This is a genomic window from Ruegeria halocynthiae (genome assembly GCF_900106805.1).
Lineage (GTDB): Bacteria > Pseudomonadota > Alphaproteobacteria > Rhodobacterales > Rhodobacteraceae > Ruegeria > Ruegeria halocynthiae.
In genome coordinates this window covers 55,060-112,236 of sequence record NZ_FNNP01000003.1, presented here as the reverse complement: position 1 = coordinate 112,236, position 57,177 = coordinate 55,060, and the positions used below count along the sequence as shown (strand labels likewise).

Genomic DNA, 57,177 nt, shown 5'->3' with positions numbered 1-57,177 from the left:
TCCGCTCTGGCTGTTTGTGCTGATCGTGTTGTTTGCTGCGGTCACATTCGCGTCGCATTTTCTGTTCCCGTCGGTGCGATGGTTTTTTCGTCGCCGCCTGGAGCGTGCTGTCGCACGGCTGAACAAGCGCCTGCAGCGTCCGATCCAGCCGTTCAAGCTGGCCGGGCGCCACGATATGATTCAGCGACTGATCTATGATCCTCAGGTCAGCAAGGCGGTTCAGCAACATGCCAAAGAGGAAGGTGTGCCGGACGCGGTCGCCTCAGAGAAGGCGCGTCGATATGCGCGCGAGATCGCGCCTTCTTTTTCGACAGTTGCGTATTTCAGCATTGCAATCCGCTTTGCACGCATGTTGAGCAACGCCTTTTACAATGTTCAGTTGAGCTATGAGAACAAAGCGGCGCTGGACAGTATCGACCCCGATGCGACGGTCGTTTATGTCATGAACCATCGCAGCAACATGGATTACGTGCTCGTCACGTATTTGGCAGCAGATCATTCGGCGTTGTCATATGCGGTGGGCGAATGGGCGCGCGTCTGGCCGCTGAGCCGATTGATTCGTGCCATGGGGGCTTACTTCATTCGCCGCAAGTCAGGCAGCGACCTGTATCGACAGGTGCTGGCAAGTTACGTGCGGCACGCGACCGAAGCGGGTGTAACGCAAGCCATGTTCCCAGAAGGCGGGTTGAGTCTGACAGGTCAGCTGGGGCGCCCCAAACTTGGTCTGCTGAAATACATCGTTGATGGAGCCGAGCCGAAAGGGCGAGATGTGGTGTTTGTTCCCGTGGCACTGAATTACGACCGGGTGCTCGAAGATTCCAATCTGACCGCAGCGGCAAAGGATAGCGAGCGCCGCTTCCGTGCCCGGATTGGCGTTATCACGCGCTGGACCCTGAAACAAATCTGGCGGCGGCTCATTGGGCGTTACAAGAGATTCGGGATTGCCTCGGTTCGATACGCCACACCAATATCCCTGAAAGAGTTCAGGGTATCGCACGAACGTGATCTGACGACTGATCTGGCCCGCGAACTCATGCGCAGGATTGGGAATGCAATACCGTTTGTTCCAGTTCCTGCTGCGTGCCGACTGATTCAGCAGGAGGGGCAGATGTCGGAAGAAGATCTGAGATCCCGATTGATGAAGCTGGGCGGCGAGGCTGTGGTGCATGACGGTGAAGAGGCGATTGGAGATGCGCTCAATCAGTTGGTCGAGCGCCGAATTCTGCTGCGTGAGAATGGGGTTCTACGCCCGTCCGGCGAGCGGACCGAGTTGTTGGCATATTATGCGTCAGCTTCTGTTCCTGCCAGTGGACAAGAAGATGATGCAGGTGCAGAATATATTTCTGCACCTGCTGGGTCATAAAATTACAAAAACAGCACCAAAAATGGTTGCAATATTACCCATAGGTTAATATTCCATCTGTGGAAAGCCGCGATTCTGCGGCGCGGCAATAGATGGATAGAAGGAGGCCAACATGGCTTTGGATGTCGATACCGGTATCGCGTCGTATGAGGCGCCGGAAAAAGACCTCTATGAGATGGGTGAAATTCCTCCGATGGGATTCGTGCCCAAGAAAATGTACGCATGGGCCATCCGTAAGGAACGCCATGGCGAGCCGAACACGGCCATGCAGCTGGAAGTCGTTGATGTTCCCACGCTGGACAGCCACGAAGTGCTGGTTCTCGTAATGGCGGCAGGCGTGAACTATAACGGTGTCTGGGCTTCTCTGGGCAAGCCTATCAGCCCGTTTGACGGTCACGGGCAGCCTTTCCATATCGCGGGTTCGGATGCCTCGGGCATCGTCTGGGCTGTCGGTGACAAGGTAAAGCGCTGGAAAGTCGGCGATGAGGTTGTGATCCATTGCAATCAGGATGACGGCGACGATGAGGCCTGCAACGGTGGCGACCCGATGTATTCGGACAGCCAGCGTATCTGGGGCTACGAAACTCCGGACGGGTCGTTTGCGCAATTTACCAACGTTCAGTCGCAACAGCTAATGCCGCGCCCCAAGCACCTGACCTGGGAAGAAAGCGCTTGCTACACTCTGACACTGGCGACCGCATACCGGATGCTGTTCGGGCACGAGCCGCATGATCTGAAGCCCGGCCAAAACGTTCTGGTTTGGGGTGCGTCGGGCGGTCTGGGATCGTATGCGATCCAGCTGATCAACACTGCGGGTGCAAATGCGATCGGTGTGATCTCGGACGAGAGCAAGCGTGACTTTGTTATGGGACTGGGCGCCAAGGGCGTTCTGAACCGTAAGGACTTCAATTGCTGGGGTCAGTTGCCTACGGTCAACACACCTGAATACGCCGACTGGTTCAAAGAGGCCCGCAAGTTCGGTAAGGCCATCTGGGATATCACCGGCAAAGGCGTCAACGTTGACATGGTGTTCGAACATCCGGGTGAAAGCACATTCCCGGTTTCGACATTCGTGGTCAAAAAGGGCGGCATGGTCGTGATCTGTGCCGGAACCACAGGTTACAACCTGACCTTTGACGTCCGCTATATGTGGATGCACCAAAAACGCCTGCAAGGGTCACACTTTGCACATCTCAAGCAGGCCTCAGCCGCGAACCAGCTGATGGTCGAGCGTCGTCTCGATCCCTGTATGTCCGAGGTGTTCACCTGGCAGGATCTGCCTGAGGCGCACATGAAGATGATGCGGAATGAACACAAGCCGGGCAACATGTCGGTGCTTGTACAGGCCCCGCATACCGGAATGCGTACTCTTGAAGAGGTACTGGCTGCCCGCGACTAACGGTCTCAGCCATTCGACATCCACAACACCCGCAAGGCGCAGATTGGCCCTTGCGGGTGTTTTCCGTTTCTGCAGTATCTGTTTATTTTCAATAACTTGTAAGTTCACACCTCGCTATTTCTGGGGAGTAGAAAGCAGTGAATAGGACGAAATAGTCTGTACATGTTATGGTTGTGTTAACCCTTCGTTAACTATTTCGGGGACACCCTGATGGCGCAAAATGAGTGGATATTGGACGTTCTGTCGGACCTCAACGCCTTTGCGGTGGCGAACGGGTTGAGCGCGCTTGCCGAGCAGCTTGATGATACAAGGCTGATCGCTGCGGCCGAGATTGCGTCCTCAAAGGATGAGGCTTGCGCGCCCGCGAATGGGAACAAAGTTCGATTTGAGTCAAATCCTCGAGGATTTGGAAAACACCAGCACGCTTGAGGAGCTGGCCGCCGTATTGGTCCAATTACGGGACCAGCTGCAAATTGATCACATTACCTATCACTGGGTGGATGGTGCTGGGGATCAGTATGGGTTTACGACCTATCCGGATGCCTGGGATAAGCAATATCGCGACAAGAACTATCATCGGATTGATCCGGTCATTCTGGGCTGCTTTCAGCGCTTTCACGCGGTGGACTGGAAACAGCTGAATTGGTCGGGAAAAGCAGTCAGGTCTTTCCTGCAGGATGCGCAGGAGCATGGCGTTGGTAATCAGGGCTATTCGATCCCACTGAGGGGCCCCAGTGGACAGTTCGCGTTGTTTACAGTCAATAACACTTGCGATGATGCGGGCTGGCAGGCGTTTATCGACACACATGGTCGCGATTTGATTCTGGTCGCGCACTTCCTTAACCGTAAGGCGCTGGAATTCGCCAAAAATAGACAGCCCGAAACAACGCGTGGACTGTCCCCCCGTGAAATAGATGCCATGACGTTGCTGGCGCTTGGCTACAGCAGGGCGCAAGTGGCGCATTCTCTTTCGATCTCGGAACACACGCTCAGAGCCTATATCGAAAGCGCACGCTCGAAACTCGGAGCACAGAATACGACTCATGCAATCGCCACCGCACTCAGTAGAGGATTAATAGTCGTTTAACGACCGTACGGTGGTCTCATCTTAAATTAACCACGTGTTTGTACCCCCTTTGTTCCAAGTGTGGACGACAAGGGGAACATGTCATGTTGCGTTATCTGTATGCTGATGAGCTGCATAAATTTCCGGAATTGGCCAGGGGGATGTTCAGGGATCGCGCCGATCAGTTCAAAACCCGTCTCGGCTGGGACGTAAAGATTAACGAAAAGGGCGAAGAGCGGGACCAGTACGATGATCTAAACCCGCTTTATATCATCTGGGAAGAGGCGGATGGCAGCCACGGCGGGTCGATGCGGATATTGCCGACAACAGGTCCGGTCATGGTGAACGACATATTCGGACACCTCACCGGCGGCAAGCCGATCCACAGCCCTCTGATCTGGGAGGTGACACGCTTTTGTCTGTCGCGCACTGCCAGCGCCCATACTGCGGGCGCTATCATGCTCAGCGGCGGTGAGGTGATGGAGGGGTTCGGCCTGACTCATATTGCAGGCGTCTTCGATGCGCGCATGATCCGGATTTACCGGATGATCGGCTCTTCGCCGGTGGTTCTGGGATGCGAAGGGTCGGGGCGAGACCAAATTTCCGTGGGTTTGTGGCCTTATTCGGCCGAAGATTGCAACCGTGTCTCTGCCCGGGCCGGTATCCCGCGCGAGCTGTCGCGCCTGTGGTTCAGAACTGCTTTTGGCAACAGGGCGCAGCATCGATTTGCGCTGTCCGCCTGAAGAGGCGGAAATCATAATCCGTATCTGGTGGCGCGCGGCGCGTCCCTGTAGGGTCGCGCCATGTCCTTTCCCCAAGTAACCTTTTCCGAAGATCAGGCCGCTGCCTTTGACAATATCGCCGAGATGTTGCGTTCCGCTGGTGTGGACCTTGAAGATGACGCGCTATTGAAGCTGCCCGGCAACGGGAAGTCTGGGGTGATGGCAGTCGTTGGCAAGGCAGGATCAGGAAAAACCCTGTTGTTGGCAGAACTTTACAAGGCTTTAGCCGAGACGGGAGTCAATCTGATCTCGGGTGATTTTGAAAGCCGAAAAGCCCGCGACAAACGCAGCCTTGCAATTCTTGCGCCGACGAACAAGGCTGCCAGTGTACTGCGGTTGCGTGGAGTTCCGGCGACGACGATCCACCGCATTCTTTACACCCCTGTCTACGACCCAGAGTACGAGCGCATTGCCGAGTGGCTGGCGGGCAATGATGAACGACCCGAAATCGAAGGGCTGACGGATGAAGCCCTTGATCGCGCGGCGGCATTTTATTCCAATAACAAATCCATACCTGGTGCGCTGGCAGCTGCTGGTCTGAGAGGATCGGATTTCATCACCGGTTGGAAACGCCGGGACGAGCCGCTGGATATCGGATTTGTGGATGAAGCCTCGATGTTGGATGATCGGCAGTTCGAGGATTTGCAGGAGATTTTTCCGACGCTGTTATTGTTTGGCGATCCAGCGCAGTTGGCCCCTGTCAATCAATCTGGCTCGATGGTCTTCGAAGGACTGCCAGAGCCGCGCAAGCAGGTATTGCATCGCGTACATAGACAGACAGCAGACAATCCAATCCTTGATCTGGCCCATGCTCTGTCAGACCCCACAATGGGGTTCGAGGATTTCGAACGCCTGATCGAGGAAACCGCCCGCAAGGATGATCGCGTCATTTGGGGCCAAAGGGTTGAGGTTGATCTGATGGCACGTAGCCCGGTTCTGGTCTGGCGCAATGCGACCCGCATCCGGCTGATTCAGGCGTTCCGCACCGTACATGGCGCTCCGGAGACCGAGTTGCTGGAAGGTGAGCCGCTGATTTGCGATGGTATTGAATTGCCCCTGAAACATCGCAAGAAACGATTGGATCTTGAGGCGCGCGGACTGATCAAAGGGGCGCAGGTCATCTACCTTGGTCCCGGTCGCAAACCGGGTTTTTCGCGCTTGCATGTGATGGGTGCCGAAGACCCGCAAGTTTCGGCGGCGTCAATCGTGCAGATCGAAAAACCGGACGAGGAAGAGCCGTTCATACCCTTCGCTGCTCGCATGGGGGCAACCTTCCTGCATGGCGCCGCCGTAACGATTCACAAGGCGCAGGGGTCGCAATGGAATACGGTGCAGGTCTTTGCCCCGGACATTTATGCTGCCGCCCGAATGGGTCGACCCGAGGCGGGGCAGCCGTTGTGGAAACGTCTGGCCTATGTTGCCATTACCCGGGCACAGGAACGGCTGATCTGGGTGGTGCGAAACAGGTTGTCCAAGCCAACCTATCCACTGCGTGTGGATGACCTCCGGACGGTAGCTGCGCCGTCATTGACATTGGAGGCGGAAGAGACATGAAGACGATCATTGTGACAGGTGCCAGCTCGGGTATTGGTCGCGCCACCGCCGAGCTGTTTCTCGCAGAAGGTTGGACCGTCGGGCTTTTAGCGCGCAGCGCTGAAAAGCTTGAGGAAATGGCGCGGGGTAACGGCTCAGCCATCCCGCTGATTGCGGATGTGACCAATGCGGAAGCGGTCGCGCAGGCCTTCAATTACTTTGTAAATCAATCAGGTCGTCTGGACGCGCTGTTCAACAACGCAGGCATTTTCGCAGCCGGAGGTAAAATCGATGAGATCGCGCTTGAGGATTGGTACAATTCGGTCAATGTGAACCTGAATGGCATGTTCCTGTGCGCCCGCGCGGCGTTTGCGGCGATGCGGGCGCAGTCACCGCAGGGCGGGCGGATTATCAATAACGGTTCAATTGCCGCTCATGTGCCGCGCCCCAACTCAGTGCACTATTCGGCGACAAAACATGCGATTACAGGGCTGACGCGCAGCTTGTCCTTGGACGGGCGTGAGCTTGGCATTGCCTGTGGGCAAATCGATATCGGCAATGCGCGCACTCCGATGGTTCAGGATCTGGTGGAAAAGGCCATCGCCGATGGTCAGAGGCCAGATCCTACAATGGATGTCGGCGATGCGGCCCGTTCAGTCTTGCATATGGCCGAACTGCCGCCTGAGGCAAATGTTCAGTTCATGACGGTCATGGCCACGACAATGCCCTATGTCGGTCGTGGATGACGATCAGTTCTGGCGCAAAAGGCGGAAGGCAGTTGATGCACCCCAACCTGCGGCAATCGCAATGGCCAGCGACATAAGCCCGTACCAGATCGGCTGTTCACGGGACATGGTATAGAGAATTCGCTCGAGTCCGACCTTGCGAACATCAATTGCGGTTTCAAAGGTCGAGACAACCATACCGCTTCTGGTCAGAAAGATGCGGGCGGTGTAGTCGCCCTCTGTCAGGTCCGACGGCATGTCGATCGACGTACGGAACAGTGTCTGTTCGTCCACAGCCACCGTGTTTTGCCGGATCGAATACAGCCCTTCATGTTCACGAATGCGAATGACTGCTTCTGAAAAATTCTGCGCGCCCTGAATACTCATATCGGCACCGACCGACCGGATTGCACGCTCGATCGAGACTCTGTACCGAAGATCTTCAGTATTGGTCAGAACCTCGTTAAACGGTGCGCTCGTGGCGACGGCGTAGAAGCTTGGGGCCAGATCAACGACAAGGCTGTCAGTGTTGATCCAGATGCCAAACCGTTTCTCTTTGCGCCGCACTGTGACAGGCTCGGATGGGCCGACGACGGAAACGATGACTTCAAGCGGGGGGCCTTCCGGGATCGGGGCCTCGCGCTTTACGGCTCCGAAAATCAGGATCTCGGAGCCGTCGAAATCAGCCGTGATTGAGACGCGATCCTGGCTGAGGCCTAGTACAACCTGTTCTTCGGTTGCATAGGCGGGCAGACAGATCAGGCAGAGAAGGGTGATCAGACGTAACATCTCAGTGCCCTCCCGCATCGCCAAGCGAGTACAGTTCGGACGGCTGCAGCAGCAGATCAAGCGCCAGTTTGCCGCAGACCACAAGCACCAGCGCAGCCAGTAGAACGCGCAATTGTTCAGCTGGCATTCGTGCACCGATAACAGTCCCGATCTGTGCTCCGACCACACCACCAACCAGCAGCAGAACTGCCAATACGACATCAACAGTATAGTTGGTCGTGGCGTGCAACATGGTGGTAAAGGCGGTTACAAAGATGATCTGAAACAACGAAGTACCGACCACCACCTTGGTGGGCATACCCAGAAGATAGATCATCGCGGGTACCATGATGAACCCACCACCGACGCCCATAATAGCGGATAAGACGCCCACGAACAGGCCGATAATCACCGGTGGTATGACCGAGATATACAGGCCCGACGTGCGGAACCGCATTTTGAACGGCATGGCGTGAATCCATCCACGCTGGCGCCGTTTCGGAGGAGGCGTGCCGCCCTTGCGTGACTTGCGTATCGCATTAAGGCTTTCGATGAACATCAGGCTGCCGATTATCCCAAGGAAAACCACGTAGCAGAGTTTGACCAGCAGATCGACCTGCCCAAGACTTTTGAGATAGTTGAACACGATCACGCCCAGTGCGGCGCCTGCAAGGCCCCCGATCAACAGGACCGTACCCATCTTCAGGTCAACTGTTCGACGCCTGAAATGCGCCAGCACCCCCGAAAACGAAGAGGCTACGATCTGGTTGGCCTCGGTTGCCACAGCGACCGCGGGTGGAATGCCAATGAAAAACAGCAGTGGGGTCATCAGGAACCCGCCGCCAACGCCAAACATTCCGGACAGGATGCCAACCATCCCACCCAAACCAAACAGCAGAAAGGCATTTACGGAAACTTCGGCAATCGGGAGGTAAATCTGCATGGCTTCTTCTAGTCGGAACAGGCCGTACCACACGACGCGGTATAGCAAGTGATTACATAAATCTCAAAAGACGAAGCGCGCGTGCCGGGTAGGGCCATCCGTTTGATTCCGTGGCTCAACCTGAAAACGACCGAGAACTTGGCTGCGGAACTGATGCGGGACACGTCCATACCCCCTTAGAGCGGTTGCGGCATACAAAATCAACTCTGTATGCCGCTTCGCAGCAAACAGGACCGAGGGACAGTCCTGAACTGGCACTATCAGCGCTCTTTGACGTAGGGCTCTCCACCCGCTCGCGGCGGTATGGCCTTGCCTACGAATCCGGCAAGAATCACTACGGTCAGGATATAGGGCAGGGCGTCCATGACCTGCACGGGTATCACAACCCCGCCCAAATCAATGTTCTGGAATCGCAGGGCGACGGCTTGCAACAATCCGAACAACAGGCAGGCCCACATTGCGTGCCAGGGCCGCCACTTTGCAAAGATCAGCGCAGCCAGTGCGATGAATCCCCGGCCCGCAGTCATTTCCTTTACGAACCCGGCTTGCAGGGCTGTGGCAAGGTAGGCACCCGCGATGCCACATAGCACACCGCATATCGCAACTGCTGCGTAACGGAGACCAACAACCGAGACCCCAGCGGTATCCACCGCCGCAGGGTTTTCCCCGACTGCACGTAGACGCAGCCCGAACCGGGTGCGGAATAGAATCCACCAGGTCAGAGGCACCATCAAGAAAGCGACATAGACCAGAATGGAATGACCAGACAGAAGCTCGGAATAGGCCAAATGCAGGGCATTGGTTTCAGACATCAGCTCGGAAACCGGGCGACCTGTTAGTTCGGCATCCTCCGGACCGATTGCATAAGGGAACTCTGCAGATTCAAACCGCCCTTCTCCGAACAACGACGGCGTGCGACCGCCCTGCTTGAACCAGCTCTGAGCGATAAGAACCGTCATGCCTGAGGCCAGGAAGTTGATCGCGACTCCCGAGATCAGCTGATTGCCCCGGAACGTGATCGACGCAAACCCATGTAGTGCTGAAAGGACCAGAGACGCCGCGATGCCGGCGAGCAGCCCCAGCCAGACCGAGCCGGTCACGGCAGCGACCGCAGCCGAGAAGAATGCTGCCATCAGCATCTTGCCTTCAAGGCCGATATCGAAGATGCCCGCGCGTTCGGAATAGAGCCCAGCCAGACAGGCCAGAAGCAGGGGCGTTGCCAGACGGATGGTCGAATCCAGAACCTGGACGAGTGTCAGGAAGAAATCCATCAGGCCGACCCCTTCCGCAGAGCCATGAAAAGCTTTTCAAGTGGTATGCGCACCATGTTGTCCAGCGCGCCGGTAAACAGGATTACCAATGCCTGAATTACCACAATCAGTTCGCGTGGAATGGACGTCCACAGCGCGAGTTCAGCCCCACCCTGATACAGGAACCCAAACAGAATAGCGGCCAGAAATACTCCGAACGGATGTGATCGACCCATCAGTGCCACGGCTATACCGATGAAACCCGCGCCTTCGGTAGCGTTCAGCACTAACCGTTCGGCTTCACCCATCACGTTGTTAATGGCCATCAGCCCGGCCAATGCGCCTGAGATCAGCATGGCAATAACGGTGATCCGTACGGGCGAGATCCCAGCATACACTGCACCAGTTTCAGAGTGGCCATAGGCACGGATTTCATAGCCCAGCCGGGTCCGCCAGATCAGGGCCCAGACAACAAAACACGCAAGGATTGCTACGAAGAACGAGATGTTCGCGGGCGCTCCGCGAAACATCACGTTTTCGGCCGTTGAAAACATCGATTGGAACGTGGGCAGATGCACCGCTTCGGGGAAGCGTGCCGTCGCTGGATCCTGTGAGCCCTGCGGGCGCATCACGTTGACCAGCATGTAGTTCAGGAATGCGGCGGCGATAAAGTTGAACATAATCGTAGTGATCACGATATGACTGCCCCGCTTGGCCTGCAGATAAGCAGGAATCGCGGCCCAAGCTGCGCCAAAGATCATTGATGCAGCACACGCGGCAAGTAAAGCAATGGTCCAGTGAGGCCAGGGCACAGACAGACAGACAATCGCGACGCCCAGCCCGCCCAACATGGCCTGGCCTTCGCCGCCAATGTTGAACAGGCGCGCGTGGAAGGCGACAGCCACCGCGAGACCGGTGAAGATGAAGTTTGTCGCGTAATAAAGCGTATAGCCCCAGCCATAGGTCGAACCCAGTGCACCTGTGACCATCAGGTTGACCGCCTCAATAGGGTCTTCCCCAATGGCCAGGATGACGATTGCCGAAAGGATTGTGGCCAAGAGCAGGCTGATTATCGGGATCAGCACCACATCGGCCCATTTAGGCATTTTTTCCATGGTTCAGGCGGCCTCTCCTGCAACACCGGCCATCAGCAGGCCCAGCTCTTTTTCATCCGTCTCAGCGGGCAGACGCTCGCCCATGATATGTCCGTCAAACATCACCGCGATCCGGTCCGAGAGTGAGAAAATCTCTTCCAACTCGACTGAAACCAGCAGGATCGCCTTGCCCTGATCGCGCAGAGCGACGATCTGTTTGTGAATAAACTCGATGGCACCGATATCCACGCCGCGCGTGGGTTGGCCAACCAGCAGAAGGTCGGGGTTCCGCTCGATTTCTCGTGCAACGACGATCTTTTGTTGGTTGCCGCCCGAGAAGCTTTTTGCAGTCAGCCAGCCATTGGGCGGGCGCACGTCAAACTTCTCGATCTTGGCTTCGGTATCGGCGCGCAGGGCGGCGTTGTCCATGAACAGCCCGCGTTTGTACGCAGGGTCGCGGTGATAGCCAAAGGCGACGTTCTCCCACGCGTAGAAATCCATGATCAGGCCTTCGCGCTGGCGGTCTTCTGGCACATGTGCGACGCCCTGCGCGCGCCGCGCCTGCCCATCCGAGCCGGGACCGTGCATTGCGAGGCGTTCACCGTTCAGCTTGATCGACCCCTGACCGGGACGCATCCCGCCCAGGACCTCAAGCAATTCTGATTGTCCATTTCCGGCGACCCCAGCGATGCCCACAATCTCACCCGCGCGGACACTCAGGTCGATGCCTTTGACACGTTCAACCCCGGCCGAGTCGGTAACGCTCAGGTTCTCAATCTCAAGAACCGGTTTGCCCGGCTGTGCGGGCACTTTGTCGACCTGCAACAGCACTTTGCGGCCGACCATCAACTCGGCCAGCTCCTGCGGGTTTGTGTCTGCGGTTTTGACAGTCGCCGTCATCTCGCCCCGACGCATTACCGAGACCGTATCGGTGTTTTCCATGATCTCTCGCAGCTTATGCGTGATCACGATAATCGTCTTCCCTTCGGACCTCAGCCGGTCGAGAATGCGGAATAACTGATCGGCCTCGGCAGGTGTCAGAACGCCCGTCGGCTCGTCCAGAATCAGAATCTCGGCCTTGCGGTAAAGCGCCTTGAGAATTTCGACCCTCTGCTGCATTCCCACGCCGATCTCATCGATGCGCTTGTCGGGGTCGACAAACAGTTCGTATTCTTCTTCCAGCGCTTTCAGTTCTTTGCGGGCCTTCGCCAGCGAAGGGGCCAGCAGGCCGCCATCTTCAGCGCCGAGAACAATGTTCTCCAGAACGGTGAAATTCTCGACCAGCTTGAAATGCTGAAACACCATCCCGATGCCCGAGGCGATGGCCGCCTGGCTGTCAGGGATGTCGGTCTTTTGGCCGTTGATCCAGATTTCGCCTTTGTCGGCTTTGTAAAAACCATAGAGGATACTCATCAGGGTGGATTTGCCCGCACCGTTTTCTCCGATGATCCCGTGGATCGTGCCGGGGGCGACGCTGATGGAAATATCCTTGTTGGCCTGAACCGGCCCAAAGGCTTTGGAAATCCCTTTGAGCTCAATGGCGGGGACGGTCATGTCTTGTCCTCAATTGCCGAAAGCGCCGCGATGCGTGTCGCGGCAGAGTGGGTTCGGGGCGAAGTTCAATGCCTTCGCCCCGTGTGTTATCAGAACTGCAGTGCCGGGCAGCTGTCGTTCTCGTAGTAGCTGACGACCGAGACATTGCCGTCGATGATGTCCTGACGGGCTTTGTCCACGGCTGCTTTCATGTCATCCGAAACCAACTCGGCATTGTTTTCGTCCATCGAAACGCCAACGCCATCTTCGGCCAGGCCCATGGTGAAAACGCCGGTTTCAACATCATCGCCCGCGCTCATCGCATCGTAAACGGCCACGTCAACGCGCTTCAACATCGAGGTCAGAACCTTGCCGGGGTGCAGGTGGTTCTGGTTGCTGTCGACGCCGATCGACAGGATGCCTTCATCAGCGGCGGTCTGAAGTACACCAACGCCGGTTCCGCCAGCTGCAGCATAAACGACGTCAGCACCCTGACTGATCTGCGCCTTGGTCAGCTCGGACCCTTTTACGGGATCATTCCACGCTGCCGGAGTTGTGCCGGTCATGTTGGCCACAACGTTGATGTCCGGGTTCACTGCCTTGGCGCCTTGCGCATAGCCGCAGCCAAAATGACGGATCAGCGGAACGTCCATGCCACCGATGAAGCCCACCGTGCCGGATTTCGATGCCATAGCCGCCATCATGCCAACCAGATACGAGCCTTCATGCTCGGCAAAGCCAACCTGACGCACATTTGGTGCATCCAGCCAGGTCACGTCGACCACAACGAAGGTGGTATCCGGATAGTCAGAGGCAACAGCGCTGAGCGGATCGGCCATGCCGAAGCCCATGGTGATGATCGGGTTCGAGCCCGCCTCGGCAAAACGACGCAGAGCCTGTTCGCGCTGGGCTTCGGATTGCATCTCAATCTCGCGATAGCTGCCGCCGGTCTCTTCGGCCCAACGCGACGCGCCGTTATGCGCGGCTTCGTTGAACGACTTGTCGAATTTGCCGCCCAGATCAAAGATCAGGGCCGGTTCGGCCATCGCCGCGCCTGCTGTCAGTGCGACCGCAGCGGCGGCGCCCATCAAGGATTTCAAAATGGTCATCTGTTACTCCCGTTGGCTACTATCGGTCCGGGACTGAACGGCCCGGCACCCACTCAGAGCGAGCATACCTGTTGTGATGGCGGGAATTAAAGCCGTTTGCAACAGCTTCGATCAACTGATTTTTGACCGGGTGGTCTAAAATGGCGATTATTTTCCGCTCAACCGGCATTCCATGACGATTGCATCAACGTTATGGCAGTTTTCACGACGATAATACCCCTTACGTGTCGCGCACGGAGTGTATCCGAAAGCCTGATACAGGGATATGGCCGGAAGATTGTCGGACGCGACATCCAGAAAGGCACGGGATACCCCGAGAACGCGCGCCTTGGTATGCCAGTCTGTCATCACCCGCCGTGCCAGCCCGCGTCGTTGATAATCCGGATGAGTGGCGATTGTTATCAGCTCTGCCTCGCCCGCGATTACCTGAATGAGGGCGAAAGAGTGTTTATCTCCAACAGTATGATTGAAGCGGTTTGCCATAAGATTGGCAAATTCAACCGCGTTCCAGGGGCGGGACTGGGTAAAAGCCGCCGCGTGGATATCGGCCATGATCTCTGGGGTCATTCGTCCAACAGTACTGGTGGAACGTCGCTGGAAGGTGCGGCATCCGCCGGACGGATATATAGCGGAGCGGGTGGCGCCTGAATCGTCGCGTACTGGCGCGCGGCAACCCGGGCGATTGCACAGGCCTGCCGGGCAGGCTGATCGCAGAAATACAAGGGACCAGCAGCGTCTGCTGTCTGACGTGAGGTTAGGTAAGGCGGTTCCCCGTCCGGCTGCAGATAAACCTGATCACGCGGGGCGGGAATCGCCGGGATATGGCCTGCCGGTGCCAACTCCATCAGTGCGTCAAAGCCCGATACGCCGACCGCAGGCACGCCCAGCCCAAGTGCCAGCCCGCGTGCCGCGGATACAGAAATGCGGATACCGGTAAAGTTGCCGGGACCGATGCCAACGCCAATGGCTGTAAGGCACTGCCAAGTACAGTTGTGCTCGGTCAGCAGTTCTTGCAGCAAGGGCATCAGCCGCTCGGCTTGACCGCGGGTCATCGCCTCGGTGCGAGTGGCGACAATCTCGCCTGCTCGCAACAAAGCGGCCGCGCAATGCGCGGCCGATGTGTCAAATGCCAGTATTGTCTGGTCAGACCGCAACGGGGCGAACCTCGGTCACCTCAGGGATATAGTGGCGCAGCAGGTTCTCGATGCCCATTTTCAACGTCAGGGTCGAGGAGGGGCAGCCCGCGCAGGCGCCCTGCATGTGCAGATAGACCACGCCCCGGTCAAATCCGTGGAATGTGATGTCGCCACCGTCCTGCGCTACGGCAGGACGCACGCGGCTGTCCAGCAGATCTTTGATCTGGTTGACGATTTCCGCATCTTCCCCGGTGTGTTCTGCGTGGCCCGAGGCGGTTTCTGCCCCGGCACCCATTACCGGCTGGCCGGATTGATAGTGTTCCATAACAGCGCCGAGGATGGCGGGCTTGATGTGATCCCACTGCACGTCTTCAGATTTGGTCACAGTGACGAAATCGTTGCCGAAGAATACCCCGGTCACGCCGCTCACGCCAAAAATGCGTTTTGCGAGTGGAGATTTCTCGGCGGCTTCGGCGCTTGGGAAATCTGCGGTGCCCGCGTCCAGAACCGTTTGGCCGGGCAGGAACTTCAGTGTGGCCGGGTTGGGTGTGGATTCGGTTTGAATGAACATGGCGCGGCTCCGTCTAAGATGCATCTGATATGCGCGCCCGGACGACGGAAGTCAAGATTTGGAATCGTTCTAAGTTCAGGTGAAGTAAGAGGAGGCGTAGGAAACCGCATCGTCAAGACGGTCATCCCCCCAAAACAGTTCGTTGCCGATGATAAAGCTGGGTGCGCCAAAGATGTGCAGGGCTTTTGCGCGGGCGACCTGTTCGAACAAATCGGCCTTGATCTTCGGGTCGCTCATTCGTTGCACAGCATCTGGTGCGCTACCTGAGGCAGCAAGACAATCGGACAGCACTGCCGGGTCCGAGATGTCATGCCCAGAAGCGAATTGCGTTGAATAGACGGCCTGAACAAAAGCTGCCCGCCGATCACCTTGCTCGACCGCCAATGCCAAGCGCGCTGCTTTCAGGCTGTTTTGTGGAAACGATTCAGGCCGCTGAAAGGGCAGATTACGGGCTGCACAAAGCCGCTCCATATCTCGCCACATGTATTGCCCTTTCGCCGGATAGATCTTGAACGGCGAGGTGGTCCATCCCTGTTCAGCAAAGATCGGGCCCAGAAGAAAAGGCTGCCACTCTACGGCAACCCCTTTCATGGTCGCCGCCTGTTGGATGCGCATCGCGCTAAGATAGGAATAGGTTGAGGCGAAATCGAACCAAAACTGCAAAGTTGCGGGCATCTGTTTGCCTCAGGTGATGGCTTCCAACTTTTCTTTGCTCAGGTCGCCGGGCACGATGGTGATCGGAATTGGCAGGCTGCCCGAGTTCCGGGTCAACTGGGTGACCAGCGGCCCGGGACCTTTCTTGTCGGTGCCGGCGCCCAGCACCAGAACGCCAATCTCGGGGTCGGACTGGACGTGCTCGATGATCTCGGCCACAGGGTCGCCTTCACGAATGGCCAATTCGGGTTCAACCCCCTGCTTGTCGCGCATCCATTTGGCGAACACCTCGAAATGCGCGTGAATGCGTTCGCGCGCTTCCTCACGCATCACCTCGGCAACGCCGATCCAATGGTTGAACTCATCTGGTGGAATGACCGATAGAACCGTGACCCCGCCACCCGTATGTGCCGCGCGCATCGCTGCAAATCGCATGGCGTTCAGGCATTCGCGGCTGTCGTCCAGAACGACTAGGAACTTGCGCATGTTTGTCCTCGTTTGTTTTCGGGATCATGCCCCACAGGATGCGCAGTGGCAACTGAAACAGGCAAGCGCGGGTCAGCGATTGCTTGCGGCCCAATCCCAGTACATTGCGCGCGCACGACGCGCTATCGGGCCCACCTGATATTGGGTGTCATCCAGCGCCGTGATTGGGGTCACTTTGCTCATGTTGCCGCTCATGAACACTTCATCCGCATCATGAAAATCATCGAAACTGAGGACGGTTTCATGCACCGCTACACCATCGGCCCGCAGGTTCTTGATATGTCTTGCCCGGGTGATTCCTGCAAGGAACGTGCCATTGGGGATCGGGGTAAAAACCTCACCATCGCGGACCATGAAGATGTTTGCCGTTGCAGTTTCAGCCACATGCCCCATCGCGTCCGCAACCAATGCGTTCGAAAATCCCTTGCTGCGCGCCTCTTGCAGCATCCGGGCATTGTTTGGATACAGGCAACCGGCTTTGGCATTAACCACAGCCGATTCCAGGACAGGGCGTCGGAATCGCGTGGTTGTCAGCGTGGCCGAGGCGGTTTCAGGTGCCATCGGGATTTCTTCGAGGCAGATCGCGAAACCTGTGCTGTTTTCTTGTGGGATGATCGCGGTGTGATCTCCGTCGATCCCCCAATACATGGGGCGAATATACACAGCGGCGTCAGGTTCATAGCTTTGCAACCCTTCGTGAACCAGATCGACCATCTGTTCGGTGGTCACTGAGGGTGTCAGCATCAGCGCCTCAGCCGAGCGGTTCACACGGGCGCAATGGGCATCCAAGTCCGGGGCCATTCCGTCAAAGAACCGGGCGCCGTCAAAAACCGATGAGCCTAGCCATGCACCATGGTCGGCGGCGCGCATGATCGGGGTGTCCCCGTCATGCCATCGACCATCAAAATAAGTGCGGATGTTTTTGCCGACCGCCATTGCGCCCTCCCTCAAGCTTCGGGAAAACCTAGGTTGGGGTTGACGCGAGGTCCAGCAGATTATCCGGTCAGCAGAGGTAGTGATCCACGTTTGACCATTGTGCGCAAAGCAAAATTTGATCGTAGGTTCCGGATGCCCTGAATTTTCATCAATCGGTTTTCCAGAAAGGCGTCAAACGCGTTGAGATCTTTGGCAACCACACGCAGCAGAATGTCGCGCGAGCCGGTCATGAGATAGCACTCCATCACCTCATCACAACGGCGAATGGCCTTTTCAAATGAATCGATGGCGTCGCGGTCCTGTTTTTCCAGTTCGACAGACACGAAGATTGTGACTCCGAACCCAAGCCGCTCGGGGTCCACCTGAGCTGCGTACCCAGTGATGATCCCATCCCGTTGCAGCCGATCCAGACGTCGCGCGCAAGGCGTCGGGGACAACCCGACATGTTCTGCCAGATCAATAACAGTAATGCGCCCATCGACTTGAATGGCGCGGATTATCTTGGAATCGATGTCATCCATGGAGAATAACTCTATCTGTTTGAGCAGTTTTAGAGAGTAGTGCCAAAATATCCTTGAAGATAGTGGTAAATAGGTGAAAACCACTCGGCGATAGGTGACAGAATCTTGGGACAATCCCGGAGGACAAGAATGGACATCACCATCATTGCCGCGCCAGAGCACGAGCGCGTGGTTGAATTCAAGGACAGCGCGCTTGGCCTTTTAGGCTATGTCGCGATTCACTCGACGCGACGTGGCCCTGCTGCGGGCGGTGTGCGGATGCACCCATATGGGCACACTGCCGAAGCCCTGAATGATGCCTTGAGACTGGCAAGGGGCATGACATTCAAAAACGCTGCGGCTGATCTTCCTCTTGGGGGTGGCAAGGCTGTGATTGTCGGTGATCCACAAGTTGATAAGTCGCCAGAGCTGCTGCAGGCTTTCGGGCAAGTTGTACAAAGCCTGAGCGGCCAGTATTGGACGGCAGAAGATATGGGGATGACGCCCATCGACATGGCGCATATCGGATTCAAAACTGACTTTGTTGCGGGGCTGGCAGAGGGACAGTTCGCGAGTGGTGATCCATCCCCAATTACCGCGCGTGGAATACACAATGCGATTTGTGTGACCGCACGGCACCGGTTTGGGTTGGTGAACCTGAATGGCCTGACAGTATCAGTTCAGGGTCTTGGCCATGTGGGCGCGCATTTGTGTCACTTGCTGGATGATGCAGGCGCACGGTTGATCGTGACGGATGTCGATGCTCGCCAGTCGGCGCGCATAGCTGAGAAGTTTTCAGCACAAGCGGTTGCTCCCGATGCGATTTATGACGTTAAGGCCGATATATTTGCCCCCTGCGCGATTGGTGGTACCCTCAACGAAACGAGCATCCCGCTCTTACGGGTTGGCGCCGTGGCGGGTGGTGCGAACAACCAGTTGGCCAGCGACGGCGACGCGCAGATGCTTCACCATCGCGGCATTCTGTACGCCCCCGATTTCGTCGCCAACGGCGGAGGTATCGTAAACGTGGCGACAGAAATCCTGCGTGTTGCCGAGCGCGAAGCCTGGGTGGCTGACAGATTAAAGGCGCTCAAACAGACGATGGATCGCATTCTGACAAGGGCCAAGATCGAAGCGGTCAGCCCGCATGAGGTTGCCGAATCCATCGTGCAAGAAATGCTGCACCCCAAGGCCGCGTAAGAAGCCGCCTAACAAGAAACGCCGCCCGGAATGGGCGGCGTTTCAGTGTCTTGTTTGAACGGTCAGGACTTGCCTGCGCCAACCATGCCGACAATTTCGTAGGTTTTCTGTAAGATCGGGGACGCAATTGTACGCGCGCGTTCAGCACCGCGCGCTAGAATCTGGTCGATCTCAGCCTCTTCACCCATCAAACGCGCCATTTCCGACGAGATCGGTGACAGCTTCTCAACGGCCAGTTCAGCCAGCATCGGCTTGAAATCACCAAATTGCTTGCCGCCGACGTCTGCCAATACCTGCTCAGCTGTCTGATCGTTGAGCGCAGCATAGATATTCACCAGATTGCGCGCCTCGGGGCGATCTTCAAGACCGTCGATTTCCGATGGCAGAGCATCCGGGTCGGTTTTGGCCTTGCGGATCTTCTTGGCGATGGCATCTGCGTCGTCGGTCATGTTGATCCTGCTCATGTCCGAAGTATCGGATTTCGACATCTTCTTGGACCCGTCGCGCAGGCTCATGACCCGAGTTGCCGTCCCTTCGATCACAGGTTCGGTAATCGGGAAGAAATCAACGCCGAAGTCATTGTTGAACTTGATCGCAATGTCGCGGGTCAGTTCCAGATGCTGCTTCTGATCATCACCTACGGGCACGTGGGTTGCGTGGTAGATCAGAATATCCGCAGCCATCAGCGACGGATATGCAAACAGACCCAACGAGGCGTTCTGTTGGTTCTTGCCTGCCTTGTCCTTCCATTGCGTCATACGCTGCATCCATCCCATCCGGGCGACGCAGTTGAATACCCATGCCAGCTGTGCATGTTCGGGCACCTGACTTTGGTTGAACAGGATGGAATGTTCGGGGTCGATACCAGCCGCGATGAAGCCAGCGCACAGTTCGCGTGTTGAATGCGCCAAGTCCTTCGGGTCTTGCCAGGTGGTAATCGCGTGGAGGTCAACCATGCAGTAGACGGTCTGAAACTCCGGCCCCTGCATATCCACGAAACGTTTGAGCGCACCCAGGTAATTGCCCAAGTGCAGGTTTCCTGAAGGCTGGATGCCGGAAAACACGCGGGGCGTGAATTGGGTCTCGGTCATCAAAGGAAACTCCTGTCTGGAAAAATCAGCCCCCGTCGCTTACCCATGAGGCAAAGGGACGTCAACAGCCGCGAAAGGCCAGCCCAATGAGCAGTGAGCATTATACACCGCCTGTAAACCCGTTGCCGCCGGTTGTGGTGGCTTTGGTTCTGTTCATCATGGGGATCGAACTTGCCCTTATGCTTGGTAGCCGTGGGTTGGTCGGAGGCCCCAATGCGGTGGGTTGGCGGCTGGATGCGTTGCAGCACTACACGTTTTCACCCGATATCTTCGGCTGGATGGTTCAGAACGGGCGCTGGCCGTTCGAACACGTGATCCGCTTTGTGACCTATCCCTTCGTTCAGGCCAATTTCACACAAGCGATCTTTGTCTGCGTGTTTGTACTGGCGATGGGAAAAATGGTCGCCGAGGTTTTCGGCAGCATCGCGATGCTGATCATCTTTGTGCTCTCCGGTGTGGGCGGGGCATTGGCATATGCCGTAGTGCTGAACCCGCCCTATCCTTTGGTCGGAGGGTTCCCTCCGGTCTATGGGCTGATCGGTGCGTTCACTTGGTTGTTGTGGCGCAAGCTGTCACTGGTTGGCGAAAACCAATCCCGCGCGTTCAGCCTGATCGCGGTTCTGATGGGGGTACAGTTGCTGTTCGGCCTGCTTTTTGGCGGCACCTCAGATTGGGTTGCGGATCTGGGCGGATTTGCTACCGGGTTCGGTTTGTCTTTCTTTCTGGCACCGGGCGGCTGGGCGCGCATTCTCAGCAAGACGCGGCGTGACTAGCGCAAATTCAACCTCGCCGTAGTGCCGTTCGGAATTCTGAAAGCCTGAACGCACCGAAGAGGTGGCCCAACAGGAAGTAGGCAGCTGCTGCAATGACGATGAGCATCATCAGTGCCAGGTAGCGCCAACCAGGTATGCCGAACGTCCAACCAAACAACTGGATTGCAGCAAACAACACCACACCCATCCCCGCCGAAGCCGCCACGATCCGCCAGATTCTCTGTTTGAACCGGTCGTCAAACCGCGCTTCGTCCCCAATCCTCCGCGCGCCGATTGCCAGCAGCGCAACCATAGCCCAACCAGCGGTCGATGCTGCGATCGCGGGGGCAATCCATCCAACGACCGGGTACAGGCCAAAGGCAAGCCCAGCATTCACCACCATCGCAACCACGGCGTACCGGAACGGTGATTTGGTATCCTCGCGGGCAAAAAATAGCGGCTGCAACAGCTTTTGCAGCATGAAGGCGGGCAACCCAATGCCATAGATGGCCACGGCCAGAGCGGTCGCTGCCGTGTCTTCGACGCTAAACTGGCCACGTTGGAACAGAACCGAGACCAACGGGCCGGGAATGATGACAAAGGCCACGGTCGAGGGCAGGGTCAGCAACAGAGTGAACTCACCGGCTCGCGAATAAGCATTGCGGGCTCCGTCTTTGTCATCGGCGCGCAGGCGGCGCGATAGGTCGGGCAGCAGGACGATGCCAACGGCAATCCCCACAACTCCCAGCGGCAACTGATACAGACGATCTGCCGCAAACAGCCAACTGATCGCTTTTTCGGTTTTTGACGCCACAAGCTGGCCGACCACGAGATTGATTTGTGTCACCCCCATGGCCAGTGCCGCAGGAACTGCGATCCGCACCATGCGCCGCATTTCAGGGCTAAGCTTTGGCCGACTGAGGCGGATTCGAATGCCGGCACGCTCGGTCGCAACCCAGACCAGTGCCAATTGCGCGACACCCGCGACAGGGATGACCGCGATCAGCCAGCGGATGATCTCTCCTCCGGACATAGCGCCAAAGATCAATGCTGAGCAGGCGAAGATGTTCAGTAAAACAGGGGCGGCGGCGGCTGCAGCAAACCGACCCGTCGCATTCAAAACACCGGAAAAGAGGGCCGCCAGAGACATGAAAAGAATGTAGGGGAACACGACGTATCCGTAATCCACCGCCAGATCAAAGCGTTCATCTCCGTAGAAACCTTCGGCGGTAACCCAAACCAGCGCGGGCATGAAAACCATCGCCAGCCCAACCAGCGCCAGCACGGCCACCGCCAAAAGATTGAACGCATCCTGAGCGAACCCTTCGGCGTTCTCATCGCCCTCCAGTCGTTTTGAGAACATCGGTACAAAGGCAGCATTAAATGCACCTTCGGCAAAGAAGCGGCGGAACATATTGGGCAGGCGGAAGGCGGCGACGAAGGCGTCCATCACCGGCCCCGGCCCGATATAGGCGGTCAGCAGGATTTCCCGCAGAAAGCCCAGAATACGACTGGCCAAAGTCCAGAACCCAACCGTGAAAAAGCCCGAAAGCAGGCGGATCGGCTTCATGAGGCTGCCCGCTTTGCGCCTTCGGTTATGGCTGTGCGCAGTTTGGTTTCCAGTCCGCGCTGCTTGGCCTCGGAGTGGTACTTCAGGCCGAACATGTCCTTGACGTAGAACGTATCGACCACCTGTTCGCCATAGGTCGCGATCACCGCATTCGCGATATAGACATTGGCCGCCGCCATCGTACGCGCCAGATCATAGAGCAGTCCGGGCCGGTCACGTGTGTCGACTTCGATGATCGTGTAGATTTCCGAGCCCTCATTGTCGAAGGTAATATGGGTCGGGACGTTAAAGGCGCGTTCACGTTTCTTGATCTTGTCGCGGGATTTCAAGGCGTCCCGCGCCACCACTTCGCCCTTCAGCGTCTTGTGGATCATCTGGGTCAGCCGCGGCAGGCGTGAGGCCTCAAACGGATGACCTTCGGCGTCCTGAACCCAGAACGCATCGGTCACGTAACCATCTTTGGTCGTATAGCTGCGTGCGTCCACGACATTGGCCCCGACAAGGGCCAGCGCCCCGGCGATACGAGAGAAAATCCCCGGATGGTCGCCCATCGCAAAACACGCACGGGTTGCGTCGCGATCTTCGTCCGGGTGCAGGCGGATTTCCACCGCCCCCTGGTCACCGCTGTTTTCCAGAGCTTTCAGCATCTGCGCAAACTCAACATGGGTCGACAGGTTCAATCCTTGCCAATACGGATCATAATGCCGCCCGGTTTCGGTTTTCAGATCGGATTTGGACCAACTTTCAAGTTCGGCCCGCAACATCTTTTTGGCCTCGACTCCGCGGTTGGCGCGGTTGAGGTCCTCCATCCCTGTTTCCAGCGCGCGTTTGGTATCCGCGTGGAGTGCGCGCAGCAATGTCGCTTTCCAGTTGTTCCAGGTGCTTGGCCCAACGCCTCGAATGTCGCAGACCGTCAGCACCGTCAGCAGATCAAGCCGTTTGACTGTCGCAACCGCCTTAGCGAAATCGCGGATCGTGCGTGGATCTGAAATATCACGTTTCTGTGCCATGTCGGACATCAGCAGGTGATAGCGAACCAACCACTCTACGGTTTCCGAATCTGCTTTGTTCAATCCCAGTCGCGGCGCCACTTTCCGCGCGATCTGGGCACCGAGAATGGAATGATCTTCGGGACGCCCTTTGCCGATATCGTGCAGCAGCAGGGCCACGTACAGAACCTTGCGATTGACGCCTCCTTCAAGGATGGACGACGCCAGCGGCAGCTCTTCGATCAGCTCTCTGCGTTCGATCTGGGCTAGATTGACGATGCATTGGATCGTGTGCTCGTCCACCGTATAGCTGTGATACATATTGAACTGCATCATTGCCACGATGTGTTCAAACTCGGGCAGGAAGGCCGACAGAACGCCCAGCTCGTTCATCCGCCGCAGGGCGCGTTCGGGGTTCCCGTGTTTCAGCATCAGGTCGAGAAAAATGCGCCGCGCTTCTTTGTCGTTTCGCATTCCATCATCAATGAGGTTCAGGTTTGCCGTCGCCAGACGCATGGCGTCCGGATGGATCAGCATTCCTGTTCGCAGACCTTCTTCGAACAGCCGCAGCAGGTTGACCTTGTCCTGCAGAAACTTTTCAGGGTCCGCGACATCCAAACGGCCATGGACAACCCTGTACCCGGTTTTGACCCGTGGGCGGCGGCGAAAGATTCGCTCCAGCAGGGCCGCACCCTTCATGTGTGAGGCTTCCAGCTTGGTCAGGAAGATGCGAGTTAACTCACCCACGCGGGTTGCCTCACGGAAATAGCGCTGCATGAACACTTCGACAGCACGTCGACCGGCGCGATCCTCGTACCCCATGCGATCGGCCACCTCGACCTGCAGATCGAATGTCAGTTGCTCTGTCGCGCGGCCCGTCACCAGATGCAGATGCGACCGGACCGCCCATAGGAATTCTTCGGCCTGCACGAATTCATCGAACTCTTCGGGCGTGAACAGGCCCATTGGGACCAGTTCCGCCACATCTTTCACGCCGTAGATGTATTTCGCAATCCAGTAGAGCGATTGCAAATCGCGCAGCCCGCCCTTGCCCTCTTTGACATTGGGCTCAACCATATAGCGTTCACCCTGTTTCAGGTGCCGCGCGTCCCGTTCTTTCAGTTTGGCTTCGATGAAATCCTGCTCGGAGCCTTTGAACAGTTCGGACTTCAGGCGTGCGTCAAGCTCTTGCGCAAGGGTCTGATCACCGACCAGGTAACGCTGTTCCAGCATCGCGGTGCGGATGGTGAAGTCATCGGCCCCCAACCGCAGGCAATCTTTGATCGTGCGCGAAGAATGTCCGACCTTCAGCCGCAGATCCCACAGCATATAGAGCATGGATTCGATCACGCTTTCAGCCCAGGCGGTGATCTTGTAGGGGGTCAGAAACAGCAGGTCCACATCCGAGGATGGCGCCATCTCACCCCGACCATAACCGCCAACCGCCAGTACGGCGATCTTTTCGCCCTGGGTTGGGTTCGCCAGCGGGTGCAGATGTTGGCTGGCGATGCGCATAGCGGTGCAAACCATCTGGTCTGTCAGATAGGTATAGGAATGCGCCAGTGGACGCGCATCGAAAGGACGCTTTGCAAATGCGTCGGTGATGGCCTTGCGACCTGCCTTTTGCGCGTCGCGCAGAACACGCACCGTTTCAGCGCGCAAGGCTGCGTTGTCCGGGTTCTTGTCCAGAGCAGCTGACAGGCTGGCATTGACCTCGGCCCTGTCAAAAATCTCATCAGCCGGACAGATCAGATTGCTTTGGGGCACAGAGGTCTGCGCCGGTCGCTCAGAATCCGGCGCCAGAGAAGCTTTGTGGGGCAGGGTCAATCACAACCACCTGTTTGTTCTGGATCGTGGCAACTGCCAGACCGCGTTCGTTCGTACCGTTTGGCCGCAGGCGGAAGATTCCACCGACACCCTGAAATCCGGCGTTTTGGGTCAGGGCTGCTCCGGTTAGCGCGTTGGACTTGCCCTGGCTGACCAGGGCTCCGATCGCGGCGATGCCGTCATAGGCCAACCCACTGATCGGGTGTGGTGCCGCACCGTAGGTATTATTGTAGCGCTGGCGATAGGCCTGTGCTTTGGCCGGATCAGGCAGCGCGAACCACCCGCCCTGGACCCCCGGCAATTCCAGCGTTTGCGCCGGGATGTCCCAACGGGTAAGGCCAATATACTGCGTTGTCGCGGGTGATACGCCAGCCTCGGGCAGCAACTGGCTGTAAAGTGGCAGGGCGCCGGCGGTTGTTGCGGTCAGGAAAATCGAATCCGCGCCGGTTGAATCGACCGTTGCTTTGATCGCTGGCACCGAATCAATCACACCTTGCTGAGACCGCTCATACCCAACTGTACCCGCGTTGTTGACGCGGCTGTTGCTCAGCGCGGTGGCGATAGCAGACTGGCCAAGCTGACCGGCAGAGTCGTTACTATGCACAATGACGGTACCGGCTTTGCCCTGTCGTCCGGAATAGTTGACCAACCTGTCAGCGGTATTCTGGAACGTCGGACCAAGCACATAGACATTGCCACCCGCGATGCTGGTGTTGTTTGAGAAGGACAGCACGTTCACATTTTTGCTCAGTACGGCAAGGCCTGCCGCGTTTGCCGCCTGTGCGTAAACCGGCCCAAGGATGATCTTGGCCCCGTCTGCAACCGCTTGCTGCGCAACCGCTGACGCCGTACCTGCATTGCCTGCCGTGTCATACACGCGCAGATCGATCTTGACGTTGGGCAGATCGGCTATTGCCAGACGTGCCGCGTTCTCAAGGCTGCGGGCAAGGGCGGCATCGCCCGATTGCGCCGATCCGCTTGGAACCAGCAGAGCTACGGGAACCGGGTCAGAGGTGTCGATCGAGGGGCCTCCGCCAATGCCTCCCACTTCGCAGGCGGCCAGAAATGCGGCCGTGGCCAGAACAATGGCGGATTTCGCCAATTTGCGTGTGGGCTTGCAAACGGTAAACATCTAAATGAAAACTCCCTGATCCGGCGTCTGAGGGCACCTTGGTCTATCGATCCGCGATAATAAACGTCACGCTGTGAGGGTCCAGCTTTGAATTTTCAAAAGATCAGATTGGCCGCCGGGCTGTACTTTGTTGCCACTCCAATCGGAACCGCGCGCGACATTACGCTCAGGGCTTTGGATGTACTGGCCTCGGCTGACATGATTGCCGCCGAAGATACCCGCAGTCTGCGTCGGTTGATGGAAATCCATGGCGTGCCGCTCGAAGGGCGCCGCATATTGGCCTACCACGATCACAGCGGGGCAGGTGCGCGGGGCAGGATACTTGAGGCATTGGAGCATGGGCAGTCGGTGGCCTATGCCTCCGAGGCTGGGATGCCCCTGATCGCCGATCCCGGATATGATCTGGGCCGACAGGCGGCTGAAGCAGGGTACAATGTGACCTGTGCCCCGGGACCATCGGCCGTTCTAACCGCGTTGACGCTGGCCGGACTGCCGACGGATGCGTTTTTCTTTGCCGGTTTCCTGCCCAATGCCTCGGGCGCGCGGCGATCGCGAATCGAGGCGCTGCGCAACATCCCCGGGACGCTGGTTTTCTACGAATCACCGAAACGCGTGGCCGCCTGCCTTGCTGATCTGGCCGATAGTCTGGGGGGTGACCGACAGGCGGCACTCTGCCGTGAGCTTACAAAGAAATTCGAAGAAACACGACGCGGTACTCTGGCTGATCTGGCAGATGAGTATCAGGGCGTATCGGTCAAGGGAGAGGTCGTGCTGCTGGTGGATCGCGCCCATTCGCAATCCATTAAGGAGTCTGACGTAGAAGAGGCTTTATTACAGGCCTTGGAAACGCATTCGGTGCGGGATGCAGCAGATCTGGTTTCAAAGATGTTCAGCCTGCCGCGCCGTCTGATCTACCAGAAGGCCTTGAATCTGGGAAAGGGATGACATGACGCGGCGATCGGTTCAGGGTTTGGTTTCCTATCATGCCGGACAATCGGCTGAACTCTGTGTGGCCGCCGAATATGAGCGTCGGGGGTATTCCATTGCGCAGCGCAGGTGGCGGGGCGCCGGGGGTGAAGTTGATCTGATCGCGCGCAACGCGGATGGATTGGTTTTTGTTGAGGTCAAGAAAAGCCGCAGTTTCGAGGGTGCCGCTGCCCGGATCAATCGCCGCCAAATGGATCGGATTTGTACCTCTGCGGCTCAGTACATTGAGCAGGAACCCGACGGACAGTTGACGAATACACGCTTTGACGCGGCACTTGTTGATGACACCGGAACTGTTCAAATCATCGAAAACGCCTTTGGTTTGAACTGATCGCCATTGAACCCGTCAAGTCTCTGCGCCATGTATCAGGCGTGGAATTGAGGGATAAACCATGAAGATTGCCTTTCAGATGGACCCGATCGGGGACGTGGATGTAAACGCCGACAGCTCTTTCCGTCTGGCAGAAGAGGCACAGGCGCGCGGCCATCAGCTATTCTTCTATAGCCCGGATCAACTGGCCTATCAGGAGGGCAGGATCACGGCGCGCGGCCATGATATGACGGTGAAAAGGGTCGCGGGCGACCCGGCAGTACTGGGCGTCGAGCAAGAGGTCGATCTGGCTGATTTCGATGTAATCTGGCTGCGTCAGGACCCGCCGTTTGACATGCACTACATCACGTCGACCCACTTGCTCGACCGTCTCCGGGGGCAGACTCTGGTGGTGAACGATCCGTTTTGGGTACGGAACTATCCGGAAAAACTGTTGGTGTTGGATTTTCCTGAACTGACCCCACCCACGACAATTGCGCGGGACCTGCAGACCATCAAGGCATTCAAGGAAAAGCATGGCGATATCATCCTCAAGCCGCTTTATGGCAATGGCGGTGCGGGCGTATTCCGGCTGGATGCCAATGATCGCAACCTGACGTCGCTGCATGAGCTGTTCACCGGTTTCTCGCGTGAGCCTTTGATTGCGCAGAAGTTCTTGCCGGATGTGCGAAACGGCGACAAACGTGTGATTTTGGTCGATGGGGTACCTGTGGGCGCAATCAACCGTGTTCCGGCAGAGGGGGAAACCCGCTCGAACATGCATGTGGGTGGGCGACCCGAGAAGATTGGCCTGACCAAACGTGATATGGAAATCTGCGCCGCTATTGGGCCGCTGCTGAAAGAGCGGGGGCAGGTGTTTGTCGGTATTGATGTGATTGGCGATTATCTGACCGAAATCAACGTGACCTCACCCACGGGCATTCAAGAGCTTGAGCGCTTTAACGGCGAAAACATCGCCGAAAAAATCTGGCAAGCGATCGAGGCCAAGCTTTAGGCGCCAGCTTTGGCGCTGATGCGGAAACTCAGCGCCTCGGCCACATGGGGGCGGCGCACATCCGGCTCACCTTCGAGATCAGCAATGGTGCGGGCCACTCGCAAGATGCGGTGAAAGGCGCGGGCGGACAGACCGAAACGCTCTGCGGCTTTCAGCAGCAGATCTTTGCCTTCTGCATCCGGGGCGGCGATTTCTTCCAGCATATTGCCTTCGACATCTGCGTTCTGACGGGTTTCGGGCGTGTCGCGAAACCGGTCAGCCTGAATGACGCGTGCGGCCTCAACCCGAGCCGCGACCGTGGCTGAGCTATCGCCCGAAGGCGGCAGATCAAGGTCGGTGAAGCCTACCGGCGGGACTTCGATGCGCAGATCGAACCGGTCCATCAGCGGGCCCGAGATACGACCCAGATAGTCCTCGCCACAGACCGGTGCCCGTGAGCAGGCGCGGGACGGGTCTGTCAAATACCCGCACTTGCACGGGTTTGCGGCCGCCACCAGCATGAAGCGGCAGGGATATTTTACATGAGCGTTGGCGCGCGCGACCATGACCTCGCCGGTCTCAATAGGCTGGCGCAGGGTTTCCAGAACAGTGCGCGGGAATTCGGGAAATTCGTCCATGAACAGAACGCCGTTATGGGCCAGCGAAATCTCACCGGGCTTCGCACCTTTGCCTCCGCCGGCGATCGCAGCCATTGAGGCTGTGTGATGCGGTTCCCGAAACGGTCTGGCTCGGCTAATGCCGCCTTCGTTCAGCAAGCCACACAGTGATTGGATCATTGATGTCTCTAGCGCCTCGACCGGGGTGAGCGGTGGCAGGATGCCGGGCAGGCGCGCCGCCAGCATGGATTTGCCGGAGCCGGGTGTCCCGATCATGATCAGGTGATGCCGTCCGGCTGCCGCGATCTCCAACGCTCGTTTAGCGCGTTCCTGTCCTTTTACATCGCGCAAATCCCGTGCGCTGGGCGATAGGTTTACCTCGCCCGGCATGGCGGCGGGCAGGGCGGATTGGCCGGTAAAATGACGTACCACGTCGCCCAGCGAACCTGCACCGATCACCTGTGTGGCATCGACCCACGCCGCTTCGGCGCTGGACGCGCTGGGGCAAAGCAGACTGCGATCCTCGGCAGCGGCCGTCATGGCGGCGGGCAGCGCGCCGACGACTGGAACCAGCGATCCGTCCAGTGACAACTCTCCCAGAGCGACGGCCCCGTCGGCGGCGTCTGCGGGAATGATTTCCAATGCTGTCAGCAAAGCAACGGCGATGGGTAAGTCGAAATGGCTGCCTTCTTTGGGTAAATCGGCTGGCGACAGGTTGATTGTGATACGTTTTGACGGCAGTGCAATGGCCATCGAACTGAGCGCGCTGCGCACACGGTCCCTCGCTTCGGATACAGCCTTGTCCGGTAAGCCAACGATAGAAAATGCTGGAAGACCTGGTGAGACGGCGCATTGCACTTCGACCGGGCGGGCATCGACTCCTTGAAAGGCAACGGTGTGGGCACGGGCGACCATGGCAGTCCTGTTTTTGGTTAACAGGACGTTGCTGCCATGGTTGCGGTTTAGGAATCGTTAACGCCACCGATCATCGCTGTGAATTTCGGCCAGGCTGCCGGATCAGCGACGGTTTTGTCCCGGCAAAACGGATTACAAAACCCCCAAATCTTGCCGTCGAGCTCCAGATAATCCCGCACGGGGTCGCCAGAATAAGGGCAGACCGCGTTCACCGAGGGGCCTTTGCTGACCGCTGAGGCCCTCGATTCTCCTCCAATTGGCCAACTTTGGGCAGCGAGATCCTGTGGGTAGGGGAAGGGGTTATATGCAACCGTCATCCCCATGGCGCGCCATTGTCGCACAGAGGAATCTGACAGCAGATTCATGCAATAGCCTCGATTGGCCTCGGATACCGGCAGGCCATAGCCGATGATCCGTGCTGCCACCGGCGTGTAGAAGACCTCGGCCAGTGAATAGGCGCCGAACAGTGGGCCTGATTCGACACCGGAAATCGTCCGAGCATGGGCCCACAGGCTTTCTATCCGCTGCAGATCGGCCAGCGTATCGGGCGAGGGGTTGAACCCGTCCCAGCGGTATTTCAATTGCATGGGGCATTGGCCGCGCAGCGCCGTGAAACCGGCAACCATCTCGGCGCAGAGCCACCGAGCGGTTGCGCGGGTGACAGGGTCTGTTGGCCAAAGGCCGGCCTCAGGGTGATGCTCGGCCAGCGTCTCTGCCATTGCGAGGCTTTCGCCGAGCACAGTTCCATCGGGCAGGCGCAGCGCGGGCACAAGGCGCGCCGGGGCCAGGGGCTCCATATCCGCGGCCATGGTGCCGGAATAGAGGCCAATCATATGGGTGCGGTGGGGCAGGTCGAATTTCTCGAGCATCAGCCATCCGCGCATGGACCAGCTTGAAAACAACCGGTCACCGATAAAGAGATCGTAAGTCATGGTGCAACGATGTCGGACGGGGCGGCGTCCGTAAATCATTGATTTGTGCGCCGCCCTATCACGGTCGGTGATTGATCCGATCTACGGACCAGCCCTTGTTGTGGCGCGTAATCTCGGTGACTGACAGATTGTCGATGCGGTGACCAAACGCCTCTTGCGCATCAACGTCCAAAGCGCGCTGCACCTGCGTCAGGATCACGCCGAAATGGGCCACAACGATCAGATCACGCCCGGGATGTGCAGCAACTAAGGCGTCAACAGCCGTATCGACGCGCGCACGGACCTCGTTCCAACTTTCTCCATTCGGAGGCCGGACATCTCCGGGATTGTCCCAATAGGCAAAACATAGCTCGGGGTCCTCGGCCTCTATCTCGGCGAAGGAGCGCATCTCCCATGTGCCGAAACTTATCTCGCGCAGGTCGGGGTGGTGGGGCAGGCGGTGGTGGCGCGCACCCTGAATTGCACTGGCTGTGTCGGCGGCGCGGGACAGATCGGACGAGATTATGATGGCTTTGGCGGGTAGATAAGCTGCAAGCCGGGCGATCGCGGCGCTGTCGCTCAGATCCGCTGGCAGGTCGGACCAACCCACCATGTATTTGGCATGGGTGGGGCCATGGCGTACCAGATGCAGGCGCGTCACAGGGGATTTCCCTTGAGAACCAAGGGCAGCCCAGCTGTAACCTGCACCACCCGGTCTGCCTGCGCAGCCAGAGCAATGTTCAGCCGCCCCTGTGCCTCGCGAAACCGGCGGGACAGGGCATTCTCAGGTACGATCCCCTGGCCGACTTCGTTCGAGACGATCACGATCTGGGCCTTACAATTCCGCAATGCGGCGAGCAGCCCTGATTGGGCTTTCACCAGGTCATTTTCAGCCAGCAGGTGATTGGACAGCCACATGGTCGCGCAATCGATCAGGCAAATCTGATCTGGTGCCAGTTTAGCCAGTTCCGGTGACAGATCGAAGGGCGTCTCTATTGTCGCCCAACCGTCGCCGCGTTGTGCAATATGTTGCCTGATTTTGTGGCGCATCTCATCATCAAACACTTGTGATGTCGCGAGATAAATCCGTTTTTTCCCTGTTGAAACAACAAGTTGCTCTGCAAAAAGGGATTTTCCGGATGCCGCGCCGCCAAGAACAAAGGTTAAATTTGGGTGCACTTTTATTACCTTTCGGGTGATCCATCCGGTTTCTTCCTGCGTATCGACGTCAGATATGCAAGGCAAGCCCGGCCCATCGCCTGTGATAAAGGGGAGAATGACATGGCACTAGACAACGCACATGATTTTTCGATGTCCCGGCGGGCAATGAAGGCAGAATTGCTGGACGCCGAGACCGAATCGAAACTGGCCTATGCGTGGCGTGATGACCGGGATGAACAGGCGCTGCATCGCCTGATAACAGCGTATATGCGATTGGCGATCTCAATGGCGGCCAAGTTCAAACGCTACGGTGCGCCAATGAATGACCTGATCCAGGAGGCCGGTCTGGGCCTTATGAAGGCCGCCGACAAATTTGATCCGGATCGGGGTGTGCGGTTTTCGACATACGCGGTGTGGTGGATCAAAGCGAGTATTCAGGATTACGTGATGCGTAACTGGTCTATGGTGCGCACCGGGTCGACCTCTTCTCAGAAATCCTTGTTCTTCAATATGCGCAGGGTTCAGGCGCGGCTGGAGCGCGAGGCCGCGTCCGATGGAATCGAGCTGGATCGCCACCAACTGCATCAGAAGATAGCAACTGAAATTGGTGTACCACTGCGTGATGTCGAGATGATGGAAGGGCGGCTGGCCGGGTCCGATTTCTCGCTGAATGCGGTTCAGTCGGCCGAAGAAGAGGGCCGTGAGTGGATTGATGCGCTGGAAGATGACAGTGAGCAAGCCGCCGAGACGGTTGAAAACAGCCATGACACGCGGCAACTGCGCGAATGGCTTGTCACCGCGATGCAGGCTCTGAACGATCGGGAACGGTTCATCGTGCGCGAACGCAAGCTGCGTGAACCGGCGCGGACCCTTGAGAGCCTGGGTCAAGAGCTTGGTTTGTCGAAAGAACGTGTGCGGCAGCTTGAGGCTGCGGCCTTTGTAAAGATGCGCAAAAACCTTGAAGCGCAATCGCGCGAGGTGCAACACTTCTTCGCATGAAACCAATTGCGATTCTGGCAGCTTTTTTACTGCTCGGTGCGTTGCCTCTGACGGGCCGCGCTGCCGAAATGATTGCTCAGGATATTCGCGCCGATATGCGGGCGGCGGATGTCGTCATACTGGGTGAAATTCACGACAATCCGACACATCATCTTGTGCAGGCCGAAGCGGTTGAGGTAATCGCGCCATCGGCGGTTGTCTGGGAAATGGTGACCGAGGAGGGCGCGCAGCGGCTGTTGCAGAAAGCCGCCTCAGATCCCGAGGAACTGTCTGAAGTCCTCCGCTGGGCCGAGACGGGCTGGCCTCATCTCAGCATGTATTATCCGGTTTTTGAAGCCGCGAATGTGCCGGTCTACGGCGCGATGGTGCCGCGCGCTGCGGCACGCGAGGCAATGGAACGTGGGGCGGCCACCGCATTGGGGGCGGATGCGGCCAGATACGGGCTGACCGTACCTTTGTCGGCCGAAGACCAGGCCGCGCGCGAGGCGGATCAGTTGGCAGCTCATTGCGATGCTTTGCCTATCGAAGCTTTGCCACAGATGGTCGCCATTCAGCGTCTGCGGGATGCGGTGCTGACCCGCGCCGTTCTAAGCGCGATAGATGAAACCGGTGGACCGGTTGCGGTAATTACCGGCAATGGCCACGCCCGCAAGGATCGCGGAATTCCGACCTTCCTGTCGCGTTTGCGCCCCGGATTAAAAGTCTTTGTGCTGGGGCAATCAGAGGAGGGGATTGTGTCCGGAGAATTCGATATCGTGATCGACAGCCCTGCAGCCGAACGTGAAGACCCCTGCAAGGCCTTTGAGGTGCAGAATTAACTGCTGGAACTGACCGGCAGCCTTGCCTAATGTCTGGACCGACCGGGACGGGAAGGGCGAAACATGCTGTCATCCAAACGTATTCTGCTGATTATCGGTGGTGGGATCGCGGCCTATAAGTCGCTGGACCTGATCCGGCGGCTGCGTGAGCGGGGTGCCGCAGTCACGCCGGTCGTAACCCGCGCCGCCGAGGAATTCGTAACACCGTTATCCGTATCTGCCTTGGCCGGTGAGAAAGTATATCGAGACCTCTTCGATCTGACGGATGAGGCAGAGATGGGTCATATCCAACTGTCCCGTTCGGCAGACCTGATCGTGGTTGCACCTGCTACCGCCGATCTGATGGGCAAGATGGCAGGTGGGTTGGCGAATGATCTGGCCTCAACGCTGTTGATGGCAACCGATACGCCGGTTTTATGCGCGCCCGCGATGAATGTCCGCATGTGGGATCACCCCGCTACCCGGCGCAACCATGCGCAGCTGGAAGCTGACGGCATACGTTTTGTCGGCCCGAATGAGGGTGACATGGCCTGCGGTGAATACGGCCCGGGTCGCATGTCGGAACCACTTGAGATTGTTGCCGCAATCGAAGCGCAATTGGGGAATGGACCTCTGGTGGGTAAGCGTGTTCTGGTGACCTCAGGCCCGACGCATGAACCGATTGATCCGGTGCGATACATCGCCAACCGTTCCTCGGGCGCGCAAGGCGCAGCTGTAGCACGCGCTCTATCTGCGTTGGGGGCTGATGTTGTATTTATCACGGGTCCGGCTGACATACCGCCCCCTGACGGCGTGTCAGTGGTGTGCGTCGAGACCGCTCAGCAGATGTCGGATGCGGTAGACGCCGCGCTCCCGGTCGAGGTTGGCGTGTTCGCTGCGGCCGTGGCTGATTGGCGGGTGTCTAGCGCATCAGACAAGAAGCTTAAGAAAAGCCGAGACGGATTGCCCGAACTGGAATTTGCTGAGAATCCCGACATTCTTAAGCGCGTCGCGCATATGGAAAGTGGCCGACCCGCATTGGTGGTAGGATTTGCAGCCGAGACGGACAATGTGATCGAACATGCCATGGCCAAACGCACCCGTAAGGGATGTGATTGGATCGTTGCCAATGATGTCAGCCCTGCCACGGGTATCATGGGTGGGTCCGAGAACGCTGTGATCCTGATCTCGGACGAAGGGGCCGAGGAATGGCCGCGCATGGGCAAAGACGATGTGGCAAAGCGGTTGGCGGTCAAGATCGCTGATGCGCTGACCGAACAATAGTCGTTGAAATCTGAGGTGTAGTGATGGTGGCAATTCGTGTGATCCGAGAGGAAGGGGCTGATCATTCGGTGCCGTTACCCTCTTACGAAACGTCTGGTGCTGCCGGCGCGGATGTACGGGCCAACTTGCCAAACGGTACACCGATTGTATTGGCCCCAGGTGATCGCACCCTTGTGCCGACGGGCCTTAGGATTGAAATTCCACATGGGTTTGAGGTTCAGGTACGGCCTCGCTCGGGCCTTGCGCTTAAACATGGAATTACCTTGCCGAACACACCGGGTACTATTGATAGTGACTATCGCGGCCCGCTTGGCGTGATTGTGTTGAATGCGGGCCACGAACCGTTTGAGATTACACACGGTGAGCGTATCGCGCAGTTGATCGTGGCGCCCGTGGTGCAGGCCAGTTTCCAAGATGCTGAGGTGCTGAGCGAAACCGACCGCGGCGCAGGCGGGTTTGGCTCGACCGGGCGCGGCTGATGCTTCTGGTTCTGATCCTTGCCGCTGGGCTGTGGTGCATCGGCTATGTTGCCGGTGTGTCACGTACCGCGCGTCTGGTATCTGTTGGTGTTCTGCTGACGGGCGTGATCATTGCCCAACTAGTGTTGCCCGAAGGAAATCCGCTGCGTCAGGCGACGGGCGGGTCTGCCGCAATGTGGCTGATCCTTGCTGGCTCAGTGCTGCTGGTTCTGCTTTACGGACGGGGCGTGAAAGCTTTGCGAAGTCGCGCCGCGCCCAGCCCAGAGACGGAGCCTGCCATGCCATCCGATCAGTTCAGCGAAACCGAACTCGAACGCTATGCCCGCCATATCGTTCTGCGTGAGCTTGGTGGTCCGGGGCAAAAGCGGATGAAACAAGCGCGCGTTCTGGTGATCGGAGCTGGTGGGCTTGGGGCACCCGCCCTGCAATATCTGGCAGCCGCCGGAGTTGGTACGATCGGCGTAATTGATGATGATGAGGTCGAGAATGCGAACCTGCAGCGGCAGGTGATCCACCGCGATGCCGATATTGGAATGCCCAAGGTGTTTTCGGCCCAGCAGGCTATGTTGGCACAGAACCCCAATGTGGTGGTTCTGCCCTATCATCGCCGCCTAACCCAAGAGATCGTAGCTGATCTGTTCGCTGATTTCGATCTGATCCTCGACGGCACCGACAATTTCGAAACCCGCTATCTGGTCAACCGAATGGCCGCTGCGCTGGGCAAGCCACTTATCTCGGGTGCGCTGTCGCAATGGGAAGGACAACTCAGCGTCTTTGACCCGGCCACGAACGGCCCGTGCTATCAATGTATTTTCCCCGAGGCCCCGGCCCCCGGCCTTGCGCCCTCGTGCGCCGAGGCCGGTGTGATCGGTCCATTGCCCGGCGTAGTTGGGTCAATGATGGCGGTTGAGGCGATCAAAGTGATCACCGGGGCAGGTCAGGCCCTAAGGGGTGAGATGTTGATCTACGACGCGCTCTATGGCGAAAGTCGCAAGATCACTTTGGCGCGTCGCACAGATTGCCCGGTTTGCGGATCAGTGGTTCAAAACTCGGACTAGCTCTGGATCATTGGGCCCCACGGACTTAGCTATGAGGTCAAAGGAGACCTCAATGACCAACCCGATCCTGTCCGACTGGAACACGCCTTTCGAAATCGCGCCCTTCGCCAATATCTCGGATGATGATTTTGCCCCCGCACTTGAGCAGGCAATGCAGGCGCACGATGCCGAGATTGAGGCGATTGCTGCGAACCCGGATGCGCCAACCTTTGCCAATACGATTGAGGCACTTGAGGCCGCCGGAGAGCAGATGGACAAAACTTTGTCGGTGTTCTTTACCGTTGCAGGCGCTGACAGCAATCCCAAGCGTGAGGAACTGCAGCGCGCGTTTTCACCGAAACTCGCCGCGCATTACTCGCGTATTTCTTCGAACAAACCCCTGTTTCAACGCGTGGCGGACCTGTGGGATCGGCGCGATGAATTGGGTCTGACCGACGAACAGGCGCGCGTTCTGATGTTGTCGCATCGGGGGTTCGTGCGGGCAGGGGCCGCGTTGACCGGGGATGATGACACGAGGATACAAGAGATCAAGGCCCGCCTGGCTTCGTTGGGAACCTCTTTCACGCAGAATCTGCTGGCGGATGAGCGTGATTGGTTCATGGAACTGTCCGAGGATGACCTGCAGGGTTTGCCGGATTTTGTCGTCGATACAGCCCGAGCAGCTGGTCAGGAAAAGGGCGCGGATGGCCCGGTGGTGACATTGTCGCGCTCGCTGATCGTTCCGTTCCTGCAATTCTCGCCGCGCCGTGATCTCAGGGAAATGGCTTATCGCGCATGGACGGCGCGCGGCGCGAATGGCGGTCAGACCGACAATCGTGAAATTGCGACTGAGATTCTAGCCTTACGCGAGGAACGCGCCAAGTTGCTCGGCTACGATAGCTTTGCCGATTATAAGCTGGAAACCGAGATGGCGCGGACACCTGATCGCGTTCGCGACCTGCTGATGCAGGTTTGGGAGCCCGCAAAAGTCCGTGCCTATGCAGATGCAGATCTATTGACGCAGATGATGCAAGAGGACGGTATCAATGGCCCGCTGGAAGCCTGGGATTGGCGTTACTATGCTGAGAAACGGCGCAAGGCCGAGCATGATCTGGATGAGGCCGCACTGAAACCGTATCTGCAGCTGGATCGGATGATCGAGGCCTCGTTTGCCTGCGCGAACCGCTTGTTCGGGCTGGAATTTGTACGGCTGGATGTGCCTCTTTATCATCCTGATTGCCGTGCGTGGGAGGTAACCCGGAACGGTCAACACATAGCTGTTTTCATCGGAGATTATTTTGCACGTGGATCGAAGCGTTCGGGTGCATGGTGTAGCGCAATGCGCGGGCAGGCGAAGTTCCCTAAGGTACAGGCTCCTGTCGTCATCAACGTCTGCAACTTTGCCAAGGGTGATCCGGCGCTGCTGTCCTATGACGATGCGCGGACTTTATTCCATGAATTCGGCCACGCCCTGCACCAGATGTTGTCCAATGTAACTTATGAGAGCATCTCGGGCACTTCCGTTGCGCGTGATTTTGTCGAATTGCCCAGCCAGCTTTACGAACACTGGCTCGAAGTTCCCGAGGTTCTGGCTGAATTCGCCACCCACGCCGAAACGGGCGAGCCCATGCCGCAAGCGATGCTGGAGAAAGTGCTGAAGGCAGCCAATTTTGATCAGGGCTTTCAGACAGTGGAGTATGTTGCCTCGGCGTTGGTTGATCTGGCATTCCACGATGGGGCAGCACCCACTGATCCAATGGGCAAACAAGCTGAGGTTCTGGCAGACATTGGAATGCCATCCGCCATCGGAATGCGTCATGCTACCCCGCATTTTGCCCACGTGTTCGCGGGCGACGGATATAGCTCGGGCTATTACAGCTACATGTGGTCCGAGGTCATGGACGCGGATGCCTTTGCGGCATTTGAAGAGGCTGCTGGAGCCTTTGATCCAGAGCGCGCCAAAGCACTGGAAGACCACATTCTGTCTACCGGAGGTTCACGCGAGGCTGAAGAGCTGTATCTGGCCTTCCGCGGTCGCCTGCCGGGCGTTGAAGCTTTGCTGAAAGGCCGCGGATTGATTGCGGCCTAATAACCAAGGTCCCTATCGACGAGGTGAAGAAAGGGTTCACCCGCTTCACCTCGTCGAATGTTCTCGCAAATCACCTGCGCGGCTGTGACGGGGCGGGTTTCTGACGCGATATGAGGCGTCACCGTTACATTGGAATGTGCCCAATAGGGATGCGCGGGTGGCAGGGGTTCATTGCGGAACACGTCCAGCGTGGCGTGTCCGACCTGACCCGAATTCAACGCGTGCAGCAGGGCGTCGTCGTCAATCAACGGTCCTCGGCCAGGATTGATGATCTGCGCACCTTTTGGCAATAGGGCGAGCGTATCAGCGTTCAGCATATTCTCGGTCGCGGCTGTGTCAGGCAACAGCAGCACCACGATTTCGGACTGAGAGAGTGCCACGCGCAAACCGTCCGATCCGTGCAGGCAGGTCACGCCAGAGATATCCTTGGCAGTTCGGCTCCAGCCTATGACATGGAAACCCAATGTCGCCAACGCGCGCACACAAGCCTCACCCAATGCGCCCAATCCCAAAATGCAGACGGTGCGCTGAGAGGCCAGCGGCGGCGCATCCGGTGTCCAGACGCCATCCTGCCGCGTGATGTGGCGGTCCATGCCAAGGTGATACCGCAGTACGTGGCCGACCACCCATTCCGTCATGCCTTGGGTCAGCCCGCCATCTACCATGCGCGCCAGCGGAACAGTCAGCGTTTCATTGCCTGAGATGCTCTCGACCCCGGCCCAGAGGCTCAGCACAGCTTTGAGCCGCGTGAATGGGGTGAAGTCCTGCAGGCTACCGTTTGGGGCATAAACCACATAGTCGACCAGTTCCGCGTCGATATCTTTTGACAGGTGAAAGTCCATCCCTGCCTCGGCCAACCCTTTCCGCAACAGCGGTTCATACTCCGGCCACAACTCAGAGCGCGCGGAAAACAGGACATTCACGGGCATGAGAAACCTTTCAGCGAGGGCGATGGATATGGGCGCTTTGCACGATGCCAAAGGCTGCCATCAGAACAAGCATGGCCGAGCCGCCGTAGCTGACCATTGGCAGGGGTACACCGACGACCGGCGCCAGCCCCATCACCATCGACATGTTGACGGCAAAGAACAGGAAGAAGTTCAGCGCGATGCCCAATGTCACCAAAGATGAGAACCGATCTTTGGTCGATAGGGCTGTGACCATGCAGAAAATCAAGATTAGGCCGTAGAGGACCAACAGGGTGATGCCGCCGACAAACCCAAATTCCTCAGCCAGGGTGGTGAAGATGAAATCGGTGTGCTTCTCGGGCAGAAAGTTCAGGCGTGACTGCGTGCCCTGCATGAACCCGCGCCCGTTCCAACCGCCCGAACCCAGCGCGATCTTGGACTGCGTGATGTGATATCCCGCGCCCAATGGATCCGTTGAAGGGTCCAGAAACGTATCAATGCGGCGGAACTGATAGTCCTTCAGCAACTGCCAGTCTGTCCCTCGGCTGTTGAACACTGTCGCAATCAATCCGACCACCGCCGCGATGACAGCCGCGAAATAGGCCCAGTGGACTCCGGCCAGAAACATAAGACCGCCACCCGCTGCCAGCAGCAGGATCGAGGTTCCCAAATCAGGCTGTTTCAGGACCATGAACGTCGGAATCAGGATCAGAAGGACTGGTATCATCACCCAGAGCGGACGCGATGTCTTGTGGGCGGGCAACCAGTCGTAATAGGCGGCCAGCACCATCACCAGCGCGACTTTCATCACCTCTGATGGCTGCAACCGCATGAAACCCAGGTCGATCCAGCGCTGTGCGCCCATGCCGATGGTGCCAAAAAGTTCAACAACAACAAGCAAGCCAATTGAGCCAAGATAAGCTACAACTGACATGTTGCGCCAAAACCAGATCGGCACCAGTGCAATGATGAACATGGCTGTCAGGCCCAAGCCGAACCGTTCCATCTGAGGTTCTGCCCACGGCATCCAAGACCCACCTGCGACTGAATACAGCATCAGGAACCCGGCACAGGCGACGCTGACCAAAAGCAGTGTCAGCGGCCAGTTCATATACAGAAATTTGCGGAATCCTGACGGCGTGGATTTAACGGCATATTCAAGATAGCTCATGCGCGGTCCTTTTCGTCAGGACGCGCTTTGGGGCGGCGGTCACCCTCAAGCCGTTTTTGCTGTTCCTTGATGCGTTCGCGGTCGCCAGCCGGGTAGGCTTCGAGGGGCGGTGTGCCGTTGTAGAGCGCCTGAAGCATGATGTCGCGCGCGACCGGGGCTGCAGCCTTGGAGCCGCCACCGCCGTGTTCCACGACAACGGCTACGGCGTATTTCGGATTGTCGTAAGGCGCGAAGCTGACGAACAGCGCGTGATCCCGACGCTCCCATGGCAGGTCTTCGTTGCGGATCACCCCTGCAGCGCGTTCTGCCTTGGTAATGTTACGCACCTGACTGGTGCCCGTTTTGCCGGCCATGCGGAACTCATCAGCGATGATCCGGCTGCGATACGCCGTACCGCGCCGATTATTCGACACAGAGAACATCGCTCTTCGCACTTGCTCTAGGTTATTGCGGTTTATCGGCAATGCTTCGCCCGCGCCCGTGGGCTGTTCAACTCCATTAACCGAGCGGACAAGGCGTGGTGTCACGGCCCGGCCGGTGGCCAGCCGCGCAGTCATGACCGCCAGTTGCAGCGGTGAGGCGAGCATAAAGCCTTGGCCGATCGAAGCGTTTGCGGTGTCGCCGACCAACCAATCCTGACCGTGGATCCGTTGCTTCCATTCCTGGTTGGGCGCAAGCCCCGAGGCAACGGCAGACATGGGAATGTCATGTTTGACACCCAACCCGAACGTGCGCGCCATCTCGGAAATTCTGTCGATTCCGACGCGCAGAGCCACATCGTAATAATACACATCACAACTGCGCTTGAGCGAGGTTTCAAGTTCGACCGTTCCGTGCCCGCCGCGTTTCCAGCAATGGAAACGACGGCTGCCCACCTTCAGGTGGCCAGGGCAATAGACCGTACTGGAAGGGCTGATCACGCCCGCTTCGAGCGCGGCCATGGCAGTGATCATTTTGAATGTCGATCCGGGTGGATAGGTGCCTTGCACTGTCTTGTTGGCCAGGGGACGGTACTTATTTTGCGTCAGCATCTGGTAATCTGCCACAGAAATACCGCGGACGAACAGGTTGGGATCGAAACTTGGGGCCGAGCTGATGGCGCGAATGTCACCGGTCTCGCAATCGATCACAACGGCAGCGGCGCTTTCCCCGGCTAAACGCGCCTGAGCATATTGCTGCAGATTGGCATCGACCGACAGCTGCAGATCAGCCCCGGCTTCGCCGACCTGACGGTCCAGTTCCCGCATCACCCGGCCTGTGGCGTTGACCTCGACCCGTTTGGCGCCTGCCTTGCCGCGCAAGCTGATTTCCTGCTTGGCTTCCAGTCCGACCTTGCCAATCTGGAAGCGGGGAATGCGCAGGACGGGTTCGGGATCTTCGATCTGGCTCAGGTCATAGTCGCTGACCGGACCGACATAGCCGACAACATGGGCGAAGTCTTCGTAGCGCGGATACTGGCGTGTCGAACCGACTTCGGGTGTGACACCGGGTAGGGCCGGAGCGTTGACCGCAACCTTCGAGATATCCTCCCACGTGACCTGATCGGCCAATGTGACAGGCAGGAACGGGGCCGAGCGGCGCATTTCCGTCTTCGCGCGCTCAATCTCATCCCTGGTCAGCGGGATCAGTTCGGAGAGTTTGGAGATGACCTGATCGATGTCGCCCGCGTCCTCGCGAACGATGACGATGCGATAAGACGGTGAGTTTTGCCCAATGGTCTGCCCGTTTCGGTCATAAATCCGGCCCCGGGTCGGTGGGATTAGGCGGATGTTGATACGGTTTTCTTCGGCCAGCAAGCGATACTCATCCGCCTGATCCACCTGCATGAACCGCATCCGGGCAGCCAAGCCGCCGACAAAGGCCACCTGTAAACCACCCAGGATCAATGCGCGGCGCGGCAGGCGTTTGTAGGCCAGACCCTGAGGCTTTGGTTTACGCTGCTTCATGATCTCACCCGTGGCATCGTGCTGTCTGCGACCGATTTACGCCGCACGCCAAATGCGCTTTGGCTGAACAAAACCATCACGGGATAGATTGCGATTGTCAGAACCACTTGTGCCACCACCGGTCCCAGTGTTGCCTGTTGTACTGACAAGATAGCAAGAATGAGACGATTGAGTACAAACACAACTGTGATCACCGCCCCGACAGTTGTCCATTCGCTGACGAACCCGGTGTCTTTCATGCCCACAGCAGCTGAGTGCAGATATGCGGCCCCCAGAACCACCAAGGCGGCCAGCAGGCCGGGTGGACGCTGCAACAGTAAATCCGCTGTGAACATGACTATGGCAATCATTAGGATCGGAACATATTCGGGCCGTCGCAGAACCCAGGCGTAGGTGAGCGCGATCAATACATCCGGAAATGGAAGGCGATCGGGCTTTGCATCCAATGGCAACAGGTGCAGAAACAACACAAACACGGACAGCGCGACATACAGGCTGCGCTTGACCCAAAGGTATGAGGCAGACCTATCCATCGTTGGCCTCTTGCGGTGTCAAAGATGCCTCGGGTCGCCGTGGGCCGACGATATCTCCGGATTCGGTTATCGGCGGCGCCGATTGATAGCGCAGGACACGCAGGAACTCGAGTCGTTCGAAATCGGCTGATAACCGAACACGCAGCCTGCCACCCGGATCAACCGTGATCTGGCCGATCAGTAATCCTCCGGGGAAGACGCCCCCATCGCCTGAGGTAATAACCCGGTCACCGGGGCGGACCAATTCCCGGTTTTCAAGAAACTCCACCGAAGGTGCAGAACTATTGTCGCCTGCGATCAGCGCTGTTTGGCCCGATGGTTGGATGGTGGCCGGGATAGCGCTTGAAGCATCGGTCATCAGGATCACGCGGGCCGTGTCCGGACCTACGCCCGAGATACGCCCGACCACGCCGATCCCGTCCATGGTGGCCCAACCATCCATAATGCCGTCCCGCTCACCGACATTCAGAAGTACCGATTGCCGGAAGGGTGAGCCGCTGTCGGCCATCACAACTCCGGTGACATAGGTCAGGCGCGGATCAAGCCGCACGTTGTTCAGATCCAGCAGGCGGGCGTTCTCCTGCTCCAGCTGCAAAGCGGCCTCTTTCCAAGCGCGCATCAGGCGCAATTCGCTGCGCAGCTCCTGATTTTGTTCGCTAAGGCGTTGGTAGCTTTGGAAGTCACGAGTGAGGTTGATCAATGCGGTGACGGGCACCATCGCCCATTCCATCGAAGGCACCACCTTGTCCACTACCTGCGCACGGAATCTTTCGACGCGGGGGCTATCGATGCGCCAGACTAGAAAGATCGCCAGCAGGCACAGAACAACTATCCCCAAAAGCAATCTGCGCAAGGGGGTGGTGTATTCGTCGCGCTGTGATCGGTCCTTTGCCACAGGACTCCTTCCCGTGCTGCTCTTGCCCGAGTGTTCACCCCCAAAGGGTGCGCGCCTTAGCTATCGTAGTCAATCGCGTGGCGCAGTTGTTTTTCGTATTCCAGCGCCTTGCCGGTGCCCAAAGCCACACAATTCAGGCTTTCATCGGCAATCGACACGGCCAGACCAGTCTGTTCGCGCAGCGCAAGATCCAGATCGCCCAGCAGCGCGCCACCGCCTGTCAGCATCACACCCCGGTCAACGATATCAGCCGCCAGATCGGGCGGCGTGGTTTCCAGAGCGGTCATCACCGCCTCGCAAATCTGCTGGACAGGTTCCGAGAGGGCCTCGGCCACCTGGGCCTGACTGATTTCGATTTCCTTAGGGACACCGTTCAACAGGTCGCGACCCCGGATGTGCATCGACTGGCCGCGCCCGTCATCGGGCATACGGGCTGTGCCAATGGTGGTCTTGATGCGCTCAGCTGTGGATTCCCCGACCAACAGGTTCTGCTGGCGGCGCAAGTACGAGATGATGGCCTCATCCATGCGGTCTCCACCGACGCGAACCGAGCGGGCATAAACGATATCACCCAGCGACAGGACCGCAACCTCGGTAGTACCACCACCGATATCGACGACCATGTTGCCCGTCGGATCGGTGATCGGCATTCCTGCGCCAATGGCCGCAGCGATGGGCTCGGCGATCAGACCTGCGCGGCGGGCGCCTGCGGACAGAACCGACTGGCGGATCGCACGTTTTTCCACCGGGGTTGCGCCATGCGGAACGCAGACGATGATCTTGGGTTTCGAGAAGGTCGAGCGTCTGTGCACCTTGCGGATGAAATGTTTGATCATTTCCTCGGCAGTATCAAAGTCGGCAATCACACCTTCGCGCATCGGACGGATCGCCTCGATCGAACCGGGGGTCCGCCCCAGCATCAGTTTGGCGTCCTCGCCGACGGCCAGAACCTTCTTTACACCGTCCTTGACGTGGTAGGCTACGACTGACGGTTCAGAGAGAATTACGCCGCGCCCCTTGACATACACCAGCGTGTTCGCTGTCCCAAGGTCGATGGCCATGTCCGCTGTGAACAGGCCGCCCAGATTGCCAAAGATGCCCATATTTCCCCTGATCCCGTTTGTCAGAATTTCCACTGCCCGCGACTCGACGGTTCCGGGACGGATGCCTTATAGGGTGCCAACTCTCCCGGTAAAAGGGCTGATTCCGCGATAGTCAGCACCTTTCCGCCTTATTGATAGGGACTTTAGAAGGCAAAATGCTCTCATATCAACATATTTACCACGCTGGAAATCTAGCTGACGTACAAAAGCACGCATTATTGGCATGGACGCTGCAGTATCTGACCCGCAAGGACAAGCCGCTCAGCTATATTGAAACGCATTCCGGGCGTGGGTTGTATCAGCTTGACGTGGCCGAGGCGATCCGAACCCAGGAAGCGGCTGCCGGGATCGCACGCGCGCAGCGAGAGGGTTGGTTTGATCCCGACCATCCGATGGCGCGTGTGTTGGAGGGGGTGCAGGCCCGCCATGGTGCGGCATCCTATCCGGGTTCGCCGCTGATTGCCGCGAACCTGCTGCGCGATCAGGACAGTTTGCATTTCGCCGAGCTACATCCGCAGGAGTTTTCCGCACTTTCGCTTACGTTGTCGCCGTTTGGAGCAAAGGTCTATCAGCAAGATGGCTTTGAATTGGCTCAGTCTTTGTTGCCTCCGACACCCCGGCGGGGGATGTTGCTGATTGATCCCAGCTATGAGGTGAAAGCGGATTATGACCGTTTGCCGGGCGTGATCGCCAGGCTGCATCGAAAATGGAATGTGGGGGTGATAGCGCTGTGGTATCCGATCCTGGCGGATGGGCGTCATTTACACATGATCTCAGCGCTGAAATCCGCGGGCTATCCAAAGGCTGTTTGCCACGAAGTGACCTTCCCTCCGGCACGTGAGGGGCATCGGATGGTCGGGTCCGGTATGTTCCTGCTGAACGCGCCTTTTGGCATCGAAGACGAGATGGCCCGTCTTTCAGAGGCATTTGCGCATCTTTGAGTGTATTTGGTCAAAATAAAAAGAGAAGCTCCTGCCTCGTTTGTCAGCATCAGAGATACCACCAAACGAGCTAGGCCCGGCAGCGCACCTGTGGTGCGCTGCCGGGCCCAAAGCCGCAAAGGGGTTCGGCGAAGCCGGGCACCTGCGGGTGCGGGAGCCTTTGGCCCTTTGATCAGGTCAAGTCTTTGTAGCTGATTTCGCGCGTGTCCGCACCCGGTCCAGCTTTTTCGCGACGCATGATCAGGCGATTCAGCGCGTGGATATAAGCCTTGGCCGAAGCAACGACCGTATCGGTATTAGCCGATTGACCTGTGGCGATCATGCCATCTTCTTCCAGCCGGACCGAAACGGTGGCTTGCGCGTCTGTGCCTTCGGTCACCGCATGCACCTGATACAGCTGCAGATGGGCCTTGTTTGGGTATATCGCGCGGATTGCCCTGAACGTCGCGTCCACCGGACCGTCGCCATGTTCAGTGGCGATGACATCTTTACCATCAAACTCAAGCTCGACCGTTGATTCAGCCTGACCACCAGTGCCGCAGGTCACTTTCATCGACACCAGTTGCAGGCGATCATCGTCGTCATCCAGAGACATCAAGGCGATCAGGTCGTCGTCAAAGACTTCTTTTTTTCGGTCTGCCAGATCCTTGAAGCGAACGAAAATATCCCTGAGCTGGTTGTCTCCGACCTCATAGCCCAGCGTCTCAAGCTTGTCGCGCAACGCAGCCCGGCCTGAGTGCTTGCCAAGTGGCAACGATGTTCCTGAAAGACCAATATCCTCGGGCCGCATGATCTCAAAATTTTCGCGGTTCTTCAGCATCCCGTCCTGGTGAATGCCGCTTTCATGGGCAAACGCGTTCTTACCGACGATGGCCTTGTTGAACTGGACAGGGAAGCCCGCCACGGTCGCCACACGGCGCGAGATATGCATGATCTTGGTAGTGTCGATGCCGGTATGCCAAGGCATGATGTCATTGCGCGTACGCAGCGCCATTACAACTTCTTCCAGCGCGGTGTTGCCTGCGCGTTCGCCAAGGCCGTTGATGGTGCATTCTATCTGGCGCGCCCCGCCTGCGACAGCGGCCAGCGAATTCGCGGTCGCCATGCCAAGGTCGTTGTGACAATGCGTGGCAAAGATTACCTCATCCGCGCCGGGAACCGTTTCGATCAGGCATTTGATCAGGTCGGCGCTTTCCGCCGGAGCGGTGTAGCCCACGGTATCGGGGATGTTGATTGTGGTCGCACCCGCCTTGATTGCAATCTCGATCACGCGGCAAAGATAATCCCACTCGGTTCGGGTCGCATCCATCGGCGACCATTGTACGTTTTCGCACAGGTTCCGGGCATGGCTGACGGTTTCATGGATTTTGTTGGCCATCTCGTCCATCGTCAGGTTCGGAATGGCGCGGTGCAGCGGAGAGGTTCCGATGAATGTGTGAATCCGGTTCTTACCTGCGTGTTTCACCGCCTCCCAACAGCGGTCGATATCGGCGATATTGGCACGTGCAAGGCCGCAAATGCGGCTGTTTTTCGAACGCTCGGCGATCTCGGTCACCGCCTTGAAGTCCCCTTCCGAGGCGATTGGGAACCCGGCCTCGATAATATCGACCCCCATCTCATCGAGAAGCTCAGCAATCTCCAATTTCTCGTTGTGGGTCATCGTTGCGCCTGGGCTCTGCTCGCCGTCGCGCAAAGTGGTGTCGAAGATCAAGACGTGGTCTTGGTCGGTTACATTTGTCATTGGAATCTCTTTCTTCTTCTGTCCTAAGCCTATTGGCGCGCGGGCGTCCTCCTCTGAGCGGGCGCGCCGGATGGCACGCTCAGAGGCGGATTAGGATCAGTAGACCACGCAGCGACGCACCAAAGGGTGCGGCGTCGGCAAAGGCGATATCTGCGCGGTTGATCATGCGTTTAAGCTTATACAGCGCACACAACGAATGAAAAGTGAGAAAATGAGCCGCAGCGGAAATTGGGTGAGGTATTGAAGGGGACGTGATTTCGTCTAGCTCTGATGTCAAGGAAACCGCATTGATAATCGGCGCCTCGGGTGGCATTGGGCACGCGCTGAGCGATCACCTTAAGGCCCAGGGTACCGCGGTCACGCGTATGTCCAGATCCGCGGATGGGTTTGACTTGACCAAACCTGTTGTTGTCGCGCATAGGCTGGCACAACTCACCGACCCGTTCGATCTGATAGTTATCGCTTCGGGGGCGCTTGAGGTTGACGGGGCAGGGCCCGAGAAGTCGATGCGGGCGGTGTCAGCGCAAGCGATGTTGGATCAGTATGCTTTGAATGCGGTTGGCCCGGCCTTGGTGCTGAAACAGGCGCACCGGTTGTTGCCGCGTGATCGGAAATCGGTGATCGCGGTGCTTTCTGCGCGCGTCGGGTCGATACAAGACAACCGGCTTGGCGGTTGGGTAAGTTATCGGGCGGCCAAGGCGGCGGTAAACCAGATTGTCCATACAGCCGCAATTGAACTGGCACGCACACACAAACTATCTGTTTGCGTTGCTCTGCATCCCGGCACAGTTAAAACGGCGTTTACGCAGAAATATCTCGGCCGTCACCCGGCCGTCGAACCTGAAGAGGCGGCTGGCAATCTGCTTGCAGTGGTCAGGGGGCTTGCGCCATCTGACACCGGCGGTTTCTATGATTGGGCCGGACAGCCCGTGCCCTGGTAAAGCTTACTTAACCGTCGGTCGCGTCCGGGGTTTCCGCATCGGGTTCCGGGGTGCCGGTTTCGGTATCAGGAGCGGTCGTTTCTGGCGCATTCTCGGTTTCACGCGCCAGCGCGTCGTTCTCCCAGACACCTGTTTCAGTCTCGCCACCAGCGAAACGCATGGTGCCTTCGCCGTGGCGCTTATTGTCGCGGAAATTACCTTCGTACACATCGCCGGTCTCATAGGTCGCGGTGCCCGCGCCATTGATTTTTCCGTCGGCCCATTCGCCGGTATAGCTGTACCCGCCGGGCCGGGTGAGCGTGCCCATGCCGTGGCGCTTGCCATCCAGAAAATCGCCATCGTAAACGGTACCATCGGAAAACGTGGCTTTGCCCTTGCCTTGACGGATGCCATCCACCCAATCTCCGTCATAGCGATAGCCGTTGGCGAAGGTCAGAACGCCTTTGCCGTGGCTGCGGGCATTTCTGAACTGTCCTTTGTAGACCGTGCCGTTGGAATAGGTTGCGGTACCCGTGCCTTCGAACACGCCCGCGATCCACTCGCCGTCATAGACCGAACCGTCGGGATAGGTTGTCTGCCCTTTGCCATGGGGCAGATCGTCCTGAAAATCACCGACATAGACCGAGCCGTCAGGATAGATCATCTCACCCAGACCTTCGATCTGACCTTGCTGCCATTCGCCAATATACTGAAAACCGTCAGTGCCTTTGTATGCGCCCTGACCGTGGCGCTGATCATCGGCGTAATCGCCTTCGTAGGTCGCACCGTTGGCATAGATTGACTTGCCCTTGCCCTGTCGGCGATTGTTGACGAGATTGCCTTCGTACACATCACCATTGGGCTGGACCAGACGACCGGTGCCATGCATGTGATCTTCGACCCAGAACCCGTCATAGTTCATACCGTCGGCCCAGTTCTGAACACCCTGTCCGTGCCGCAGCCCGGCTTTTATCTCGCCGTTGTAGGTGCTGCCATCGGCATAGGTGATTTTGGCAGTGCCTTCTTTCAGCCCATCAATCCAGCCGCCGTCATAGACGTGACCATTCGGGTCGGTCAGCACACCCTGCCCATGGCGCCTGGCATCCTTGAAACTGCCTTGGTAACGCAGACCATTTGCGTATACGACAGTGCCAGAGCCATTTATGGCACCTTTGGACCATTCCCCTTCATAGCTCTGACCATCGGGGTACACGATCTTGCCCTGCCCTTCGGGCTGGCCTTTGGCAAAGTTACCTTCGTAGACCGAGCCATTCGCATAACGCGCTGTGCCCTGACCCTGAATCTCTCCTTCAACCCACTGACCGGAATACTCGAATCCGTTGGGCAGCCGATAGGTCCCCGTGCCATGCCGCAGCCCGTTCTCGAAAGTGCCCTCATAGACACCACCGACCTCGTCATCTGCGACGACAATCTGATCGTCCTGCTGGGCCACGGCGAATGGTGCCAGCATCGCGAGTGTTGCAGCGGTAAGTGTCGTGCGGATCGCTTTCATGTTCGTACCTGCCTGCGGTCGTCGTGATGCGTTTGTGTTGGCGCAAAACTAGGGCACCGCTGGGGGCAGAGCAACGGCTTTTGCCTCATTTGGCTTTCACTCGCGCTGTGATCTGCTAAATCCCTGAAAGACTGACGAGGGCAAGAGGGCAAAATGGCCGACCGTTTCCGCATCACTCTGGCGCAATTGAACCCAACAGTTGGGGATATCGAAGGGAACGCCGCCAAGGCTTTCGCTGCCTGGCAGAAAGGCCGTGCGGCACAGGCGGATCTGGTGGCGCTGCCCGAGATGTTCATCACCGGCTACAATACCCAGGATCTGGTGCTGAAGCCAGTGTTTCACCGCGCGGCAATGGATGCGGTGCAGGCTTTGGCCGAAGCGTGTGCGGATGGTCCTGCATTGGCGATCGGAGGTCCGTGGGTTGAGGATGGGAGCCTGTTCAATGCCTACCTGATCCTCAATGGCGGGCGGATTGTCAGCAAGGTTCTCAAGCATCATTTGCCGAATGAGACCGTCTTTGATGAAGTTCGCCTTTATGACGCGGGCCCGATGGGCGGGCCCTATGCGGTCGGCAATGTTCGGATCGGCAGCCCAATCTGCGAGGATGGCTGGCACGAGGATGTCGCCGAGACACTGGAAGAAACCGGCGCCGAGTTTTTGCTGATCCCCAACGGGTCACCTTATTTTCGAAACAAATATGATATCCGGCTGAACCATATGGTGGCGCGTACGGTCGAAACGGGGTTGCCCGTGATCTATTTGAACATGGTTGGCGGACAGGATGATCAGGTGTTCGACGGTGGAACCTTTGGTCTAAATCCGGGCGGTGCGCTTGCGTTTCGTATGCCAGTGTTTGACGAGGCCGTGGAGAACATCGATCTGCTGCGCGGTGACGTTGGCTGGCGGATCGATTCTGGCGAGGTGGCGGAGCAACCAGACGCGTGGGAGCAGGACTATCGCGCGATGGTTCAATCCCTGCGCGACTATATGGACAAGACCGGGTTCAATAAGGCGGTGTTGGGGCTGTCGGGGGGTGTCGACTCGGCGCTGGTGGCTGCGATTGCCGTAGATGCAATTGGGGCCGAAAACGTGCGCTGTGTCATGCTGCCCTCGGAATACACTAGCCAGGGCTCACTGGACGATGCCGAGGCCGTCGCAAAGGCGCTGGGCGCCCACTATGATTATGTTCCGATCTCCGAGGGCCGCGCCGCGGTGACCAACTCGCTTGCGCCTCTGTTCGCTGGGCGCGATGAGGACCTGACCGAGGAAAACATCCAGTCCCGTCTGCGCGGTCTGTTGCTGATGGCCATCTCGAACAAGTTTGGCGAGATGTTGCTGACCACCGGAAACAAGTCCGAGATCGCGGTGGGCTACGCGACCATCTATGGCGACATGAATGGTGGCTACAACCCGATCAAGGACCTGTACAAAACCCGCGTATTTGAGACCTGCCGCTGGCGCAACGCCAATCACCGGGACTGGATGATGGGCCCCGAGGGTGAGGTCATCCGCCCCTCGGTCATTGACAAGCCGCCAAGTGCCGAATTGCGCGAAGACCAGAAAGACAGCGACAGTCTGCCGGATTACCCTGTGCTGGACGCCATTCTGGATATTCTGGTGGATCAGGATGGCTCGATTTCGGATTGCGTTGCCGCAGGTTTTGATGAGGCTGAGGTGCGGCGGGTCGAACATCTGATTTATATCAGTGAATACAAACGTTTCCAGTCGGCGCCGGGTACACGGCTAACGCCACGAGCCTTTTGGTTGGACCGCCGCTATCCAATAGTGAATCGCTGGCGGGACCGGAACTAGGATCAGCCTTGACCCGTTTATTGTTGATGTATTTTCAGCAATGAGAAACTGCAGTGTAGATTGTTTATGAAATCCAGTCGGTTGCACGACGAAATTTCAGGTTTGCCTTGTACTTGAGTCTATTTTTTGCCACATTTGTGACAGGGGTTTGCCTCATGTGGGGCAAATATGACGCATTCCGGTAGGTTGGCCTGCCATTTTTAGAACCAATGACCGGGATTGTTGAACTGGGTAAAGGCGTCCGTGTTTGGGATGTCAGTAAAGGTATTGTTGGTCAAATGACGTATGGATACGATAAGCCGCTTCATGCTCCGCTGCAGTTGAAGCCGATGGAATCACTTCCGCGCGATCTTGATGAAGAGGCGCTGGATGTCGCGATTGCGGATATTCTGAACCAGGAAGATTCTGCTCGGAAACTGGACGCAGGACCGCCACCGCTGCGGCCTGAATTTCCCGTTTTGCAACCGCAGGAGTCGTCTGTGGCGCACGCAGATCTGGGACTCAGTTCGGTGCTGCGCCAGAAGTGGGCGCAACTGTCCGGGGCAGCCTGATCAAGGCGCACTTGCGCGGTGGGTTCCGCCGCGCATTGGCCGATTGGCCACAGGTTCCGGTAATTGCCGGGACTAGCATCTGTTCCACATTGCCAGCACAACCGTCTTCAGGCTGGATATCGCTTCGATGAACTAGCACCGAGCAGTTGATGCCTGGCCCCATTCCGACACCCGTTGAATCCGATCTCAGACTTCCCAAGCATGTGGATGTCGTTGTCATTGGGGGTGGAATAATCGGAGCCTCGACCGCCTTTGAATTGGCTGAGCGGGGTGTTTCTGTCCTGTTGTGCGAGAAAGGCCGGATTGCGGGCGAACAGAGCTCACGCAATTGGGGCTGGGTGCGCCTCGGTATGCGCGATCCGCGTGAGATTCCATTAATGCAGGAGGCGATTCGCATCTGGCATGGGCTGGATGCGCGTCTTGGGCGGGCAACGGGCTACGTCCAATCGGGGATATTGTTCGGCGCATCGGGCAGGCGGGATGATGAGAATCTGAGGCGATGGCTGCAGCATGTCGAGGGGCAGCAGACTGGTGCCCGAATGGTGATCGGCCCGGAACTGGGCGCATTGTTGTCGGACAATAACTTAAAGCTGCAATCTGCGCTTTACATGCCACAGGATGGACGGGCCGAGCCGCAATGGGCTGCACCCGCGATCGCCGAGGCGGCCCGCGATCGCGGGGCCGCGATCATGACACAATGCGCAGTTCGAAGCGTCGATCTTGAGGCAGGCCGTATCTCTGGTGTCTTCACCGAGCGTGGGCGTGTGGGCTGCAGTCAGGTTGTGCTGGCTGGCGGGGCTTGGTCTCGTCTGTTTGCAGGCAACGCGGGGATCGCTCTGCCCCAGCTGAAAGTGCTGAACACGGTCATGAGAACCTCACCGGTTGAGCCGGGTCGCGAGGTGTCGCTCTGGAGTGATGAATTTGCCATTCGAAAACGCTCGGACGGGGGGTACACCATCGCTTCGGGCCACGAAAATACTGTGGATATCGTCCCTGACAGTTTCCGCCTTGGGCTGCAATTCCTGCCCGCTTTTCGGCAAGAGTGGCGTTCCCTGCGGTTTCGCTTATCCCATCGCTGGATGACCGAGGCCAAACAGGACAGGACGTGGTTGCCGACGGATGTGACGCCGTTTGAACACTGCCGGGCTCTGGATCCCGAACCTTCTCAGAAAGTGTTGCGGCAGGCATGGTCCAGCGCCCGCAAAGGGATGCCCGCGCTGGAAGGGGCGGAAATCGTCCAAAGCTGGGCCGGATTGATTGATGTTACCCCGGATGCGATTCCGGTTATCTCAAAGGTTGACGCAGTGCCGGGTCTGCATATCGCAACTGGTTTCTCTGGTCATGGGTTCGGGATTGGGCCTGCCGCAGGTCGGCTGACTGCCGATATCGTCACCGAAAGTGCGCCTGTCGTTGATCCGGCCGCCTTTCGCCTGTCCCGTTTCACGGATGGTTCAAAGGTGCGGCCGGACCCCGGCTATTAGAGCTTAACCCATCATCTGATAACTGACTGGCACGAAGCGGAACCCGTCGCCACGGGTTTCGACATAACCGGCGGCTGGGAAGGGCATGTGATAGCCGATCATTGGCACTTTATCTGCCGCCAGCATACCCAGCACATTCCGGCGCGAAGCGGTCGCGGCGGCGGCATCCATGTCAAAGCTGAATGGCCATTCGGGGCGTGCGAAGGACCACACGTAATGGTTCGCAAGATCAGCAGTCAGAACCAGTCGTTGGCCATTGCTTTCCAGATGGTAAGCAGTGTGGCCGGGCGTATGACCATGAGCCGCGACAGCAGTAATCCCCGAGGCTACCTCGCCGCCATCTTCAATAAACGTCATTTTTTCGGCCTGAGGCGTAACCTTTGCCGCGACCATATCTCCAACACGGTTTCCCGCATCCAGCGCAGACCAGAAATCGTATTCTGGCGCTGCGGTCACAAAACGCGCATTTGCGAATGTCGGCGCGTCATTCGTCGTCATGCCGCCGATATGGTCGGGATGCATATGAGTGATCACGACCACATCAATCTGGTCGGGCGTGACACCCGCATCAGCCAGTGCCGCCTGAATACCACCTTGTCCCAACCCCGTGTCGAACAGCACCAGTTCGGAACCGGTGTGGACAAGTGTCGGAGTGAAGAAGAATTGGGCGATATCGGTGGGCACGAAGTTTTCCGCCGAAACGGCCGCAAATTGGTCCTCCGCGACATCAGCGGCGAACAGCGACTTTGGGTCGTCACGCGGGACACTGCCGTCCAGCAATGTTGTGACGGTGAAATCACCTAGCTGGAACGATTTGGCGATGGTCGAATTTGCCTTGGTTGGCTCACTCGCTGCAAAAACCGGAGCTGCTGCGGACGCAAAAGGCAATGCGGCTGCGGCACTCAAAGCCGCTCTGCGCGTCAATTTGATGGTCATGTCTAAGTCTCCCTGTCAGAACGCCAGTGTTAGAGTTAGGTCAGTGCGGGCCTGTTGCCAGTTATAGGCACAATAGATGGGCTGCGTGGATGAATATTACGTGTTAATTTTTGTTCATGGCGCGATCAGAGAACAAAACCGTACCAACCGGACACAGCGTTCCCGCGTTTCTTGCGGGCGTGCTGCCCGCGCGAAAGGCGGAAGAGGCGCAGGTGTTGGAAAAGCTGTTTCGCGAAACCACGGGTTTTGTACCTGTGATGTGGGGGCCTTCGATCATCGGCTACGGCCGGTACCACTATCGCTATGCGTCCGGGCGCGAGGGTGATTTTTTGGCGACCGGGTTTTCGCCGCGCAAGGCCGCGCATTCCATCTATATCATGCCGGGATATGCTGATTTTGGGGATATCCTGTCGAGATTGGGAAAACACAAGCTGGGGAAGTCTTGCCTTTATGTGAACAAGCTGCCCGACATCGATCTTGATGTGCTGTCCGAACTCATCAAAGCCGGTCTTGAGCATCTGGACAACTTGTGGCCGGTTGAACCGGCCTGAAAGCCTCTGCTGGACAAAAACACGCCCATGTGAGATGAGCCGCGCCAACAGGAGACTTCCATGACCACGACCCGTTTTGCCCCGTCGCCCACCGGTTACATCCATGTGGGCAACCTGCGCACCGCCCTGATGAACTATTTGATCGCCCGCAAGGCTGGCGGCACGTTCATTCTGCGCATCGATGACACTGATCCTGAGCGATCAAAAGAAGAATATGTCGATGCGATCAAGCAGGATATGGAGTGGCTGGGTCTGCATTGGGACCGGGTTGAACGTCAGTCGGACCGCCTGGACCGTTATGCGGAAGCTGCCGACAAGCTGCGCGAGATAGGTCGCTTCTATGAGGCGTTCGAGACACCCACCGAGCTGGACCTCAAGCGCAAGAAACAACTGAACATGGGCAAGCCGCCGGTCTATGACCGTGCAGCGCTGAACCTCAGTGAGGCCGAGAAAGAAGCCCTGCGCGCCGAGCGTGGCAATGGAGTCTGGCGGTTCAAACTAAACCGTGAGCGTATCGAGTGGAATGATGGCATTCTGGGCGACATCTCGATCGATGCCGCCTCGGTATCCGATCCGGTGCTGATCCGGGGCGATGGTCAGGTGCTTTATACGATCGCATCGGTCGTGGACGACACCGAGATGGGTGTGACCGATGTGGTTCGTGGATCGGACCATGTGACCAACACTGCGACGCAGATTCAGATCATTGAAGCGCTGGGCGGGACTTGCCCGCGTTTCGCGCACCATTCGCTGCTGACAGGCCCGCAGGGCGAGGCGCTGTCCAAGCGTCTGGGCACGCTGGCCCTGCGCGATTTGCGAGAGCAGGGCGTGCAGCCAATGGCTCTGCTAAGCCTGATGGCGCGTCTGGGATCGTCTGATCCGGTTGAGCTGCGCTCGGATATGGCAGAGTTGATCGACGGCTTTGACGTGAGCCGTTTTGGCGCAGCACCCACCAAGTTCGACGTGCAAGACCTGTTCCCGCTGACCGCAAAGTATCTGCAATCCCTGCCGTTGGCCGATGTGGCCGAGGCCGTTGCCGAGGCAGGTGCTCCCTCTGAACTGGCAGAACCGTTCTGGGCTATGGCACGCGAAAACATCACCACCTTGAGCGATCTCAAAGGCTGGTGGGAGCTTTGCCGCGATGGGGCAGAACCCCTGATCGCCGACGAAGACCGCGAATTCATCG

54 protein-coding genes (2 of these 54 cut by a window edge) are annotated in these 57,177 nt (G+C 57.8%); 24 read left to right on the top strand and 30 right to left on the bottom strand.

Translation table 11 applies throughout. The annotated features are described in order from the left end of the window. The 6 genes from BLU89_RS11170 to BLU89_RS11145 all read left to right on the top strand — a co-directional run. Window positions 1–1,363, top strand: partial view of a 1-acyl-sn-glycerol-3-phosphate acyltransferase gene (locus BLU89_RS11170; RefSeq protein WP_074736922.1) — the 3' portion only. 20 nt of this gene lie to the left of the window's left edge; 1,363 of the gene's 1,383 nt are visible here — the last part of the coding sequence; its start codon lies off the left edge, out of view; it ends in the stop codon at window positions 1,361–1,363. Between the two features lie 112 nt (window positions 1,364–1,475). Continuing rightward, window positions 1,476–2,762 (top strand): crotonyl-CoA carboxylase/reductase, encoded by a 1,287-nt coding sequence (gene ccrA / locus BLU89_RS11165; protein WP_074736921.1) that lies wholly within the window; start codon window positions 1,476–1,478, stop codon window positions 2,760–2,762. A 367-nt stretch (window positions 2,763–3,129) separates the two neighbouring features. Then, window positions 3,130–3,849, top strand: a complete 720-nt coding sequence (locus tag BLU89_RS11160) for a helix-turn-helix transcriptional regulator (RefSeq protein WP_074736920.1) — start codon at window positions 3,130–3,132, stop codon at window positions 3,847–3,849. A gap of 83 nt (window positions 3,850–3,932) precedes the next feature. Continuing rightward, a complete protein-coding gene (locus BLU89_RS11155) occupies window positions 3,933–4,571 on the top strand; it encodes an acyl-homoserine-lactone synthase (protein ID WP_074736919.1) in 639 nt (212 codons plus the stop codon). A 60-nt stretch (window positions 4,572–4,631) separates the two neighbouring features. Further along, window positions 4,632–6,164: an ATP-dependent DNA helicase gene (locus BLU89_RS11150; RefSeq protein ID WP_074736918.1), complete on the top strand. Its 1,533-nt coding sequence runs from the start codon at window positions 4,632–4,634 to the stop codon at window positions 6,162–6,164. Then, a complete protein-coding gene (locus BLU89_RS11145; protein WP_074736917.1) occupies window positions 6,161–6,889 on the top strand; it encodes an SDR family oxidoreductase in 729 nt (242 codons plus the stop codon). Before BLU89_RS11150 ends, BLU89_RS11145 begins: the two co-directional genes overlap by 4 nt. 3 nt (window positions 6,890–6,892) lie before the next feature. Here BLU89_RS11145 and BLU89_RS11140 read toward each other — a convergent pair whose 3' ends face one another. From BLU89_RS11140 to BLU89_RS11080, 13 genes are all read right to left on the bottom strand, one after another. Continuing rightward, window positions 6,893–7,657 (bottom strand): TIGR02186 family protein, encoded by a 765-nt coding sequence (locus BLU89_RS11140; protein WP_245709745.1) that lies wholly within the window; start codon window positions 7,655–7,657, stop codon window positions 6,893–6,895. A gap of 1 nt (window position 7,658) precedes the next feature. Continuing rightward, window positions 7,659–8,579, bottom strand: a complete 921-nt coding sequence (locus BLU89_RS11135) for a sulfite exporter TauE/SafE family protein (protein WP_074737116.1) — start codon at window positions 8,577–8,579, stop codon at window positions 7,659–7,661. A gap of 260 nt (window positions 8,580–8,839) precedes the next feature. Beyond that, window positions 8,840–9,850, bottom strand: a complete 1,011-nt coding sequence (locus tag BLU89_RS11130; protein WP_074736915.1) for an ABC transporter permease — start codon at window positions 9,848–9,850, stop codon at window positions 8,840–8,842. Continuing rightward, window positions 9,850–10,944 carry an ABC transporter permease gene (locus BLU89_RS11125; protein WP_074736914.1) on the bottom strand — a complete coding sequence of 365 codons (1,095 nt, stop codon included), beginning with the start codon at window positions 10,942–10,944 and terminating at the stop codon, window positions 9,850–9,852. The genes BLU89_RS11130 and BLU89_RS11125 overlap by 1 nt, the downstream gene beginning before the upstream one ends. Window positions 10,945–10,947: 3 nt before the next feature. Next, the gene (locus BLU89_RS11120; protein ID WP_074736913.1) at window positions 10,948–12,477 is read right to left on the bottom strand and encodes an ABC transporter ATP-binding protein; all 1,530 of its coding nucleotides are present in this window, start codon (window positions 12,475–12,477) and stop codon (window positions 10,948–10,950) included. Window positions 12,478–12,566: 89 nt separating this feature from the next. Continuing rightward, a complete protein-coding gene (locus tag BLU89_RS11115) occupies window positions 12,567–13,565 on the bottom strand; it encodes a BMP family lipoprotein (RefSeq protein ID WP_074736912.1) in 999 nt (332 codons plus the stop codon). Between the two features lie 147 nt (window positions 13,566–13,712). Further along, window positions 13,713–14,132, bottom strand: a complete 420-nt coding sequence (locus tag BLU89_RS11110) for a GNAT family N-acetyltransferase (RefSeq protein WP_074736911.1) — start codon at window positions 14,130–14,132, stop codon at window positions 13,713–13,715. Beyond that, window positions 14,129–14,719, bottom strand: a complete 591-nt coding sequence (gene tsaB / locus BLU89_RS11105; RefSeq protein ID WP_074736910.1) for a tRNA (adenosine(37)-N6)-threonylcarbamoyltransferase complex dimerization subunit type 1 TsaB — start codon at window positions 14,717–14,719, stop codon at window positions 14,129–14,131. Before tsaB ends, BLU89_RS11110 begins: the two co-directional genes overlap by 4 nt. Further along, on the bottom strand, window positions 14,709–15,272 hold the full coding sequence (locus BLU89_RS11100) for a NifU family protein (protein ID WP_074736909.1): 564 nt from the start codon (window positions 15,270–15,272) through the stop codon (window positions 14,709–14,711). The genes tsaB and BLU89_RS11100 overlap by 11 nt, the downstream gene beginning before the upstream one ends. A 75-nt stretch (window positions 15,273–15,347) precedes the next feature. Then, window positions 15,348–15,947: a 2-hydroxychromene-2-carboxylate isomerase gene (locus BLU89_RS11095; RefSeq protein ID WP_074736908.1), complete on the bottom strand. Its 600-nt coding sequence runs from the start codon at window positions 15,945–15,947 to the stop codon at window positions 15,348–15,350. Window positions 15,948–15,956: 9 nt separating this feature from the next. Beyond that, a complete protein-coding gene (locus BLU89_RS11090) occupies window positions 15,957–16,412 on the bottom strand; it encodes a universal stress protein (RefSeq protein WP_074736907.1) in 456 nt (151 codons plus the stop codon). 72 nt (window positions 16,413–16,484) lie between these two features. Further along, a complete protein-coding gene (locus BLU89_RS11085; protein WP_074736906.1) occupies window positions 16,485–17,348 on the bottom strand; it encodes a branched-chain amino acid aminotransferase in 864 nt (287 codons plus the stop codon). Between the two features lie 59 nt (window positions 17,349–17,407). Next, window positions 17,408–17,869: an Lrp/AsnC family transcriptional regulator gene (locus BLU89_RS11080; RefSeq protein WP_074736905.1), complete on the bottom strand. Its 462-nt coding sequence runs from the start codon at window positions 17,867–17,869 to the stop codon at window positions 17,408–17,410. Between the two features lie 129 nt (window positions 17,870–17,998). On the opposite strand from BLU89_RS11080, the gene BLU89_RS11075 reads away from it, so the two are divergent. Next, window positions 17,999–19,048 (top strand): Glu/Leu/Phe/Val family dehydrogenase, encoded by a 1,050-nt coding sequence (locus tag BLU89_RS11075; protein ID WP_074736904.1) that lies wholly within the window; start codon window positions 17,999–18,001, stop codon window positions 19,046–19,048. A gap of 62 nt (window positions 19,049–19,110) precedes the next feature. Here BLU89_RS11075 and trpS read toward each other — a convergent pair whose 3' ends face one another. Continuing rightward, window positions 19,111–20,139, bottom strand: coding sequence for a tryptophan--tRNA ligase (gene trpS / locus BLU89_RS11070; protein WP_074736903.1), 1,029 nt, complete (start codon window positions 20,137–20,139; stop codon window positions 19,111–19,113). Between the two features lie 86 nt (window positions 20,140–20,225). On the opposite strand from trpS, the gene BLU89_RS11065 reads away from it, so the two are divergent. Next, the gene (locus BLU89_RS11065; protein ID WP_074736902.1) at window positions 20,226–20,912 is read left to right on the top strand and encodes a rhomboid family intramembrane serine protease; all 687 of its coding nucleotides are present in this window, start codon (window positions 20,226–20,228) and stop codon (window positions 20,910–20,912) included. 7 nt (window positions 20,913–20,919) lie between these two features. Here BLU89_RS11065 and murJ read toward each other — a convergent pair whose 3' ends face one another. From murJ to BLU89_RS11050, 3 genes are read right to left on the bottom strand one after another with little or no spacing between them, the layout of a single operon-like run. Continuing rightward, complete coding sequence (murJ, locus tag BLU89_RS11060) at window positions 20,920–22,461, bottom strand: murein biosynthesis integral membrane protein MurJ (RefSeq protein WP_074736901.1); 1,542 nt, start codon at window positions 22,459–22,461, stop codon at window positions 20,920–20,922. Then, a complete protein-coding gene (locus tag BLU89_RS11055) occupies window positions 22,458–25,277 on the bottom strand; it encodes a [protein-PII] uridylyltransferase (protein ID WP_074736900.1) in 2,820 nt (939 codons plus the stop codon). The genes murJ and BLU89_RS11055 overlap by 4 nt, the downstream gene beginning before the upstream one ends. Beyond that, window positions 25,237–26,409: a penicillin-binding protein activator gene (locus tag BLU89_RS11050; RefSeq protein ID WP_074736899.1), complete on the bottom strand. Its 1,173-nt coding sequence runs from the start codon at window positions 26,407–26,409 to the stop codon at window positions 25,237–25,239. The genes BLU89_RS11055 and BLU89_RS11050 overlap by 41 nt, the downstream gene beginning before the upstream one ends. An 87-nt stretch (window positions 26,410–26,496) precedes the next feature. Between BLU89_RS11050 and rsmI the strand changes: the two genes are divergently transcribed. From rsmI to gshB, 3 genes are all read left to right on the top strand, one after another. Further along, window positions 26,497–27,354 (top strand): 16S rRNA (cytidine(1402)-2'-O)-methyltransferase, encoded by an 858-nt coding sequence (gene rsmI / locus BLU89_RS11045; RefSeq protein WP_074736898.1) that lies wholly within the window; start codon window positions 26,497–26,499, stop codon window positions 27,352–27,354. Between the two features lies 1 nt (window position 27,355). Further along, complete coding sequence (locus BLU89_RS11040) at window positions 27,356–27,727, top strand: YraN family protein (protein WP_074736897.1); 372 nt, start codon at window positions 27,356–27,358, stop codon at window positions 27,725–27,727. Between the two features lie 61 nt (window positions 27,728–27,788). Beyond that, window positions 27,789–28,721, top strand: a complete 933-nt coding sequence (gshB, locus tag BLU89_RS11035; RefSeq protein ID WP_074736896.1) for a glutathione synthase — start codon at window positions 27,789–27,791, stop codon at window positions 28,719–28,721. Here gshB and BLU89_RS11030 read toward each other — a convergent pair. From BLU89_RS11030 to cobU, 4 genes are read right to left on the bottom strand one after another with little or no spacing between them, the layout of a single operon-like run. Then, window positions 28,718–30,232: a YifB family Mg chelatase-like AAA ATPase gene (locus tag BLU89_RS11030; protein ID WP_074736895.1), complete on the bottom strand. Its 1,515-nt coding sequence runs from the start codon at window positions 30,230–30,232 to the stop codon at window positions 28,718–28,720. The genes gshB and BLU89_RS11030 overlap by 4 nt on opposite strands. 47 nt (window positions 30,233–30,279) lie before the next feature. Continuing rightward, window positions 30,280–31,164: a glutathione S-transferase gene (locus BLU89_RS11025; RefSeq protein ID WP_074736894.1), complete on the bottom strand. Its 885-nt coding sequence runs from the start codon at window positions 31,162–31,164 to the stop codon at window positions 30,280–30,282. A gap of 58 nt (window positions 31,165–31,222) precedes the next feature. After that, window positions 31,223–31,804 carry a histidine phosphatase family protein gene (locus tag BLU89_RS11020; protein WP_074736893.1) on the bottom strand — a complete coding sequence of 194 codons (582 nt, stop codon included), beginning with the start codon at window positions 31,802–31,804 and terminating at the stop codon, window positions 31,223–31,225. After that, window positions 31,801–32,322, bottom strand: coding sequence for a bifunctional adenosylcobinamide kinase/adenosylcobinamide-phosphate guanylyltransferase (cobU, locus tag BLU89_RS11015; RefSeq protein ID WP_074736892.1), 522 nt, complete (start codon window positions 32,320–32,322; stop codon window positions 31,801–31,803). Before cobU ends, BLU89_RS11020 begins: the two co-directional genes overlap by 4 nt. A 102-nt stretch (window positions 32,323–32,424) precedes the next feature. Between cobU and BLU89_RS11010 the strand changes: the two genes are divergently transcribed. From BLU89_RS11010 to BLU89_RS10985, 6 genes are all read left to right on the top strand, one after another. Continuing rightward, complete coding sequence (locus tag BLU89_RS11010; protein ID WP_074736891.1) at window positions 32,425–33,303, top strand: RNA polymerase factor sigma-32; 879 nt, start codon at window positions 32,425–32,427, stop codon at window positions 33,301–33,303. After that, window positions 33,300–34,121: a ChaN family lipoprotein gene (locus BLU89_RS11005; protein ID WP_074736890.1), complete on the top strand. Its 822-nt coding sequence runs from the start codon at window positions 33,300–33,302 to the stop codon at window positions 34,119–34,121. The genes BLU89_RS11010 and BLU89_RS11005 overlap by 4 nt, the downstream gene beginning before the upstream one ends. Window positions 34,122–34,184: 63 nt before the next feature. Then, complete coding sequence (gene coaBC, locus BLU89_RS11000) at window positions 34,185–35,384, top strand: bifunctional phosphopantothenoylcysteine decarboxylase/phosphopantothenate--cysteine ligase CoaBC (RefSeq protein ID WP_074736889.1); 1,200 nt, start codon at window positions 34,185–34,187, stop codon at window positions 35,382–35,384. 20 nt (window positions 35,385–35,404) lie between these two features. After that, window positions 35,405–35,863, top strand: coding sequence for a dUTP diphosphatase (gene dut / locus BLU89_RS10995; RefSeq protein WP_176797695.1), 459 nt, complete (start codon window positions 35,405–35,407; stop codon window positions 35,861–35,863). Further along, complete coding sequence (locus BLU89_RS10990) at window positions 35,863–36,921, top strand: HesA/MoeB/ThiF family protein (RefSeq protein ID WP_074736887.1); 1,059 nt, start codon at window positions 35,863–35,865, stop codon at window positions 36,919–36,921. Before dut ends, BLU89_RS10990 begins: the two co-directional genes overlap by 1 nt. Before the next feature lie 52 nt (window positions 36,922–36,973). Next, entirely contained in the window at window positions 36,974–38,989 is a 2,016-nt protein-coding gene (locus BLU89_RS10985) for a M3 family metallopeptidase (RefSeq protein WP_074736886.1), read from the top strand. Here BLU89_RS10985 and BLU89_RS10980 read toward each other — a convergent pair. Genes BLU89_RS10980 through BLU89_RS10955 form a run of 6 tightly spaced genes read right to left on the bottom strand, consistent with a single transcriptional unit; the run spans window position 38,986 to window position 45,545 of the window. Next, entirely contained in the window at window positions 38,986–39,918 is a 933-nt protein-coding gene (locus BLU89_RS10980; RefSeq protein ID WP_074736885.1) for a 2-hydroxyacid dehydrogenase, read from the bottom strand. The two genes, BLU89_RS10985 and BLU89_RS10980, sit on opposite strands and share 4 nt — an antisense overlap. Window positions 39,919–39,928: 10 nt before the next feature. Next, window positions 39,929–41,068, bottom strand: a complete 1,140-nt coding sequence (gene rodA / locus BLU89_RS10975; RefSeq protein ID WP_074736884.1) for a rod shape-determining protein RodA — start codon at window positions 41,066–41,068, stop codon at window positions 39,929–39,931. Further along, a complete protein-coding gene (mrdA, locus tag BLU89_RS10970; protein ID WP_074736883.1) occupies window positions 41,065–43,014 on the bottom strand; it encodes a penicillin-binding protein 2 in 1,950 nt (649 codons plus the stop codon). Before mrdA ends, rodA begins: the two co-directional genes overlap by 4 nt. Then, window positions 43,011–43,547, bottom strand: a complete 537-nt coding sequence (locus BLU89_RS10965) for a rod shape-determining protein MreD (RefSeq protein ID WP_074736882.1) — start codon at window positions 43,545–43,547, stop codon at window positions 43,011–43,013. The genes mrdA and BLU89_RS10965 overlap by 4 nt, the downstream gene beginning before the upstream one ends. Next, window positions 43,540–44,442 (bottom strand): rod shape-determining protein MreC, encoded by a 903-nt coding sequence (gene mreC / locus BLU89_RS10960; protein WP_074736881.1) that lies wholly within the window; start codon window positions 44,440–44,442, stop codon window positions 43,540–43,542. The genes BLU89_RS10965 and mreC overlap by 8 nt, the downstream gene beginning before the upstream one ends. Before the next feature lie 56 nt (window positions 44,443–44,498). After that, window positions 44,499–45,545: a rod shape-determining protein gene (locus BLU89_RS10955; protein WP_074736880.1), complete on the bottom strand. Its 1,047-nt coding sequence runs from the start codon at window positions 45,543–45,545 to the stop codon at window positions 44,499–44,501. Between the two features lie 155 nt (window positions 45,546–45,700). On the opposite strand from BLU89_RS10955, the gene BLU89_RS10950 reads away from it, so the two are divergent. Further along, the gene (locus BLU89_RS10950; RefSeq protein WP_074736879.1) at window positions 45,701–46,486 is read left to right on the top strand and encodes a 23S rRNA (adenine(2030)-N(6))-methyltransferase RlmJ; all 786 of its coding nucleotides are present in this window, start codon (window positions 45,701–45,703) and stop codon (window positions 46,484–46,486) included. 172 nt (window positions 46,487–46,658) lie between these two features. Here the strand turns inward: BLU89_RS10950 and BLU89_RS10945 are convergent, their stop codons facing one another. Continuing rightward, window positions 46,659–48,227: a 2-isopropylmalate synthase gene (locus BLU89_RS10945; protein ID WP_074736878.1), complete on the bottom strand. Its 1,569-nt coding sequence runs from the start codon at window positions 48,225–48,227 to the stop codon at window positions 46,659–46,661. A gap of 287 nt (window positions 48,228–48,514) precedes the next feature. On the opposite strand from BLU89_RS10945, the gene BLU89_RS10940 reads away from it, so the two are divergent. Further along, a complete protein-coding gene (locus tag BLU89_RS10940; RefSeq protein ID WP_245709744.1) occupies window positions 48,515–49,168 on the top strand; it encodes an SDR family NAD(P)-dependent oxidoreductase in 654 nt (217 codons plus the stop codon). Window positions 49,169–49,175: 7 nt separating this feature from the next. Here the strand turns inward: BLU89_RS10940 and BLU89_RS10935 are convergent, their stop codons facing one another. Further along, a complete protein-coding gene (locus BLU89_RS10935; protein WP_074736877.1) occupies window positions 49,176–50,660 on the bottom strand; it encodes a 2-isopropylmalate synthase in 1,485 nt (494 codons plus the stop codon). 153 nt (window positions 50,661–50,813) lie between these two features. On the opposite strand from BLU89_RS10935, the gene BLU89_RS10930 reads away from it, so the two are divergent. From BLU89_RS10930 to BLU89_RS10920, 3 genes are all read left to right on the top strand, one after another. Further along, window positions 50,814–52,472: an NAD+ synthase gene (locus BLU89_RS10930; protein WP_074736876.1), complete on the top strand. Its 1,659-nt coding sequence runs from the start codon at window positions 50,814–50,816 to the stop codon at window positions 52,470–52,472. Between the two features lie 209 nt (window positions 52,473–52,681). Further along, window positions 52,682–53,023: a hypothetical protein gene (locus BLU89_RS10925; protein ID WP_074736875.1), complete on the top strand. Its 342-nt coding sequence runs from the start codon at window positions 52,682–52,684 to the stop codon at window positions 53,021–53,023. A gap of 149 nt (window positions 53,024–53,172) precedes the next feature. Next, window positions 53,173–54,504 carry an NAD(P)/FAD-dependent oxidoreductase gene (locus BLU89_RS10920; RefSeq protein ID WP_074736874.1) on the top strand — a complete coding sequence of 444 codons (1,332 nt, stop codon included), beginning with the start codon at window positions 53,173–53,175 and terminating at the stop codon, window positions 54,502–54,504. Window positions 54,505–54,507: 3 nt separating this feature from the next. On the opposite strand, the gene BLU89_RS10915 is transcribed toward BLU89_RS10920, so the two are convergent. Next, the gene (locus BLU89_RS10915; RefSeq protein ID WP_074736873.1) at window positions 54,508–55,440 is read right to left on the bottom strand and encodes an MBL fold metallo-hydrolase; all 933 of its coding nucleotides are present in this window, start codon (window positions 55,438–55,440) and stop codon (window positions 54,508–54,510) included. A 116-nt stretch (window positions 55,441–55,556) separates the two neighbouring features. Between BLU89_RS10915 and BLU89_RS10910 the strand changes: the two genes are divergently transcribed. Beyond that, the gene (locus BLU89_RS10910; RefSeq protein WP_074736872.1) at window positions 55,557–55,991 is read left to right on the top strand and encodes a DUF1801 domain-containing protein; all 435 of its coding nucleotides are present in this window, start codon (window positions 55,557–55,559) and stop codon (window positions 55,989–55,991) included. A 60-nt stretch (window positions 55,992–56,051) separates the two neighbouring features. Beyond that, window positions 56,052–57,177 carry the 5' portion of a glutamate--tRNA ligase gene (gene gltX, locus BLU89_RS10905; RefSeq protein WP_074736871.1) on the top strand. 200 nt of this gene lie beyond the right edge of the window, so 1,126 of the gene's 1,326 nt are visible here — the first part of the coding sequence; its start codon is at window positions 56,052–56,054; the stop codon falls past the right edge of the window.

Excerpts from the sequence above, each read along its gene's own strand:
- BLU89_RS11010 (WP_074736891.1), top strand. The coding sequence starts at position 32,425 with ATGGCACTAGACAACGCACATGATTTTTCGATGTCCCGGCGGGCAATG.
- BLU89_RS11025 (WP_074736894.1), bottom strand. The coding sequence starts at position 31,164 with ATGACTTACGATCTCTTTATCGGTGACCGGTTGTTTTCAAGCTGGTCC.
- BLU89_RS10935 (WP_074736877.1), bottom strand. The coding sequence starts at position 50,660 with ATGAAAGCGATCCGCACGACACTTACCGCTGCAACACTCGCGATGCTG.
- BLU89_RS10950 (WP_074736879.1), top strand. The coding sequence starts at position 45,701 with ATGCTCTCATATCAACATATTTACCACGCTGGAAATCTAGCTGACGTA.
- murJ (WP_074736901.1), bottom strand. The coding sequence starts at position 22,461 with ATGAAGCCGATCCGCCTGCTTTCGGGCTTTTTCACGGTTGGGTTCTGG.
- BLU89_RS10955 (WP_074736880.1), bottom strand. The coding sequence starts at position 45,545 with ATGGGCATCTTTGGCAATCTGGGCGGCCTGTTCACAGCGGACATGGCC.
- BLU89_RS10985 (WP_074736886.1), top strand. The coding sequence starts at position 36,974 with ATGACCAACCCGATCCTGTCCGACTGGAACACGCCTTTCGAAATCGCG.
- BLU89_RS11125 (WP_074736914.1), bottom strand. The coding sequence starts at position 10,944 with ATGGAAAAAATGCCTAAATGGGCCGATGTGGTGCTGATCCCGATAATC.
- BLU89_RS10920 (WP_074736874.1), top strand. The coding sequence starts at position 53,173 with ATGCCTGGCCCCATTCCGACACCCGTTGAATCCGATCTCAGACTTCCC.
- BLU89_RS11120 (WP_074736913.1), bottom strand. The coding sequence starts at position 12,477 with ATGACCGTCCCCGCCATTGAGCTCAAAGGGATTTCCAAAGCCTTTGGG.
- BLU89_RS11085 (WP_074736906.1), bottom strand. The coding sequence starts at position 17,348 with ATGGCGGTCGGCAAAAACATCCGCACTTATTTTGATGGTCGATGGCAT.
- BLU89_RS11150 (WP_074736918.1), top strand. The coding sequence starts at position 4,632 with ATGTCCTTTCCCCAAGTAACCTTTTCCGAAGATCAGGCCGCTGCCTTT.
- rodA (WP_074736884.1), bottom strand. The coding sequence starts at position 41,068 with ATGAGCTATCTTGAATATGCCGTTAAATCCACGCCGTCAGGATTCCGC.
- BLU89_RS10965 (WP_074736882.1), bottom strand. The coding sequence starts at position 43,547 with ATGGATAGGTCTGCCTCATACCTTTGGGTCAAGCGCAGCCTGTATGTC.
- BLU89_RS10930 (WP_074736876.1), top strand. The coding sequence starts at position 50,814 with ATGGCCGACCGTTTCCGCATCACTCTGGCGCAATTGAACCCAACAGTT.
- BLU89_RS11100 (WP_074736909.1), bottom strand. The coding sequence starts at position 15,272 with ATGTTCATTCAAACCGAATCCACACCCAACCCGGCCACACTGAAGTTC.
- gshB (WP_074736896.1), top strand. The coding sequence starts at position 27,789 with ATGAAGATTGCCTTTCAGATGGACCCGATCGGGGACGTGGATGTAAAC.
- trpS (WP_074736903.1), bottom strand. The coding sequence starts at position 20,139 with ATGACCGAGACCCAATTCACGCCCCGCGTGTTTTCCGGCATCCAGCCT.
- BLU89_RS11005 (WP_074736890.1), top strand. The coding sequence starts at position 33,300 with ATGAAACCAATTGCGATTCTGGCAGCTTTTTTACTGCTCGGTGCGTTG.
- BLU89_RS11090 (WP_074736907.1), bottom strand. The coding sequence starts at position 16,412 with ATGCGCAAGTTCCTAGTCGTTCTGGACGACAGCCGCGAATGCCTGAAC.
- mrdA (WP_074736883.1), bottom strand. The coding sequence starts at position 43,014 with ATGAAGCAGCGTAAACCAAAGCCTCAGGGTCTGGCCTACAAACGCCTG.
- BLU89_RS10925 (WP_074736875.1), top strand. The coding sequence starts at position 52,682 with ATGACCGGGATTGTTGAACTGGGTAAAGGCGTCCGTGTTTGGGATGTC.
- BLU89_RS10945 (WP_074736878.1), bottom strand. The coding sequence starts at position 48,227 with ATGACAAATGTAACCGACCAAGACCACGTCTTGATCTTCGACACCACT.
- BLU89_RS11080 (WP_074736905.1), bottom strand. The coding sequence starts at position 17,869 with ATGGATGACATCGATTCCAAGATAATCCGCGCCATTCAAGTCGATGGG.
- BLU89_RS11145 (WP_074736917.1), top strand. The coding sequence starts at position 6,161 with ATGAAGACGATCATTGTGACAGGTGCCAGCTCGGGTATTGGTCGCGCC.
- BLU89_RS11160 (WP_074736920.1), top strand. The coding sequence starts at position 3,130 with ATGGGAACAAAGTTCGATTTGAGTCAAATCCTCGAGGATTTGGAAAAC.
- BLU89_RS11075 (WP_074736904.1), top strand. The coding sequence starts at position 17,999 with ATGGACATCACCATCATTGCCGCGCCAGAGCACGAGCGCGTGGTTGAA.
- BLU89_RS10915 (WP_074736873.1), bottom strand. The coding sequence starts at position 55,440 with ATGACCATCAAATTGACGCGCAGAGCGGCTTTGAGTGCCGCAGCCGCA.
- BLU89_RS10990 (WP_074736887.1), top strand. The coding sequence starts at position 35,863 with ATGCTTCTGGTTCTGATCCTTGCCGCTGGGCTGTGGTGCATCGGCTAT.
- BLU89_RS11050 (WP_074736899.1), bottom strand. The coding sequence starts at position 26,409 with ATGTTTACCGTTTGCAAGCCCACACGCAAATTGGCGAAATCCGCCATT.
- BLU89_RS11065 (WP_074736902.1), top strand. The coding sequence starts at position 20,226 with ATGAGCAGTGAGCATTATACACCGCCTGTAAACCCGTTGCCGCCGGTT.
- coaBC (WP_074736889.1), top strand. The coding sequence starts at position 34,185 with ATGCTGTCATCCAAACGTATTCTGCTGATTATCGGTGGTGGGATCGCG.
- BLU89_RS10980 (WP_074736885.1), bottom strand. The coding sequence starts at position 39,918 with ATGCCCGTGAATGTCCTGTTTTCCGCGCGCTCTGAGTTGTGGCCGGAG.
- ccrA (WP_074736921.1), top strand. The coding sequence starts at position 1,476 with ATGGCTTTGGATGTCGATACCGGTATCGCGTCGTATGAGGCGCCGGAA.
- BLU89_RS11110 (WP_074736911.1), bottom strand. The coding sequence starts at position 14,132 with ATGACCCCAGAGATCATGGCCGATATCCACGCGGCGGCTTTTACCCAG.
- BLU89_RS11030 (WP_074736895.1), bottom strand. The coding sequence starts at position 30,232 with ATGGTCGCCCGTGCCCACACCGTTGCCTTTCAAGGAGTCGATGCCCGC.
- BLU89_RS11115 (WP_074736912.1), bottom strand. The coding sequence starts at position 13,565 with ATGACCATTTTGAAATCCTTGATGGGCGCCGCCGCTGCGGTCGCACTG.
- BLU89_RS11155 (WP_074736919.1), top strand. The coding sequence starts at position 3,933 with ATGTTGCGTTATCTGTATGCTGATGAGCTGCATAAATTTCCGGAATTG.
- BLU89_RS11130 (WP_074736915.1), bottom strand. The coding sequence starts at position 9,850 with ATGGATTTCTTCCTGACACTCGTCCAGGTTCTGGATTCGACCATCCGT.
- BLU89_RS11095 (WP_074736908.1), bottom strand. The coding sequence starts at position 15,947 with ATGCCCGCAACTTTGCAGTTTTGGTTCGATTTCGCCTCAACCTATTCC.
- BLU89_RS11140 (WP_245709745.1), bottom strand. The coding sequence starts at position 7,657 with ATGTTACGTCTGATCACCCTTCTCTGCCTGATCTGTCTGCCCGCCTAT.
- BLU89_RS11135 (WP_074737116.1), bottom strand. The coding sequence starts at position 8,579 with ATGCAGATTTACCTCCCGATTGCCGAAGTTTCCGTAAATGCCTTTCTG.
- BLU89_RS11040 (WP_074736897.1), top strand. The coding sequence starts at position 27,356 with ATGACGCGGCGATCGGTTCAGGGTTTGGTTTCCTATCATGCCGGACAA.
- BLU89_RS10910 (WP_074736872.1), top strand. The coding sequence starts at position 55,557 with ATGGCGCGATCAGAGAACAAAACCGTACCAACCGGACACAGCGTTCCC.